This window comes from Dryocola clanedunensis (assembly GCF_038405435.1).
GTDB classification, from domain to species: Bacteria; Pseudomonadota; Gammaproteobacteria; order Enterobacterales; family Enterobacteriaceae; genus Dryocola; species Dryocola clanedunensis_A.
Window position 1 is genome coordinate 1 of the sequence record NZ_JBBYHZ010000010.1, and the last position, 54199, is coordinate 54199.

A 54199-nucleotide genomic window follows, 5' to 3' on the forward strand; every position below is an offset into this window, starting at 1 on the left:
GGCTACACACCGATGCAGCATATTCAACGCATGACCTGATTCTACTTATTATCTCCGCTAAAAATGGGGGGATTACCAGGCTACCGGAGTATCCGGTCTCGACCAGTTCGCTGCCATAGTACAACCTGCCAGTGCTTTGTTCATATTTCCATGCCATAGGTAATAATCCCTTATGCCGTTGTGCGTTCTTTCCAGCTGTCTGAGTGGAGGATATTTCCATCCACATACCGCCAGGTGATTTTTTCGTAAACAAGCTCAATCATTTCAAGATGATTTCTGGCTTCGCCGTACTGGGATTTGACGTCATACATCATCGGCCCAACCGTTACGACCATTACGTCCTCCATCACGGCGCTGAAGTATTCCACTTCCTGACCAGCGTCATTAATGCGATAAAATTTAACCTCAGCGGATTTCAGCTTCTGGCCAGTGGTCACGGCCTTGTACAGGTAGGGGCTGGAAGCATCAATCTCTTTGCTGAAAAGATAAGGGGAATGTTCGCGGGTGGCGGTAGGTTTGCCTGTTGCGCTGTCTGTGGGGAGGGTGACGCCGTGATTCAGGCCGAGGATCTCGATACTGCCTTCACGGCCTGCAACGTCGACAGAGCCGCGAATATCCACGCCGCCGTCGTCTTTAAGCCATAGATAAGCTGGAATAGCCATAGTTTAAACTCCATTTCAAAGAGTGAGCCAGCTTGTACCCTGCTGGCTAATCTGCTGCTTTAGCAGTGGATTTAAACTATCCCTAAGTTAAATTTGCGTCAATTTTGTACAGCGTGAAAATTCAGCAATTGTGAGGCGTGTTGAGTTAGAAAATATCATCCGATAGTGGGTGACGGTATATTTGCCCTCTGCCAGATCAATATGTATTTTCCCCTCACCCCGGCCCTCTCCCCAGAGGGGCGAGGGAGAAGAAGAATGGCAGGTCAGCGTAAAGTTCCCTCATCCCAACCCTCTCCCCAGAGGGGCGAGGGGGGAAAAGAGTATGACGATATCAGTCTTCGAAGTACCAGTACCCGCTGTTCACCAGCGCGGCGAGCATCGCCAGGAACGACGGGTCTTCCAGCGCGTCGCCAATCACTTCGGCATTCACCGTAATGTGGCTTGCCAGCGCTTCAACTGCCGGACGGTGCGGGCTGTCCAGCTTCTCGCCGTTGACGTACACCTCATCCGCAATGCGCAGCACGCGCAGGCCGCCCAGGCGGGTCAGAGAATCACCCTGCTTCAGAGCGTCGTAGATTTCATCCGGCTGGTACGGTGGTTCTGCCGGGGCGACGTCCAGCTCGTGGCGCGACTGGGTGATAAACTCGCCGAACCAGGCGTTGAAGTTTTCCGGCTTGTTCACCAGATCCAGCATCATGCCGCGCAGTTTTTCCAGCTCTTCCGGCAGGATGTCCGCAGGGTGCTGACGGGACGGCACGTCCGGATCTGTATAGCGCAGGCTGCCCAGCTCGCGCTGCAGCACGTAGTCCGCAAAGCCGCTGATCATCTCGCGGCCGCTCGGCGCGCGGAAGCCCACCGAGTAGTTCATCGAGTTTTCCAGCGAGTAGCCTTCGTGCGGGAAGCCCGGCGGGATATACAGGATATCGCCCGGCTCCAGCTCTTCGTCGATGATGCCTTCGAACGGCTCAACCTGCAGCAGATCCGGGTGCGGGCAGTGCTGCTTCATCGGCACTTTTTCGCCCACGCGCCAGCGGCGGCGGCCCACGCCCTGAATGATAAACACGTCGTACTGATCCAGATGGGGACCCACGCCGCCGCCGGGGACGGAGAAGGAGATCATCAGGTCGTCGATGCGCCAGTCCGGCAGGGCGCGGAACGGGCGCATCAGCCCGGCGCTTTGCTCATGCCAGTGGTTCACCGCCTGCACCAGCAGCGACCAGTTGTTTTCGCTCAGGTGATCGTAGCTCTGGAAGGGGCCGTGGCTGACCTGCCATTTCCCGTCCTGATGGCTCACCAGGCGGCTGTCCACCTCGTTTTCCATGGCAAGGCCTGCCAGTTCGTCAGGGGAGATCGGGTCGATGAAGTTTTTGAAGCCGCGCTTGAGGACCACCGGGCGTTTTTGCCAGTAGCGCTCGATAAAATCGGGCCAGTTTAGGTCGAGGGTGTATTCCATTTTTTATAATCCGGCAGGTGAAGGAACCTGCCTGGATTATAACGGATGGGGCGGGCGATTACGGGAGTATTTTCAATCTTCTTCGCTGACTGGACGCTGTCTCGCAAAAATGACTTCCATTCGCGCGCCGCCCAGTTCGCTGGCGGCGGGGACGATTTCACCGCTGTACTGCTCGACGATTTCACGGGCGACGGAAAGCCCCACGCCCTGGCCCGGACGCAGCGTGTCGGCGCGCTGCCCGCGGTCGAAAACAATCTCTCGTTTGCTCTGCGGAATGCCGGGGCCGTCGTCGTCCACGTACAGGTGCAGCGTGTTATCCAACTGGCGGGCTGAGATTTCCACGAATTCCAGACAATACTTGCAGGCGTTGTCCAGCACGTTGCCCATCACTTCCATAAAGTCGTTTTTCTCGCCGATGAAGGTGATCTCCGGTGAAATATCCAGCGAGATATCCACCCCTTTCTGCTGGTAAACCTTATTGAGCGCCGAGCAGAGATTATCGAGCAGCGGGGCGACGGAGTGCAGCTCGCGGCTGAGCAGGGTGCTGTTACCGCGCATGCTGGCCCGGTGCAGGTAATAGCCTATCTGCTGGGAAATACGGCTGATTTGCTCGAGCATGACCGGCTCGGCATCTTCGACGCTCAGCTTCCGGGTGCGCAGCGAGCGCAGGGTACTTTGCAGCACCGCCAGCGGGGTTTTCAGGCTGTGGGTTAAGTCGGTTAAGGTCGTGCGGTATTTATCGTAGCGCTCGCGCTCGGTGCGCAGCAGGCGGTTGAGGTTGCGCACCAGGCTTGTCAGCTCGCGGGTGGTTTCCGGATTCAGGCTGTCGCGATCGTGCTTCTCCAGCTCCCGCACCTCCTTCGCCAGCTCTTCTATCGGGCGCAGGCTCCACCAGGCGGCGGCCCACAGCAGGGGGATCACCAGCAGCAGATTGGCGAGCAGCACGTAGATAAACCAGCTCCACACCATGTAAGAGCGCTTCAGTTCGATGGGGATGGTATCGACCACCACGACGGTTAACGCGGGCATGGTCGCGGTAGCCGGATACTGGTTCACCGCCACTGAGTGCGTCATCTCGTAGTCGTCGTCATCCTCGTGGATGTCTTTGAGCCTTTCCTGCAGCGGGCTGTCGTTCGCCAGCAGCGCGCGGCTGGTGTCAAAGTTGGCTTCCAGCTCGTGGAAACCGTTGGCGGTCAGCCACTCGGGTTTGATCTGCTGGACGATGTGCGGCACGTTGCGCTGGGTCCACAGCAGCTTGCCGTGTTCGTCGTAGATCAGCGCCATGGTCGGGCTTTGCAGATTCAGGTGTTCCGGGATCTCGACCTGGATTTTGCCGTCGACGCGGTTGGCCAGCGTGTAGAACAGGTTGCTCTCGCCGCGCAGCAGGCGGAACGTGGTTTTATCGAAGCTGACGCTGTAGCCAACCAGCGCCACCATGCCGTAGGCGAGGGACAGCACCATCACCACCGCGGCGGTGGCCAGCAGAAAGCGAACCCGCAGCGAGAGCGGGAAGAAGTGGCTTAAGTATCTCATGGTCAGCGCAGGTCGAACCTGTAGCCCTGGCCTCGTACGGTGGTGATGACTTCAGCCTCGTGCTGCGCCTGGATTTTCTTACGCAGGCGGCCCATCAGCACGTCGATGGTGTGGCTTTCGCGCAGCTCCGCATCCGGATAGAGCTGCAGCATCAGGGAGTCTTTGCTGACGACCTTCCCGGCGTTGCGGATCAGCGTCTCCATGATGGTGTACTCGAAGGCGGTAAGCTTGATGAGGTTGTCGTTAACGCAGAGCTCGCGGCGGGACAAATCCACCTGGAAAGGCGGCATGGAGATAAGCTGTGAGGCAAGCCCGCTGTTGCGGCGCATCAGCGCCTGCATGCGCGCCACGACTTCCTCCACATGGAAGGGTTTGGTGACGTAGTCGTCCGCGCCCGCGCCCAGCACTTCCACCTTGTCCTGCCAGCCTTCGCGGGCGGTCAGCACCATAATCGGGATAGTCACATCGTGGCTGCGCCAGCGGCGGATCATGCTCATGCCGTCCTCATCGGGCAGGCCAAGATCGACAATGGCGATGTCCGGCGCGTGCTCGTTTAAGAAGTAGTCCGCTTCTTTGGCATCTTCCGCGGCATCCACCTGGTGACCCGCCTCACGCAGCTGCACCTGCAGGTGGTGACGTAACAGGGCATTATCTTCCACAACCAGAACGCGCATCGCTCTTCCTCAATGTTTTAATGGCACTGATAGTTTAACGCTAATTATGGCGGGAAGGGGGTAAACCTTGAATAAACAACGGGCATGGCGAAGGGAAAGTGGTGGATGGCGCAAGCTTATCCACCCTACGTCTTGAGAAAGCGTAGGGCGGGTAGGCCTGCGTCAGGAGAACTTACTTCAGCTCATCAACCATGGTGATTGCGCGGCCAATATAGTTGGCTGGCGTCATCTGCTTCAGACGGGTTTTCTCGTCTTCCGGCAGCGCCAGGCTGTCGATAAACTGCTTCATGCCTTCGGCGTCCACGCGCTTGCCGCGGGTCAGCTCTTTGAGCTTCTCGTACGGTTTTTCGATGCCGTAGCGGCGCATCACGGTCTGGATTGGCTCCGCCAGCACTTCCCAGTTCAGATCCAGCTCGGCCAGCAGGCGGTCGCGGTTCACTTCCAGCTTGCTCACGCCCTTAAGCGTTGACTGATACGCGATCAGCGCGTAGCCGATACCCACGCCCAGGTTACGCAGCACGGTAGAATCCGTCAGGTCACGCTGCCAGCGGGAAACCGGCAGCTTGCTCGCCAGATGTTGCAGCATGGCGTTGGACAGGCCCAGGTTGCCTTCGGAGTTTTCAAAGTCGATTGGGTTGACCTTGTGCGGCATGGTGGACGAGCCGATTTCACCGGCGATGGTCTTCTGCTTAAAGTGGTTCAGGGCGATGTAGCCCCACACGTCGCGGTCGAAGTCGATGAGGATGGTGTTGAAGCGCGCCACGCAGTCAAACAGCTCGGCGATATAGTCGTGCGGCTCGATCTGGGTGGTGTACGGGTTCCACTGGATGCCCAGCGAGGTCACGAACTCTTCGCTGAACTGGTGCCAGTCAACTTCCGGGTAGGCGGCGATGTGGGCGTTGTAGTTGCCGACCGCGCCGTTGATTTTACCGAGGATCTCGACGTTACCTAACTGGCGGAACTGGCGCTCCATGCGGTAGGCCACGTTCGCCATCTCTTTGCCCATAGTCGACGGCGTTGCCGGCTGGCCGTGGGTGCGGGAGAGCAGTGGAATATCGCGATACTGCACCGACAGGTCTTTCACCGCGTCAATCAGCTTGCGCCAGTACGGCAGCACCACTTCCTGGCGAGCCGTTTGCAGCATCAGCGCATGGGAGAGGTTGTTGATGTCTTCCGAGGTACAGGCGAAGTGGATAAATTCCGATACCGCGTGCAGGGCGGGGATCGCCTCGACCTTCTCTTTCAGGAAGTACTCAACGGCCTTCACGTCGTGGTTGGTCGTGCGCTCGATGGTTTTAATGCGCGCGGCATCTTCTTCGCTGAACTCCGCGACGATTTTATCAAGGTAACCGTTTGCGTCGGCGTCAAAAGCAGGAACTTCCTTGATCGCTGGGTGCGCGGCTAATTTTTGCAGCCAGCGAACTTCGACCTGGACGCGAAATTTCAGCAGGCCGAACTCGCTGAAAATAGCGCGCAGCGCGCTGACTTTGTCGCCGTAGCGTCCATCTACGGGGGAAACGGCGGTCAGTGAGGATAATTCCATAAGTTACAACTCCAGAGAGGTTAACAATGAGCAAGAATTTGTTTAGCCTGCGTGCACAGGCGATTACGGGAAAACATGAGCTGCAGGCGGCCACCGCCAACCTGGTGCCACAGTACCGCGGCGCGAATGCCGGCCAGCAGCGAGGCACGAACTTTGCTCTGCACCTGCGGGCTTTGCAGCACGGCAGGGGAGCCGGTGACCTGGATGCGTGGCCCAAGCGGGCTAATCACATCGACATAAATGCCTGCCATGGCGCTGAGCAGGGTGTCGGATTCCAGATCGAAATGCTCAAGCTGACGCTGCAGCCCGGCTATGCTTGAGCCGAGCTTGTCCATCGCGCCTTTGCTGCCGTGCAGCTTGCGCTCCAGCACCATCAGGCTCAGGGTGTAACGCGTCAGCTCGGCGTTCAGCCCCTGGCGGTTGCTGGCGTTCAGCACGCCGAGCAGCGTTTCCAGGCCCAGCTTAAGGTTAGCTTCGCTGCCGCCAAACACGCCGAGCGTTGAGCCGGGGTTAAGATCGATAACACTATTGAGGGCGACATGGAGCGCGTCCTGATCGCAGTGGCCCTGATGGGCAAGCTGCTGAACCAGACGGGCCGACTGGCAGATACCTGCCAGCGCGAGAGTAATGTCGAAATAATTCTTAGCCACAGTGTATCGTCCTTGTCCGCAATTTAGTCGATGAGAGGCAAACGCTGTTCAATAATGCCGCCGCCGAGGCACACTTCGCCGAGGTAAAACACCGCGGACTGGCCTGGCGTCACTGCCGCAACCGGCTCTTCGAAACGCACTTCAATGCGGTCCGCGTCCAGCGGCGTGATGGTGCAGGGAATATCTGTCTGGCGGTAACGGGTTTTCACCGTGCAGCGCAGCGGCGCGGTCAGCGTTTCGCGATCCACCCAGTGCAGCTGCTGGGCAATCAGGCCCACGGACATCAGACGAGGGTGATCGCCGCCCTGGGCCACGATCAGAATGTTGTTTTCTACGTCTTTATCGACAACGTACCACGGCTCTTCGCTGCCTTCTTTGGTGCCGCCGATGCCGAGGCCTTTACGCTGACCGAGGGTGTGGTACATCAGCCCCTGGTGCTCGCCCACGGCTTCGCCGTCAACGGTAAGAATTTTACCCGGCTGGGCAGGGAGGTAGCGGCCGAGGAACTCGCGGAATTTGCGCTCGCCGATAAAACAGATGCCGGTGGAGTCTTTTTTCTTCGCGGTGATGAGATCCAGCTCTTCGGCAATGCGGCGCACTTCTGGTTTTTCTAATTCGCCAACCGGGAACAGGCTCTGCGCGATTTGCTCGTGGCCAAGCGTATAGAGGAAGTAGCTCTGGTCTTTGTTGCCGTCCAGGCCGCGCAGCAGCTGGCTTTTGCCGTCGACGTCGGCGCGGCGCACGTAGTGGCCGGTCGCGATGTAGTCGGCACCTAGATCTTCTGCGGCGAACTCAAGGAAGGCTTTGAATTTGATCTCTTTGTTGCACAGGATGTCCGGGTTTGGCGTGCGCCCGGCCTTGTACTCTTCCAGGAAGTGTTCAAAGACGTTATCCCAGTATTCGGCAGCAAAGTTGACGGTGTGCAGTTCAATGCCGAGCTTGTCGCAGACGGCCTGCGCATCCGCCAGATCGGCGGCTGCGGTACAGTACTCCTCGCCATCATCCTCTTCCCAGTTCTTCATGAACAGGCCTTCCACCTTGTAACCCTGTTGTTGCAACAGGTAAGCGGAAACGGAGGAATCAACACCGCCGGACATCCCGACGATCACTTTTTTCTGGCTGTTATCAGACATGGAGTACTCACGACATTGAACTTAAAGGCGGCGTATTCTATCACGCATCCCCGGCCCTGGCACCCTTAACTAAAGGGCCAGTTGAACGCGCCGAGCACGGCGAGCGGATAACGTTCCGCTTTCTGATAACAGCGAATACTTTCCGCCACCAGCGGCGAACGTAAATTATCTGCGTTAACAATTTGTTGCGCATCCAGCCACAGGCAGCGATCGATATCGCTGTCGTGAGGCTCGGTGGGCAGCTGCTCCGGCAAATCTATCGAAAAAAGAAAGCGCAGGAAGGGCGTTTTATCCGGAGCGATCCACTGGTGCATGCGGATGAAGGTTTGCGGCTCGGCGCGAATGCCGGTTTCTTCATACAGCTCGCGGCTGGCGGCCTGAATCAGCGTTTCATCGGCTTCCAGATGCCCGGCGGGCTGGTTCCAGAGCGCCCTGCCGTTGATGGTCTCTTCAACAACCAGAAACTTCCCCTGCGCCTGAACCACGCAGGCGACGGTAACGTGCGGTTTAAACATGCGTTTTCCTTAAATGCTGTCCAGCGGGATTTCCCGCCATTCTCCGGGGGCTAAATCCGATAATTCCAGATTACCCATAGCAAAGCGAACCAGGCGCAGCGTTGGATAGCCGACGTGCGCCGTCATTCTTCTGACCTGGCGGTTGCGGCCTTCGTAAAGCGTGATTTTCAGCCAGCTGGTGGGGATAGCCTTGCGCTCGCGAATCGGCGGATTACGCGCCCATATCCACTGCGGCTCTTCAACCAGCTCGGCGCCTGCGGGCAGGGTGGGGCCGTCGTTCAGCGTGACGCCGTTACGCAGCGCCTCTAACGCTTCCTGCGTTGGTTCGCCCTCCACCTGCACGTAGTAAATTTTCCCGTTTTTTTTGCCCGGCTGGGTGAGCTGCGCCTGGAGCTGGCCGTCGTTTGTCAGCACCAGCAGGCCTTCGCTGTCGCGGTCAAGACGCCCGGCGGCGTAGATACCTTGTAACGGGATGTAATCTTTCAGCGTGCTGCGTCCCGCTTCGTCTGTGAACTGCGGCAGCACATCGTAGGGTTTATTGAAGATAACCAGCCGCTTCGGTCCACGGTCCGCGGGTTTTTTGGCAGGACGGCGGGTGCTGAATCGTTTAACTGTTGGATTTCTAAAAGAAGTTTTATTCATAGTGTTTTCAGACGGTAGCGATTAACGCATTATAACGGAAATCACCAGTGATTGGCGCGGGCCTGATATTCAAGTAGTATTGACACGCATATTACAAATCATTAACAAAACAGAAGCGCTCGAAGGAGAGGTTAATGGAAAGCAAAGTAGTTGTTCCGGCGGAAGGTAAAAAGATCACCCTGCAAGATGGCAAACTGAACGTTCCTCACAACCCGATCATTCCTTTCATTGAAGGTGATGGTATCGGTGTGGACGTGACGCCAGCCATGATTAAAGTGGTGGATGCCGCCGTGCAGAAGGCCTACAAGGGCGAGCGGAAAATTTCCTGGATGGAAATCTATACCGGCGAAAAATCTACCGAACTGTACGGCCAGGACGTCTGGCTGCCAGAAGAGACTCTGGACCTGATTCGTGACTACCGCGTGGCCATCAAAGGCCCTCTGACCACCCCGGTCGGCGGCGGTATTCGTTCCCTGAACGTTGCGCTGCGCCAGCAGCTCGACCTGTACGTCTGTCTGCGCCCGGTGCGTTACTATGCGGGCACGCCAAGCCCGGTAAAACGCCCTGAAGAAACCAACATGGTGATCTTCCGTGAAAACTCAGAAGACATCTATGCGGGCATCGAGTGGAAAGCGGACAGCGCCGAAGCGGAAAAAGTCATCAAATTCCTGCGCGATGAGATGGGCGTAACGAAGATTCGTTTCCCTGAACACTGCGGTATCGGCATCAAGCCTTGCTCCGAAGAAGGCACCAAACGCCTGGTTCGTGCAGCCATCGAGTACGCTATCACCAACGACCGTGATTCCGTGACCCTGGTGCACAAAGGCAACATCATGAAGTTCACCGAAGGTGCTTTCAAAGACTGGGGTTACCAGCTGGCTCGCGAAGAGTTCGGCGGCGAGCTTATCGACGGCGGCCCATGGGTGAAAATCAAGAACCCAAATACCGGCAAAGAGATCGTTGTCAAAGACGTGATCGCCGATGCGTTCCTGCAGCAGATCCTGCTGCGTCCTGCGGAATACGACGTGATTGCCTGTATGAACCTGAACGGCGACTACATCTCTGACGCGCTGGCAGCACAGGTTGGCGGCATCGGTATTGCACCGGGCGCCAACATCGGTGACGAATGCGCGCTGTTCGAAGCCACCCACGGCACCGCACCAAAATATGCAGGTCAGGATAAAGTGAACCCAGGTTCCATCATCCTTTCCGCAGAAATGATGCTGCGTCATATGGAATGGTTCGAAGCTGCAGACCTGATCGTTAAAGGGATGGAAGGCGCGATCAACGCGAAAACCGTAACCTACGATTTTGAACGCCTGATGGACGGCGCTAAGCTGCTGAAATGTTCAGAGTTTGGCGACGCTATCATTAAAAACATGTAATTCGCTTCGGCGGGTTATGTGATGAACGGGAGCCTTATGGCTCCCGTTTTTATTAGCGGTAAAGATGATATCCGTCATTGGCCCGCCGGACGCGGGCAAATCCCGTCTGGTCCAGATGCATACCTGCAACGAGTGTATTTTCCCTGGCTACCTGGTCGAGTAATGCTGTTCGCGTCGCTTCGGCTTGGGCAGGATTGCAGTCGAAGACAATGGAAGCCGCCGGGTGCGCGAACTGGATGTGGGGATAATGGACGATGTCTCCCCAGATCAATAGGCGTTCTTCGTCGGAATCTATACGGAATCCGGTATGGCCCGGCGTATGGCCAGGCAGCCACACGGGGTTGATCCCCGGCGCTATCTCGCTCCCGTCAAAAAAGCGCACGTCAGGCGCACAGGCTGCTAACGTCCGGCGGGCCAGCGCAAAATTCCTCTGGCCGCGCTCGCCCGCGCCCTTCATTTTTTCATCATCCCGCCAGTATCCGGCTTCCAGAGGATGAAGATAAAGTTCAGCGCGTTTGAAAACCGGCTGCCCCCTGGTATTCAGCAGGCCGCCAATGTGGTCGGGGTGGCAGTGCGTCAGTAAAACGGTGTCCACATCATCAGGGCCGATCCCGGCAGCGCCGAGGTTGGCTACGAGCAGACCTCCCGCGCCGTTAAGCCCGCCGGTACCGGCGTCAACCAGAATGGTTCTCCCGCGGCCCTGGACCAGATAACAGTTGATATGAATATTGCCGGGTTCAGCAATCCCGGCGATCCGCTGGATGGCTCCGGCTTCGGCGGCATCAATGCCTGAGAGCAGGCTCAGGCTGGCTGGCAGGGTGCCGTCGCTGAAAGCGGTGACCAGAAACTCTCCGACCTGTCGTGATGGGCTTGTAGAAGGGGTTGTCTCCCGGTGCGGCGCACTGGGGCATTCAGGGATATATTGCATTGGCATACCTCAGCATGAGAAAAACGGGAGCCTGATGACGTTTCATCATGCTATATGCAGTCCTGCGGGCTATATATCGATATTATTGCATTGAGCAGTGATATTTTGTCACGACAGGGCACTCAGGTGAACAGAGCAGGAGACAGGCTGAATGCGCAGAAAAATACCGAGCAGCACTTCCATGCAGGCTTTTGACGCCGCCGCCAGGCACGGGAGTTTTTCCCGCGCAGCTGAAGAGCTGGCGCTGACGGAGGGGGCCATCAGCCGACAGATTGCGCGCCTGGAATCGATGCTGAACTGCAAACTTTTTGATCGTACGGGAAGCCGCGTCAGGCTTAATCCCGCTGGGGCCCGCTATGCCCACCAGATACGCGAAACGCTTGAACGGCTCGACAGGGATACCCAGTACATCATGGGCATGCCCGAAGGCAGTAAAAACCTGGATATCGCCGTCCTGCCCACGTTTTCCAGCCGGTGGCTTATTCCCCGTCTGAACGGCTTCCGCGCTCAGCATCCGGGTATAACGTTAAATATTGCCGCCAGAACCGATCCTTTTATTCTGACCGGCAGCGGTTTTGACGCGGTCGTGCATTTTGATCATCCCGCATGGGCGGGCATGCGCAGGCGCTTTCTGTTTCAGGAAAAGCTGCTGCCGGTGTGTCATCCCGCGCTGCTGACCAGCGGGAACCTCAGCGAGCAGCTGAACGCACTGCCGCGAATCCACCGGCGGCAGAATCCGGAGGCATGGCATAGCTACGCCCGGGAAAGCGGCATCGTGCTGGATAATCCGGCGCAGGGCGTTCGCTACGATCTTCACGAAATGGCGATCGCCGCCGCGGTTGCGGGTCAGGGCGTGGCAATGGTGCCGCGCATGTACGTCGAAAATGAGCTGCGCAGCGGCGCGCTCGTTGCGCCCTGGCCAGAAGCCGAGGGCCTGAGCAAAAACTTCTGCCTGATAAAACCGCTGGAAACGGGCGTAAACGAAGCCGCCGTGGCGGATTTTGAAGGCTGGCTGGTGGCCGCGATAGCCGACAGGACCTGACGGCGCCAAATCAGACGCCGCTTCCCTTATGAAAATCCTGCATAAGGTCGGAGACGATTTCTGCGGCCGGGCGAACTGATTTGATTACTGAAATCCCCGTGCCCGTGGACACTATCCCCCGATCAAAATTGCCGAGCCTCATGGCCTGCCACAGGGAGTGGTAGCCGTTCATTGCTTCAAACATGGTTTCGCGATCGGTGTCCTGCGCCTCTAACTCCGCCAGCTTCGGGCTCAGATCGGTGGGCAGGGTGCGGTAATACGCGGGCAGCGTACGGAACAGCAGCAGGTCTTCGGCGCAGGACTCGACGATCAGGCGCTTAACTTTCTCATCCGCAGGGTTCTCAAGGGCCGTCAAGAAGAGGCTGCCGGCAAAGACCCCTTCCGCCCCCAAAGCCATCGCGGCACGCACACCCCGCACATCCCCTATACCCCCGGCAGCGATAACCGGGATATTCACGCTATCCGCTATCATCGGCACGATGCTGAACGTACCAATCACGCGGGTCGGGACGGTGCCCCCTTCGTCAAAGCCTGTCGCAATAATGACGTCGGCCCCTAATTTCTCGGCCTCTTTTGAATTAGCGACGGTGGGCGTCAGGGCGCGGTAGAGCGTTTTTATGCGGTTGCGTCTGAAGAAATCATATATTTCGGCGTCCAGCACTTCGTTGATAAGCACCACCTCCACGCCTTCCTCAACGAACATTTCCGCGGTTGGACGCCAGAAGCTCATGTCAGGCCCGTTAATTAACGTTACGGCAAAGGGGTTTTCCGTCATCTTTTTGACTTTTCTGATCTCCTGGCGCATGCGGTCCAGGGCCGTATAACGCGAATCCGGCAGGCTGTCCTGCCCGGCGTGCGGCCCCAGCGTGCCCAGGCCACCGGCGTTAGAAACGGCAGCGACGAGTTCAGCATTGGTCAGGAAATAGAGGGGGGCCTGGATAAGCGGATAGCGGATATGCAGCAGTTCAGTGACTCGGTTCATTTTTTCATTCCGGTGCAGATAAGATGGCAAAATTTTACCCTTTGCAAAATGGAATGGAATCACCAAAAATAAACACCTGATACCCAAATATGGAAAGCAAAGTGGATTTTAACGCAACGAAGCTGTACATCGCGGTGGTTAACGCAGGCAGTTTTTCAGCGGCCAGCGAAAGGCTGGGGGTGCCGATCTCAACGCTGAGTCGAAAAATTAATGAGCTTGAGCAGGCCCTGAACGTGCAGCTGCTGGACCGCTCAAGGCAGGGGGTTAAGCCAACCTATAAAGGGCAGCAGTTCTTTGAACAGGCCCGTCCGGGCGTCGAGCTGCTTGAGGATGCGCAGAAATCTGTCACCTCTGCCCACAAGCTTCAGGGCAAGCTGCGCCTGTCCGTCCCCCCTAATTTCTCGCTGTGGTGGGATTTGCTGCTCGAATTCCAGCAGCGCTATCCCGATATCCACGTATTTTGTCATTCGAGCGAGAGAGTCGTTGATTTGTTCGAGGATGGCGTAGACGTTGCGCTAAGAATGGGCAGCCTGAATACGGACGATGTGATTGCAAAAACCGTTATGGACGTGGAAATCCTGTTTGTGGCAAGCCCGAAATTGCTGGCGCGTTACGGCACGCCGGAAACGCTGGCTGAAATGGCCCGGCTGCCCGTTGCTGCCTGGGAAACGCTGAACCACGGCTTTTTTGAATGGGCGTCTGGCTCAGAAAAAGTTAAATACGAGCCGTTTTTCTCCACCAATAATTTACAGGGATTAATTCATTATGCTCTGAGCGGCATGGGCGTTACCCAGCTGATGGATTTCTCAGCCAGGCCCTGGCTGGAAAGCGGCGAGCTGGTACAGCTGCTGCCCGGAGCCGCCAGGCAAACCATGCCGTTAAACCTCGTCTATGCCCGTCGCAAACATCCTTCAGCGCTCGTGCGGGCTTATCTGGATTTTTGCACTGAATGGGTGAAAAAGCTGAAGTAGCGCTGCACGTATGCTATGCGCCACCCACAGCGTTTATCGACGTCACTCCACGGTTGACCCGATTTCATCGGTTAATGACCTGCGGGCATGTCACGCCCTTTCGCGCCAGCTCTTATAGTGACTCCACTCGCAGCTACCCTGTCGGGCTAACCAGCCGCGGTGGCTGAACCACAAAATCTGATGGAAATCGGGAGTCACAATATGAAATTAACGCAGGTTCGCAACGCTACGCTGGTACTGGAATATGCCGGTAAAAGATTTCTTATCGATCCTATGCTGGCGGAGAAAGAGGCCTGGGACGGGTTTGCCGGGAATGCCCGCCCCCATCTACGCAACCCTATGGTTTCCCTGCCGATGGCCGTAGAGGATTTGCTGGCCGTCGATGCCGTGATCCTGACGCACACGCACACCGATCACTGGGACGAAGCGGCGCAGCAGGCCGTGCCAAAAGATATGCTTATCTATACGCAGGATGAGAACGACGCCGCGCTGGTCCGCTCGCAGGGTTTTCTTAATATCCGCGTGCTGAAAGATGAAAACCACTTTGTTGACGGGCTGACCATTTATAAAACCGACGGCCAGCACGGCAGCAACGAGCTGTACGCAGATGCGCAATGGGGCGGTCTGCTTGGCGACGCGTGCGGGCTGGTCTTTACCCACCATAACGAAAAAAAGCTTTATATCGCCGGGGATACCGTCTGGGTAAAACCTTATGTAAGAAGCCTGCAGCGCTTCCAGCCGGACGTTGTTGTGCTGAACACCGGCTATGCCGTTAACGATCTCTATGGCCCAATCATCATGGGCAAAGAGGACACGCTGCGCACCCATAAGATGCTGCCAGCCGCGACCATCGTGGCTTCGCATATGGAATCAATCAACCACTGCCTGCTGACCCGCGCGGAGCTGCGTGAGTTCACGCTTGAACACGGCATTGAGGATAAAGTTCTTATTCCTGCGGACGGCGAGACCCTGGCTTTCTGATAAGCTACTTTACCTGAACGGGGCAGGTCGGGGAGAAGCAGTTCCCCCCTGGCCCCTGAACCTCTTACGGTAAGGTCAAAAAATGCCTGCACTGACGGTCGCCGTGATCGCCACGGACGGATTCAGCCCGTTTCACTTTTCCGTGCCCTGCATTCTGTTTGGGTCTGCCATGCCGCAGCCGGATCTCTTCCGGGTGGATATTTGCGCTGAGAAACCTGGCGTAGTCCTGTCTGATATCGGCCTTTCTATTAACGTAGAGCACGGCTTAGAGCGGCTCGATGTTGCGGACATTGTCATCGTTCCCTACTGGAATCATGCGGGAGAAAAGCCTTCCGGGGCGCTGCTGGATGCGTTGATAAGGGCATGGCAGCGCGGCGCGGAGGTGGTGGGCCTTTGTCTGGGCACCTACGTACTGGCGTACAGCGGCCTGCTCGACGGACACAGAGCGGCAACGCACTGGGAATTCGAGCAGGACTTCATCGAACGATTCCCCTCGGTTCATCTGGACAGCAACTCGCTCTACACCAGCGATGAACGGCTTATCACCTCCGCGGGCACCGCGGCCGGTATCGACTGCTGCCTCAATATTATTCGCGACCATTACGGTTCGGCGATTGCCAACCGTGTGGCCAGACGCATGGTTGTGCCACCCTATCGGGAAGGGGGGCAGGCGCAGTTTATCGAGCGCCCGGTCCCGGTATCGACGCGCGACGGCAAAATGAACGAGCTGATGGACTACCTGCGCCGCAATCTGGAGAAGCAGCACGATCTGGACTCGCTGGCAGGCTTCGTCAACATGAGCCGGAGAACGCTGACCCGGCATTTTTTCAGGGCAACCGGAACAACGCCGGGAGACTGGCTGAACGCGGAGCGCCTGCAAAGAAGCCAGGAGCTGCTGGAAACCACGGACAGCAGCATTGAGCGCGTGGCCGAAATGGCCGGTTTTCAGTCGCCGGTCTCTTTCCGCCAGAGCTTCAAAGCGAGGTTCAGCGTCAGCCCCAGCGAATGGCGCAGGGCCTTCCGCGGTCCGGCGACGGCGGCGGATAAAGCAGAGTGAAACTGCCGGTGCGGCACTCATCCCGGCATAATTCGTAGTATATTGAGAGCATTATCCGTCATCAGGTGCCCCTTATGTCTTACTCAATCGGCGAATTTGCCCGGCTTTGCGGGATAAACGCGACCACGCTTCGTGCCTGGCAGCGTCGTTACGGCCTGCTCAAGCCGCAGCGCAGCGACGGCGGGCACCGTCAGTACAGCGACGACGATATCCAGCAGGCGCTCAAAATTCTCGACTGGGTGAAAAAAGGGGTGCCGGTCAGCCAGGTCAAGCCGCTGCTGGCCCGCCCCGGCGCGCGCCGGACAAACAACTGGCTCAGCCTGCAGGAAAGCATGCTGCAGCGGCTGAAGGAGGGGAAAATCGACTCCCTTCGCCAGCTGATTTACGATGCGGGCCGCGAATATCCCCGCCCGGAGCTGGTCACCGAAGTGCTGCGGCCGCTGCGCAGTAAAGTCTCGGCCAACGTGCCAGTGATGATGACCCTGCGCGAAATCCTCGACGGCATCATCATCTCTTATACCTCTTACTGCCTGGAGGGGGATAAAAAAGCGCCGGGCGACAACTACCTGATTACCGGCTGGTATCTGACCGATCCCTGCGAAATCTGGCTTGAGGCGCTCCTGCGCACGGGGCAGGGGCACCGCATCGACGTGCTTCCCGTACCGCCTGCCGCCCTGGCCCCGGAAATCTTCCCGGATCGTAAATGGCTGCTGGTCACCGGCGGCAAACTTACCGCCGCACGTAAAAAGCAGATAGACCTTTGGCAGCAGCAGGTCGTTTCCCTCGACGTTATTCCCCTCTAGTTCCGCTCCCGGAAGCCTGATACGAACTTCATTCCGCCGCCTTCAGGGGGGGGCTTTAGTCCGCTTGTTAAAAAGGCGGACGGATTAATTCGTTTTAATTGATTGAATACAAAGAATAAATAAATATAACCTGCCACAAACTTGTACAAATTAATATAAATGTATAAGTTTTAAGTGTCCGCCATGTTGTTCACAGCAGGGTAAGGCTCATTGCAGGACGGCACGCATCTTTTTAATAAAACGGAGATGAAGAAGTCTGGGATCGTCGTCGGCACGGTCACCCTTTTCTTCACCCGGACGGCGCAGCAGAGAGGATAACGTCATGAATACTCAACCCGTAATTGGCATCAGCGGATGTTTAACCGGCTCCCTGGTCAGGTTTGACGGCGGGCATAAGCGGATGGCGTTTGTGATGGAAGAGCTGGCCAGGTGGGTGAGCTTCAGGCCCGTCTGCCCGGAAATGGCTATCGGACTGCCCGTGCCTCGTCCGGCTTTGCGCCTGGTGCAGACCTCCGCAGGGGGGACCGAAATGTGGTTCAGCAAGCCGCCGCATGACGATGTCACGCAGAAAATGGCCGAGTTCGCGGCGGGCTTCCTTCCCGGGCAGAGCGGGCTGGCAGGGTTTATCGTCTGCGCCAAATCGCCGAGCTGCGGCATGGAGCGCGTGCGGCTGTACGATGAGAAAGGCAACCGGGGACGCAAAGAAGGGGTGGGGCTGTTTACCGGGGCGCTGCTGGAGAAATATCCGTGGCTGCCCGTTGAAGAGGATGGCCGCCTGCACGACCCGGTGCTGCGCGAAAACTTTGTCGAGCGCGTTTTCGCCCTGCACGAGCTGAATACCCTGCGGGCCAGCGGCCTGACCCGCCGCGCGCTGCTGGATTTCCACAGCCGCTATAAGCTACAGCTGCTGGCGCACCACCAGGCGGGCTACCGTGAAATCGGGCCGTTCGTCGCCTCGCTGCACGAGTGGGAGGATCTGGACGCCTTTTTCGTCGCCTACCGCGAAAAGCTGATGGCGATCCTGAAGCAGCCCGCCTCGCGCAGAAACCACACCAACGTGCTGATGCACATTCAGGGCTACTTCCGTAACCAGCTGAATACGCGCCAGCGCGGCGAGCTGCGTGAGGTGATCCTCCGCTATCGGGACGGGCTGCTGCCGATACTTGCGCCCCTGACGCTGCTTAACCACTATCTCGCTGAATATCCGGATCGCTACCTGCTGGCGCAGAACTATTTTGATCCCTATCCGCAGGACTTAGCCCTGCGCCTGTCGGTCAGCTGACGCCCTGGCCGGTTTGCTGCTGGAGTAGATGAAGATCAGCGCGATGCCCAGGCAAACGATGGCGCCAAGCCGGCTGGTGGAAAACGGAATCGAGGCGTTGCCCAGCCAGCCAAAGTTATCAATGAGCAGGCTCATGGTCAGCTGCCCGAAAATAACCGCTACCGTGGCGACCGCCGTGCCGATTCGCTGCACGGCGAGCACCATAATGACGATATAGGGCACGCCGAACAGCGCCCCCACCAGCTGCCATTTCGGCACGTCCAGCAGGCTGAGCCTATGGGCGGGCTCAAAGAAGAAGATCAGCAGGCCCGTTACCAGCGCCCCGACGGAAAAGGTCAGGAACGCGCATTTGAACACGCCCACCTTGCTGCCAAGCTGTCCGTTGACGGCGGCCTGAATGCTCAGCGTGGCACCGCCGAGCACGGCCAGAATAATCATGATTATTGTCATAGCGTTACCTTACCCCTGTGCAACCAGAACCAGCGCTGCAATGATGAAAACCAGCGCAATAATGCGTTTACCGTCAATTTTCCGACGTGACGTGCCCAGCAGGCCGTAATGGTCGATTATCAGGCTCTTAAAGACCTGTCCCGCCAGGATACCAATCATCGTCAGGGCGATGCCGATGACAGGCGTGGCGATGGTCAGAATAACGACGTAGACAGGGCCGAGCACGCCGCCCAGCAGCTGCCATGACGGCTGCGCGAAAAACGACGGGCTACTGCGCGGGCTGAAAAATAGCATCAGCAGAAACGTCAGCGCGGCCCCCACGCCGAAGATGCTGAACGTCGCCCATAAATCACCCACTTCCCCCGCCAGCGGCCCAAGCAGCCCAGCCTCCACGGACAGCCCCATGCCGCCCGCGACAACAATTAAAATCAGTACCAGATGCATAGCAATCCCTCTCACGTTTTCCAGGCGAGGAAGAGTACGCCTGTTCAGATATGAGAAAAATGCCATAATGAAGTAAACACCTGTGCAGGATATGCATCAATGAACAATGCCGCAAACATCAGCCTGCGCTCGCTGCTGATCTTGATCGACGTGTATGAAACGCAGAATTTTTCCGTGGTTGCGCGCCGGGAGGGGATCTCAGCTTCGCAGGTTTCGCGCATTATCCACCAGCTTGAGGACGCGCTCGGCCAGCAGCTGTTTTATCGCAATACGCGCGCCGTCATGCCGACCGAAAGCGGCCATCTTTTTGTCCGCTACGCAAGGGCCATGGCCGATAATATGGAGGAAGCGCGCAGGGAGCTGGATGAGCGCATGCTGGAGCCTTCCGGGCTTATCCGCATCAATGCCCCGGTGTTTTTTGGCCAGCGGCACGTTGCTCCCGGCCTGCCCGGGCTCGCGGATCGCTATCCCCGGCTCAGCATTGAGCTGACGCTGACCGACGATTATATCGACCCCCACAAAGATGCCGCCGATGTCATTTTCCGCATCGGCGGGCTGGCTGATTCCTCTTTTCACGCGCGCATCTTCGGGCAGCAGTACTATCACCTGGCCGCCTCGCCGGCGTATCTGCGTAAATACGGTACGCCTGAAGGGCCGGATGACTTAAGCCGCCACAATTGCCTTGTCTATCGCGGCTCGTCCGGGCCCAACCGCTGGCTGGTACGCCAGCCGGGCGGGGAGTGGTTTCACCATTCCGTCCGCGCGCTGATGTCATCCAACAATGCTGAAACCCTGCTTATTGCGGCGCTGGGCGGCATGGGGATCGTGCTTTTCCCGGACTGGCTGATTGGCGAGAGGCTGAAGAGCGGCGAGCTGGTGGCTATCCTGCCGCAGATGGAAACCTCGATAAAGACGGAGCCGCAGAATATTGCGGCCATCTATCCCCATGCGCGGCACCTGCCTCTGACCGTCAGGGCGGTGATTGATTACTATGTTGAGACGTTCGGGACACCACTTTACTGGCAGTCAGAAACCGGTGCCCGAAGGTAGGCTGGGGAGGGCTGGGGAAGGTGCGTAGGATTATCCGCCCGGATAAAACGGGGAAAAATTAATCCGTCGCCGTTTCGCCGGGCCTGGTCTTTAACGATTCCAGATCGATTTCCGCATCGTTGGTTTCAAGCAGCTGCGTCAGCTGAATGAGGTTGTTGAACTCATTGAGCAGGATCTCCGCATCGGTTTTCAGCGGGGTATCGGCCGCGTCTAAAGCCGCGTTGATCGCCTTCCTGACGTTTTCCAGCATTTCATTCATCCCGCCATTTTTTGCAATGGTGAGCAGCAGGGCGCCAATCAGCAGGGACTGCGCCTCAACCTTCGCCGCCAGCTGCTTGGCTTCGGCATCCATTTTGGAAATTTTAGCAATCACACCCAGTATCAAATTTTTCATAAAGCCTCTTTTATGCCAGAAAATCCCCGTGGATAAGGATGTGGTCAGGTGAATCTACAAGGATTTAAGCAGATCCGCTGAGTTAGTCAAAGCTAAAAAATGCCGCCCAAATAACGCTTAAAAAAAGATTAAACATCATATATTTGCCCCAGCGGCACGCTTCTCCCGTTTATGTCGACAGCATACCCTGCCGCAACGAACTTGATCCACATCAAATTTCTTGTCAAAATGTGCGCTTGTTTTTCAATTATTTTGATTTTTAAACGGAAGATTTTCCACAGCGTGGGGTAGGAAGCCAAATGAAGTATGTTTTTGCACTGGTGTTAAGTATGACGCTATCAGGCTGTACGGCCAGCGACTGGGTGGATGCCGCAGGCGGCATCATGCAGGCAACCGATAAGCAGGAAAAAGACGCCAGAAATAAACGGATTAAAGCTGCTAATAAAGCCGCGGGATATTAAGTTTTCTCTTCAGACTATTAATTACAAAAGGAAAGGTAATGCGTTATGCAATGCTGGCACTTGTGCCACTCTTAAGCGCCTGTAGCGTCTCTTTTATGAAGTATGACAACGAGCCTGTCATGCAGGCGACCTACGCCAACGGCGCAACCAAAAGTAAGGTTATTGCCGCTGGCGGCAAGCCGGACAGCGAAGTCAGCGTTCCTGAAATCAACGGTACCTGTGTTAACTACACGCTGCGCAAAGACGGGGAAACAATGCCGTTCTATGCTGCCTTCGATAGCAGCGGTAACCGTAAGCATTACGGCTATATTTCATGCCAGGACGCGCGGGCGAAAGGTGTCTTTAAATAAAAGATGCTACGAATTTTATTCCTCTTCTCCGTTCAGTTAGCCAGGAGAGGAATAAATTTTGCTCCGCATTTACTGATTAAAGTAAACGCCTTTGCGGGGAGAGGGTTTGCGGGGAAGTAATTAATCACGAAAGACTTGCTGATGAAAATAAGTCGCCCTCCCTTTAAGTATTCCATGGTGATGAAAAGAGACTGGCCCGGTTAGTAAACCGGGCAGCAAATTAACCAGTTACTTCGCGTTTTGATTAATTCCCGACTCCGCGAGGGTGGTTAATTTATTATCGGCGGACTTCTCTTCCTCAAGCGTCTGGCCAAGCAGCTTTTTCGCCTCGCTGTAGCCCAGCAAATCTGCCAGAGTGCAGAGCGTGCCGTAGGCGGCTATTTCGTAATGCTCCACTTTCTGCGCTGCCGCGATGAGGCCTGCATCCCGCACGGCGCCTTTCTCCACGCCGTCGATAATCTCCTGGCCTTCTTCAATCAGCCCTTCCATCGCCACGCATTTCATGCGTTTTAAGCGGAAGTCAGGAATGCTGTCCACAACCTGATCGATGCGCTCTACATGTCCCCGTGTCTCTTCAAGGTGACTGGTGAAAGCTTCGCTTAATTTCGGATTTTCAGATGCCCTGGCCAGTTTTGGCAGCGCACGCGTAAGCTGCTTTTCGGCACTGTAAGTATCTGAAAGGAGATGAACAAAAAGGTCTTCAATGGTTTTGATCTGCATGATCGCTCCAGAATTCGCTCTTTATTTCATTAGGGGCAACATGGGCAAACCGATACAACAGATTTGCCCATGCTTGAGGGGTGTTACTTAGCCACGCCCGGCTTACTTATCTGCCTTACGACCGCCGCCATGGCTGTTTTCACCCCCTTTACGTCCGGCTTCCGAAGCACGCTGTGGGTCATTCTTGAAGTTCCCGCCGCTGTGCTGGCCGCCTTTACGTCCTGCGTCCGAAGCTTTTTCTCTGTCTTCTGCAAAATTACCGGAACCGCCTCTATGTTGTTCAGCCATAATGTCGTCCTCATGTTGCTTTGGAAAAAGATGATATGAAAAACATATCAATCGCGTCGAAATATAAAATTAGCGTATGCTCAGGCAGTGTCAAATTAATAAGAGGAGCTGCGGCGTATTTATTGCTCTGAAGCGAAACGGCAGTATTGTTCTTACAGCGGTGAAAAGCCTAAATCTGCCTTTTATTCCATGAGGTTAGTTAGGCTGTCTGGGTAAATATTTTTCGTGAGGATTTGGCGAATAAAAAATTGTTCGGAATGTAACGATTTAATAATGAAAGGAGGGGGTGGTCATGGAAATTTAATATATTCCTGGTAAGGGCTAAAATAAAAATATCTCACCAGGAATAATCTTAAAAATAATAATTAGCCGCGGCCCAGACCTAAGTAGATGTCTTCAGCGGACTTTTCCTGAAAACACCCAAAACACCCAGCTATGATAGAGAAGGGTCAGCGGGATAACCACCGCGGCGCCGTACAGGATGAATCTCTGCGTAATCTCACTCGCCGCAACGTCATAAAGCTTTATCTCGTAAGGCACTATCCACGGATAGCTACCTGCGGCAACGACTATGGCCGTCATTCCCATTGCGATAAGCGCGATTATCAGCTGTCCGAGGGGGCGTTTTTTTAGCGCTGGCAAACAGAGCGCCAGCAGGAGCAGCGGGATTAGCGTCATGAAAACCTTACCCGCAGTGAACGACCAGACCCTCAGCCAGGGGAGCGGCTGCAGCCAGACGATCGCGGCGAGCACCAGCGTACTCATTATTGCCAGAAGCCAGCCGGAGCGCAGCAGGCGGTGCTCTGCAGCCTGCTCAACGCGCCAGCGGATCCAAAAGCAGCCCAGCAGCAGATAAAAGAGCAGCAGGCCAAAGCCGCACAACAAAGCGAGAGGGCTTGCCCAGTCCAGCGGTCCCCTGAGCAGATCGCCGCTGACAAAGGCCCCGGCGCAGATTCCCTGCGTCACGGCGGCAAGAGCAGAAGACAAGGGCAGCAGCAGATCCAGAAGCCGCCTGGCGAGACGGCCCGCCTTTTCACGATACTCCAGCGCCATGGCGCGCAAAACGAGGCTCAGGAGCATCACGAAAAGCGGCAGATAGAGCGCGGAAAACAGCAGCGAGCAGGCGGCGGGGAAAAAGGCCAGCAGGCCCGCCGCCAGTAAGACCAGCCAGCTTTCATTGGCGTCCCAGATTGGCAGCATCGAGTGTACTATGGCGCGCTTCTCATCCTCCCCGTTAAACCACACCAGGGCAACACCTGCGCCGAGATCCGTGCCGTCGAGCATCAGATACATCAGCAGGGCGAACAGCAGCAGCGCGGCCGAGAGATCCGTTAACTCTGCCATTTATCATCCTCTTTTCGACGTTTCGATAACCGTGGCGACAACTGCTTTTTCCGACGGGAGCGGCCCGTTAGCGTAATGAAGCAGATAGCGTAATCCGGTGCCAAAGACGCCCCCGTATACCAGCCCAATGCCGCAGCACGAGGCTAAAATCCAGCCGAGCGGCAGATCCGACACGCTGTCCGCCGTGCGCAGCAGGCCATAAACCGTCCACGGCTGCCTGCCGAATTCCGTCACTGCCCAACCCGCCAGCAGCGCAGCAAAACCGGAGGGGGACATGAGGGCAAGAGCTTTCAGCAGCCTGCCCGAGTCGGCCAGTTTGCCTCTGAGATGCGCTACCACCGCAACCACGCTGACAAACAGCATCAGCAGCCCCAGGCCCACCATCAGGCGAAACGAGAAAAAGACCGTCGCCACCGGGGGAATATCTTCAGCCGGGAATTCCCGAAGGCTCTGTATATGGCTGGTCAGATCGCGGCGCAGATAAAGCGAGCCGATATCAGGGATCGCCACTTCAAAAAGGTTGCGCCGTTCGCTTTGCACGGGCCAGGCAAACAGGCGCATGGGTTCGCCTTCTCCGGCAGCCGGACGATGCCAGTTGCCTTCCATGGCCGCCACCTTTTGCGGCTGGTATTCGAGCGTATTTTCGCCGTGCAGATCGCCCACCACAATCTGTACGGGAAGCGCACCCAGGGAAAACCAGATAGCCGAGACCAGCATCAGGCGGGCGGCTGCTTCACCCGGCCGCCTGCGCAATCGCCAGGCGGCAATGCCGCCTATCATAAAAGCGGCGGAGATTAACGAGGCCAGCACCATGTGCCCAAAGCGCCACGGGAAAGAAGGGGCTGCCAGCAGGCTCTGCCAGCTTGTGGGCGCAAAATTACCCCGCGCATCCAGCGCAAAACCAACCGGTGTTTGCATCCAGGAGTTAGCCGCCAGGATCCAGAACGCGCTGATGAGCGCTCCGGCGGCTACCAGGCAGGTCACCGCGAAATGCACGCCGGGGCGGATTTTATCCATGCCAAAGAGCATGACGCCGGTCAGGGCGGATTCAAGGAAGAAGGCGACCAGAATTTCATAGAACAGCAGCGGGCCGATAAAGCCGCCTGCCTTCGTTGAGAAAGGCGCCCAGTTGGTGCCGAACTGGAACTCCATCACCACCCCGGAGACGGCGCCCACGGCGACGGTAATCGCGAAGATCTTGATCCAGAAATGCAGCGCCTCCCTTGCGGCTACGTTTTTTTTCCATAGCCACAGCGCTTCAAACCAGACCAGAAAAGGGGCCAGCCCGAGCGTAAAGGCGGCAAGCGTGATGTGCATCGCCATGGTGATGGAAAATTGCGTTCGTGATAGCAGCAGCACCCAGTCAGCCTCATTCATCATCATTCACCGTTGTATTTTTCTGCCTTTTTGTACCGGTGGACCGGATGTCTTTGAGCTTAGTAAAAAGCTTCTGCAAAGCAATCCATACCCCCGGACCGCCGCGAGCGGGTTAATTGGCGCTACATTTAGTGGTGGGATGAGGTTTCCAGCAGGAACAAGAGAGAGCCGCAATGAACAGTGACTGGTATAAAAATGCAATTATTTATCAGGTAGATACCGCTTATTTCTTTGATGCAAACAATGACGGGACGGGGGACTTAGGGGGCGTCGCTAAGCACCTTGATTACCTACGGGGCCTCGGGGCTACCGCTATCTGGTTGACGCCTTTCTATCTCACCCCGTTCAGGGACGACGGCTATGACGTCGAAGATCATCTCCAGGTCGATCCCCGATTCGGGGATGTCGCCGATATGGTGATGCTGCTTGAAGAGGCGGAGGAGCTGGGCCTGCGGGTAATTATCGAGCTGGTTTTGCAGCATACCTCCAGCGAGCACCGCTGGTTTCAGGAGGCGCGAAAAGACCGCAACTCGCCGTACCGGAATTACTATCTCTGGGCAGATGAGCCGCCGGAACATGACGATCCGCCGATGTTTCCCGGCGTCGAAAAGAGCGTGTGGAGCTGGGATGACGCCGCCGGGCAGTTCTATCGCCACATGTTTTATCACCACGAGCCGGATCTCAATCTTGCCTGCCCTCAGGTGATAAAAGAGATCGAGCGGGTCATTGTCTACTGGCTGCGCCTTGGCGTTTCGGGGTTTCGGCTTGATGCCGCTTCCCACATGGTTAAACAGGCTGGAGGAGGGGACATTAAAGGCGGCTTCCACCTGCTTAACCATCTGCGCGATTTCGTCTCCGTCCGCCGCCCGGAAACAATCCTGCTGGGGGAGGTTGACGTCCCGCCGCGGCAGTACTGCGACTACTTCGGTGAGAATGACCGCCTGCATATGCTGCTGAGCTTTGCGCTCAATAAGCATATGTTCCTCTCCTTCGCCCGCAAAGATGCGCGGCCGCTGGCAAAAGCCATCGCAGGGCTCCCTTTGCCCCCCTCCAGGGCATGCCTGGCTAACTGGCTGCGAAATCACGACGAGCTGGATCTGGAGGATTTAACCCCGGCGGAGAAGCGCGATGTTATTGAGGCATTTGGCCCGGCGGAGGAGATGCATGTATATCAGCGCGGGCTAAGACGGCGGCTGGCGACGATGTTTGATAACGATATGCAAAGGATTGCCGTGGCCTATGCGGTTCTCTTTTCCTTACCCGGCACGCCGATTATTCGCTACGGCGACGAAATTGGCATGGGTGAAAACCTCGATCTGGCCGAACGCAACGCCGTGCGGACGCCGATGCAGTGGGACGGAACCGCGAACGCCGGTTTTTCACAGGCGGCAGCCGATGAGCTGATTGCGCCGGTGATAACCCGCGGGCCCAACCGGAGCCGCCTGGTGAACGTCAGCCGGTCGCAGATTGAGGAGCGCTCTTTGCTGCACCTTATCAGCCGAATGGCGCGCACCCGTCTGGGCTGTAAAGCGATAGGATCAGGGGCCTGGCGCGTGCTTGAAACTAAAATCCCCGCCGTGCTGGCCATCCGCTACGACGGCGACGGGGAGACGCTGCTGATGGTGGCCAACCTGAGCGATAAAAAAGCGCAGGTTGAGGTCGGCGAGGCGGATATTGAGAGGCTGACCGAACTGCTCGCCGACAAAGAGTATGCAAAATCGGGCATGCTGAAAGCGCCCGCCTCGTTTCCGGTTAACGGCTATGGCTACCGCTGGTTTACCCTCACGCTCCGGTCGGCCTAGGGTTTGCGCCTTCGCTGCCGCAGAAGCAGCAGCGCGCCGACCGCCCCTAACGTGGTCAGCGCCGCTTTCCCCACCCGGACGGGGTCAACGGCTATTACCCTGTTGTGCGCTTCGCTGCTGAATGCTCCCCGGCTCTGGTGGTGACCCTCCAGCGGTGAAAACAGATTATCCGCCTCATTCGGGGAGTGCACCGCCGTCTGCATCTGCCCGCTCCACGCCTTTTTTGCCAGCATCTTGTCCAGCCAGCCGGGGAACAGCATCGTCCCGACGATAGACTGAACGGTGGCTTTGCCGACCCACAGCTCGCGGGGGGCGGAAAGCGTGGCTTTAAAAATGGCTTCTGCGACCGCTTCTGGCTGATAAACCGGAGCGACCGGACGGGTGGCGCGGGGCAGCTTATTGCGCGACCAGCCAAACTGCGGGGTGTTCACGGCGGGCAGATGCACCATCGTCAGGCGGATCTTCGAACGCGTATGGATTAGCTCGGAGCGGAGCGCGTCGGTGAAGCCCCGTATGGCCGCTTTTGCGCCGCAGTAGGCGGACTGCAGCGGGATCGAGCGGTAAGCCAGCGCGGAGCCGATCTGAATAATATGCCCCTGATTTTGGGAGGCCATCAGCCGCTGCGCCTCGCGCGTGCCGTTAACCGTTCCGTGGTAGGTAACCTCCGTGACCCGCTGGAATTCAGGTGGGTCGATGTCCGTGAACGGTGCGATAACGGTACACATGGCGGCGTTTATCCAGACGCTGACTGGCCCCAGCGCATCGGCAATATAGTCCGCCGCCGCGCGCATCTGACCCGCATCGGCTACGTCCGCGCCGTAGCCGATAGCCCTTGCCCCGGCCTCTTCAAGCTCCTTCACCGTTTCCGTCAGGCCCGCATGGCTGCGCGCGATAACGGCCACGTCGTAGCCGCGACGAGCGAAACACAAAGCCGTGGCTCGCCCGACGCCCGCAGTTCCTCCTGTAATCACCGCTAAAGGCATAGCTTCCCCCTGAGTTTTTATAGCGTTCCCTGCTGTGGCTGCATGCCGGGCACGAGAATAACCTTGCGGCACTCCTCCTGGCGCTTCTCAAAAATTTCATAGCCACGCGCCGCGTCTTCAAGCGGCATGTGGTGGGTCACAATCTCTTCCGGCTTGAGGTGCCCCTGCTCAATCAGGGCAAGCAGGTCCGGCAGCCAGGCGTGAACGTGCGTCTGGCCCATTTTAAACGTCAGGCCCTTATCGAAGGCGTCGCCAAACATGAAGCTATGAATAAAGCCCGCATAGACGCCCGGCACGCTGACAATACCTCCACGACGAACGGCCGCGATGCACTGACGCAGCGCTTTGCCGCTGCTGCCCTCAATTTTCAGGGTCGTGAGTATCGTTTCGGTCATGCTGCCTTTCGCTTCGAACCCCACGGCGTCAATTACCGCGTCAACGCCACGGTAGCCAGGGGTGTTTTCAATGATCCAGGCCGCAGGATCGTCGTTTTCATCGAAATTGATCGGGATTACGCCGTAGCGCTCCCGGGCAAAAGCAAGGCGGTAATCATTATGGTCAATCATAAAGATCTGCTCCGCCCCTTCGTAGCGGGCGCAGGCCGCGCAAAGTAGCCCGACCGGACCGGCTCCATAGATAGCCACGCTTGAGCCTTTTTTAATCTCCGCATTTTTTACCGCCTGCCAGGCGGTGGGCAGGATGTCCGAAAGAAACAGGACTTTTTCATCCGGCAGGGAGTCCGGGACTTTAAACGGCCCCGTATTGGCTTTCGGCACGCGAACGTATTCCGCCTGGCCGCCGGGCACGCCGCCGTACAGGCTGCTGTAGCCAAAGAGGGCGGCAGGAGGCGTGATGTTCTTGCGGTTCAGGGCTGCCCCTTTGCCGCTGTTGGTGTTCTCGCAGGCCGCGTACTGGTGAAGGTGGCAGAAGAAGCAGTCGCCGCAGGCGATAACGAAAGGGATCACTACCCGGTCGCCTTTGCTGACGGCGGTGACGTCGGCGCCGGTTTCAACGACTTCACCCATGAATTCATGACCGAAAATATCGCCGTGGTGGGTGCCGGGAATTTTGCCGCGGTAAAGGTGGAGATCCGAACCACAAATGGCGGTGGCGGTGACGCGCAGAATAATATCATCGGCGGTCTCAAGCCCCGGGTCGGGCATTGTATCAACGCTGACGTTATGGGGACCATGGTAGGTAAGTGCTTTCACAGGCATGCCTCCAGATTCGTTCGGGTTATTGTTTATTCGCTGTCATTAAGTAAACAACGAAAACACAACCGGGAAAAATTCCAGGACTATTCTTAAAAAAGCAAACTCGTTGATTTCACTATTAGCCGCTACGCTATAACTAACCTCGTTAATAAGCGAGGCGGTTAATAAATCGGGCTGGGGAAATATTCAAATGAAACCGGATCCGCCTGTTGGATAACATATTTTCGCTTACTAGAGACCAGGGTGTTATATGAAGATTACTCCGAAATTAATTAAGAAAATGCACCTTGGGGCGGCGTTTTTATGGGTGATACTGGCTATACCGTCGGTCATCTGGTGGAAGAACAGCGTGCTGTGGGTCATTATCATCAGTATATATGCCAATATTGTAGGCCATTTATCCGGTTATACCGCCGCCCGCGCTGATGAAGCTGCTGAAGAAAATGAACGGTAAAGCAGATTATCCTGTCACCTGCTATGCTTTATTTATCGCTTCAGGCGAATCTATTTCAGCCGAAGCGTCTGCACTACACAGGAATAAGGACTATTTAACCCGATCCTTTGAAAACTATCCTGCTGTTAACCCTGTCAAATACTGAATGAAGGAAACACTCATATGGCAACTTACGTTGAGAATTATCATGACTGGTTACGGGACGCTCACGCTATGGAGAAGCAGGCGGAATCCATGCTGGAAAAAATGTCCGAGCGAATCGAACACTATCCTGAGCTAAAAGCCCGGCTTGCCCAGCACCTTGAAGAGACCCGCCATCAACAAACGCTGCTGCAGGAAGTGATCGACAGAAACGGCATCTCCAACTCCACCCTGAAAGATACGATGAGTAAAATGATGGCCTTCGGCCAGGCGATGGGCGGTATGATGACGCCGGACGAAGTGGTGAAGGGGGCAATCAGCGGCTATGTCTTCGAAAACTTTGAAGTCGCGTGCTACACCTCGTTAATCACCGCCGCGGAGCTGGCGGGCGACCCTGCCGGGGCGGAAGTCTTCAGAACGATACTCAAACAGGAACAGGCGATGGCTGACTGGGCACGCGATCACCTGCCGCAGGTCACCGAGCAATTTTTACGCCGTTCGGCAGCCCCGGATACCGAAGCCAAAAAATAACTTTGGCTACGGCATACCCGTTTTTTAGCCGCAGCAGGCCTGCCGGAAACTGTATTTCTGGCGGGCCTTTCTTTCGATTATGAACGGTATTAAACCTGAGGCTTTTCATACCTGGGAAGCTGGGTTATTTCATAAGTTTTTGAACCCTGAACGATACATCTGTCAGGCTCCGGGCTGCCGGAATAAAACATATAATATTTTTCGCTTTCTGGAAAAAATACCAGGTCGTCACCGTTCTGAAAGCTTGTCACGCGAAATGGCACGTTCTCTTCCGTACGATTTTTTTTCAGGCCGGAGGCAATAATGAAATGGTCGCCCCATTTCATGGTGGACAGATTATGGCTAAAGCGTGAAATAACGACGTTTTTGCGCAGCGAGCAGGAGAGCTGTGTAGCGGTAGCCGCATTGACGGCGGCGGGAAGTAAGCCAAGGAGGCTAACAAATAAGGTCAGTTTCATGTCAGATCTCTTTTTTGTGAGCTTGTAAGGAAAGGTAACATAAAACGGCGCGGCTTTAAAATTCGTAACCCATTATTTACAAAAGATTTTGTTCTGCGCAGCTGAGGGAATTATCAGATTATTATTGTTATAAACCTGAGGACGATACTGCTAAGCTGGCGGCGACCATGCAAAAGGAAAATTTTATGAAGAAGCTTATCGCCGTTGCGCTGGGAGCAGTACTCCTGTCGGGTTGTACCGTCCGCGTGGCGGATATGACCGTTGGCAGCACCAAAAATTACAATCTCAACGCGGCGAAATTTGTGAAGGGCAAACGCGTTACGGGTGAAGACAAGGCGACGATTGTTATCTTCCCGCTCTCCATTCCGAGCGTGAAAACCGCGATGGACAGGGCGATTGAACAGGATAAATGCGCCGTAGGCCTGAGCGACGTTGTTGTTTACCAGCTTAACCACGCCTTCCTGTTTGGCAAATTTGGCTACCGCGTCGAAGGGACGCAGATTATCGACCGGACGCAGGCAGGCTGCGAAAACCGCTCATAAACAGATCTGGATTCAGAACAGGCCTCGGGATCGGGGCCGTATAAGCCAATCTTCTCCGCTGGCATAATTCGCCTATCTATCTGAAATATCTATTTTTAAATTTTACACTTTGTTGCAGCGCGGCATCTCATCGTGGGGAATAATTTACCCTCTTTTGATTTTTTTAAGGATGATTTGTTGTGAACAAACTTTTTCGTAACACCCTGCTCGCCGTTGCTATCACCGCCGGTTTCTCCGTTGCCGCTCAGGCTGCGACTAATGATGCCGTGCCTGCGCCGACGCAGGATCCCGTTGTTCAGCACCTGAAGCTCAGCAACGAGCAGGTGGCTAAACTCGAAGATCTGCACCACCAGTTCGACAGCAACATTAAAAGCATCAAAATCGACGGCTTTAAAGACGGTGCGCTGCTGGACGTGGTGAAGTCAGGCAAGTGGGATGACGCTAAAGTTAAGCAGCAGCTCGCCGCGTTCGGCCAGCTGGATCAGCAGGTTCGCTACTACCGCGTGAAGTACTACTTCGGCGTGAACCAGGTGCTGACGCCGGAGCAGCGTACCCAGGTTAAAGAAGACCTGGCTAAAGCGCTGAACTAAGACAGGCGCCTTTCGGCCGGAGACGCCGTGCCGGAAGGCCATTTTACACGTTCAGACCTTCGAGCTTGTCGAGAAACGAAACCAGATGAGCCGACACATCGAAAGTATTCACCAGCATTATTGACCAGAGCAGCCCCAGACAGATAAGCAGCAAAGTTGCCGCTTTATAACCCCAATTCACCGTCATATTCTCACTACTAATGCAAACCAATAACTCCATGTTATCAGTCACTGTATGTGATTATATTGATTTGCGATAATTTCAGCGCATTCGGACGTCTCAGAGCGGGGTCACCGCCACCGAAACCTGGTAGCCCAGCAGGTAGAGCGCCTGCTCCAGCAGTTCAGCCTTCGAGGCATAGCCGATATCAAGCAGCCGCTCCGTTTGCGGGCCGTTAAGGCCGAGCTTTCTGGCAAGCTGGGCTTTAGGCGTGCCGGTAGCCAGCATCGCATTGCTTAACGCAACCTTCAGGCTGGCCAGCACAGGCAGATGAACGGCGATATCACCGTCCTTCAGTTCGGAAGGCGCAGGAACCCTGCTGCGTGAATCAATGAGTTCACCCACGCCCGCCAGCAGGGCATCCAGGGCGTCCAGTTCAACGTCCTCTTCGCTAAAGGCGACCGCATCAACGGCCGCGAAATCCCGGAAGCTTATCTCGTACTGGCTGGTTTCTTCATCAAAGATGACGGTGGCGGGAAACGTATACATAGAACCTCGTTGCTTGATGATTTGGCCCCCATTGTCGTGCATCCGGGGGAGTCGTAGCGAGGAATTTTTAATTTTTATCCTTAGCGGAAGCGGGCGGGTTGGCCTGCCGCTTCGCTCGCGTTAACGAGGCTTACGGCTATACTTCAAGGGCAGCAAAATGCTGCCTAATCTGGCGGAGTATACGATGAAAAGCATTGTAATGAACGTGTCGAAAGAGCAGCCAAAAGACCCGGTTAAATCGCCGAAGAATGACGAGAAAAAACCTAAACAGAAAAAATAGGCCATGCCCTTTCGGTGTCAGTTGCTGACAGCTGTCCGGAGGCTACTATGTCTGACCGTCCTGATTTTATCGATCCTTTACCCAATGGCGAACCGCTTCCCGATGTCCCTGATAAAGATCCGATTCCGGATGACCCGGCGTTCGATCCTGACAAAATAACGGAGCCGGTAGATCCCCTTAAACCGCTTTAGCCATTGGCTCAAACCGTCAGCGTGAAACTTGTTGTACAAGCTTCACGCGACGGTTTTTTAATGCCTAAATCCCGGCGGGCGTCAGCGACGCTTTCAGCAGCTCCAGGTTTTGCGGCTCGATGCGAATCATCCCCCCGCGCGGGCTGCCGATATCCGCTACCATGGTCAGCGCGATAGAAATAATCGCCGGAAGAATAAACAGGTAAACTTTATTGCCTTTTTTACTGTGCGAGCCGTAGCCGATGAGAATATTACAAATCAGCGAAATGGAGATAAGCAGGATCCAGGCCGAAGGCGGGAAGTGTTTTATCCAGGCCGCCTGGGTGTAGCCCTGGGTATTAATGACGTCGTTCATGCCCGAGGCTACCAGCGACGTGACGGGAGTTTTAGAGAGCTCGGTTTCATCCTTAATGGTTTTCCAGAGCCGCGCCTGAGAAAGGGCGGTCTGTTTATCCAGCTCGGCGAGCTTATTTTTATCGTGCAGCTGATAAAACGCGATGCGTAAATCCAGATACTTAATCAGTTCTTCCCGGGCAACGCTGGCGTTTGCCGGGGTGAGCAAATCAACGCGCAGTAATTCCGTCCCAATAGCGTTGGCCTCTTCGGATTCGGTGTCCTTACGCTGGTCGTAATGGCCGACCGCATTTGAAAAACTGAAGCCGATCAGCAGACCCAGCAGGGTCAGGGTCGCCGCCTGGACGACCCCGAAATCCTTTAGCGTCTCTTCATCCAGATTGCCTTGTCGGCGCAGGCATAATACCCCTAACGCCGATGCCAGCGGTAATACGATAAGCAAGGTAACGAATAAAAATAAAGGATGGCCCAATAGTGTGCTCATGATTGTCTCTTTTATCAGCAAGCTGGCGCGCCGCCAGTGATTCAATCATTGCACAGTTTTAAAAATTTGCTCAGTTCTTCACGGGGCATAATTTTGGGTCAAATACCTGTTTCCAGTCCTGTTTCATGTCCACCACCGTCCAGCCTTTCTGCGGTGCCAGCGTCAGCCCCTCAATCAGTTTTCCGCTGGCGGACGGGTGGCTGTCATAGGCATATTCCCGCTCGCCGTCGGTGTGGTGAACGAGCAGGCCAAAGGTTTTGTAGTCCGGGTTGGCGGCGGTGTACTGCATCATCGCAAGATCGCCGTCGCTGTTGCCGAAGGCCGCCACCGGGCGCTGCCCCATAAACAGATGAATGGCGACGGGCTTGGAGGTCGCGTCATCATAAAACGCGCCCTTCATATTTTTGCGCAGCTCGGTGCCGTTGTCGGTGAGGGTAAAGTCGCTGAGGGCGAACGAGCCGATAACCTGTTCCGGCGGGATGCCGTACATTTTCTGCGAGACGACACGCATAAAGTCGATGCCGCCGCCGGAGACAATCCACGTTTTAAAGCCGTTCTTCCGCAGGTAGTCCAGCAGCTCGCGCATCGGCTGATAACCCAGCTGGTCGTAGCGGCAGCCGAAGCGCGGGTCTTTCTTCGCGTCCATCCAGCTGCTGACGCGCTGGTCAAACTCTTCGGTGGTGATACCACTGTGCGTCAGCTCCAGCAGCCTCATCAGCCCTTTCTGACCCGACTCCGCTACGGCCTTTAAATCGTTGTTCAGCACGGCGGTGACAACAGGATCGGTTTTCCACTCCGGGTGTTCCGGGGCGAGGCGTTTCACTTCATCCACCGCAAACTGAAGCTGGAAGGTCAGCGGCGCCTCCGGCCAAAGCGTACCGTCGTTATCGAACACCACGTAGCGCTTTTCAGGCGGGATGAACGTGGAGCGGTCTTTGTTGGTGGCGTTTTGTACCCACTCTTCAATGGATTTTTTGGCCGCCGTGTCGTTCCAGCTGGCGAGCGGGTCGGCATGGGCGGAGCAGACGGCCCCGACGAGCAGGGCGGAGAGCAGCAGTTTATGTTTCATTATTTTCCCCTTTTAGTGGGCGACAGGTCGGGAAGCTGAACCGGGTCCCAGAAGCGACGCCAGACGTGGCGCAGGTAGTTAAGGCTTCGCCACAGAAGGCGGCGGGTAAACCAGATAATCAGGGCGACAAGGGCGATAGCCGCGACGGACAGGGCCAGATGCCATTTGTCCTCGCCGGTGGTGCCGCGCAGGACAGACTCGCTGCCGGCCGCACGGGCACCGGCAACGTTAAATGACGCGCCGGGCAGCTCAGCCGTCTGCCACTGCCGATGAGCGGTATCCCACCAGCGTAACTTAATGGGGGGCAGCGTGATGGTCCCTGCCTGCGAAGGCAGATAGCGCAGCCGCTCCACACGCTGAGCGCCCTGTACATCCCCCCGGCCAGATTTCAGCAGGGTATTGACCGGCGTGAGCCGCTGGGTTCCGGTGCCGGGTATGGCGTACAGCAGCTGCGGCACCTGATTTGCCAGAATGCCGACTGCTTTTACCGTCACGGTCCGTTCCACCACGTCCCCGGCGTGCAGCGTGCTGTCGTTACCGGCGTTGAACTGGGTGATTTTCTGCGTCATCTCAAGGCTGGCCGCAGGCAAGAAGCGGTCCGGCTGCTTCACGCCTTCTGGCCAGACGACCTCTTTTTTGAGTTCCGGCAGCGGCACGGTGACCGGCGGCTGGCCGGGAGAGGAGAGGGTGATCTCCAGCGCGGGCAGGCGCAGCAGGCCCTGATCCCAAGCCGACACCTGGCGCTCCATGCGGATGCCGCTCCAGCTGGTGCCGTTTTTCTGGCGGGTCAGCAGCTGGTTTGGCAGTCGGGTGGCCAGCAGCGAACCGTTTTCAATTTTAAAGTCCGGCCATTCCGGCGGCGGGTTGAACCAGGTGTCCGTCCAGTAGGTGACCACAACGGTGACCGGCTGGCCCGGCACCAGATGCTCCGGCGCCTCAAGCTCGCGGGTGATATCCATTGCGGCCCGGGCGGGCAGCACGGCCAGCAGGAGCAGTACGATCAGCGCTCTCATGGCGTCTCCTCCGTGTTAGCGCGGTACAGGTTTTCCAGCAGGCCAGAAGGGGATACTTCCAGGTTTTCAAACCACTGATTAACCTGCGGGCTGCTGCCTGCGACCTGCCCGATATCCTTCTGATTCACGCCCTGATCTTTTTTCAGATCGTGTTTAATTTCATCGGGCTTGTAGTCCTGCTCTTTGCCCTGGGCCGACTGGCGATCGCGCTCTTTCTGGCGTAGCGACATGATGATTTGCGAAATTTTAGCGCGGTTATCCAGCGCCATTTTCCAGTCGGGGCGCAGGCTCAGCGCCCGGTCGTAGCTGTTGATAGCCTGCTGCCACTGCTTCTGCTGGGCATAGCTGTTGCCGGTCCATAAAAGGGTTTCCGGGGTTTGCGGAGCCTGGCGAAACGCGGCGGCGGCGGAGACAAAATCCCCGGCCCGGTAGTAAGCAATGCCCTGCCAGAGGGGATCCTGGAAAAGCTCCGCCGCCCGTTGGTAATCACCCTTATCGAAGGCGTGCTGGCCCTGCATATCCGGGCTTATCCACGCGTCCCGCAGGGCGGCGTGGCCTTGCGGTATGGACATCAGCGGCACCAGTACGACCAGCCAGCAGATCAGCTGGCGGCGCCCGAGCAGCAGCAACAGCAGCATCGGAATGACCAGCAGATAGCCGCTGTTCTTCCAGTGCAGATCGCCGCGCGCGTTGTTCTGGGCGGTAACGGACCGTTGAATATGGCTCGTAATAACGTCCAGATCGCTGTCGTCGCTGGTGACCAGCGTAACCGGGAGGCCACCGTCACGAATCTGGCTGAAGCGGTCAACGTTCAGGCGCGTATCAATGCCCTGCCGGGACCAGGCTTCCGGCAGTTCGCCACCGCGAGCGGTACCGGGCACCCACAGCTGTACGGGTGCTTTAAGCTGCGCAAGCCAGGCCGCATCCGCAGGGGATACGGTATCGGCAACCAGCAGGATATTGCGCGGAACCTGAGCGTCTTCAGGCATGTTTTTCAGCGCCAGGGCGATGGCCTGCTGCAGACCGGAGCCTTCCCCCTGCGGCAGCAGCGACGGGGTCTGGGCATGCAAAAACAGCGAGTAGAACGTCGGGTCCAGGGTCAGCGGCGTGGTCAGATAAGCGTGGGTGTTGTAGACCACCAGACCAAAGCGGGTGCCCGTGGAGCGGGACATCAGATCCATAATTTTGCTTTGCATGCGCTGGTGGCGGCTCGGCGCCAGATCCTGGGCATACATCGCCGGATCCTGTTGCAGCACCACCATCATATTGCTCTGCTGGGTCAGCGCTGCGGGCAGCTCGCGCTGCCAGGTTGGCCCGGCGAGGGCGATAACGCCCAGCGCGCAAAGCCACGGCAGCACCTGCATCAGCCGCTTTTGCCGGCCGATAATCAGCGCGCGGGCAAACGGCTTATCCATAATCTGGTGCCAGGCGCCGCGCTGGCGCGCGGAGACGAACCACAGCAGGGCGCAAATCAGCAGCCCGAGCAGCCGCCACGGATAGACGAAATGGAAGTCGCTCATGCTTTTCTCTCCCGCACAAAGCGCCCGGCAGCGAGCAGTATCAGCAGCGCCAGCGCCGCCAGCAGCGGCCATTCAAACAGCGGAATATGCCAGGACCAGCCGATGGATTTCACCTGCACGGGGGTAATGGCGTCGATCTCCTGCCAGACGCTGTCCAGCGAAGCGCCGGAGCTGGCGGCGGTCCAGGACTTGCCGCCGGTAATGCGGGCAATGTCCTGCATCAGCGGGAGATCGACTTTGTCGTCCCCCGTGCTGTTCAGATCGCCAAAGGCGATGGTATGCACCTGAACGTGGTTGCTGGCAGCCAGCTGGGCGGCAAGCGCCGGGGCCAGCTGAGACGCCGTGTCGTTACCATCGGTCAGCAGGATAGCCAGCTTGCTGGCGTCTTTATTGCTGGTGCTGTCGAGGAGTTTTACCCCCACGCCCAGCGCGTCGCCGATGGCGGTCTGCTCGCCGATCATGCCGGGTGCCAGCTGATTAATGCGGGTCTGCAGGGCCTGTTTATCTTCGCTCAGCGGTGCAAAAGGCCAGGCCTGGCTGGCGAAAATCACCAGCCCGATACGGTCAGATTTGCGTGCCGCCACGAATTTGCGGACGGAGTCCTGCACGGCCTGCAAACGGGTGATGCCGCCCTGCACGTCGTTTTTGCCCATTGAGCCGGAGACGTCAAGGATCAGCACCACGTCGCGCATCGGCTTCTGGATATGCTGGGGCGGCGTCAGGTACTCAGGGCGGGAGAGGGCGGCAACCAGCAGGATCCACACCAGCCAGAACAGGACGGCGGAGATTTTGCTGCTGCGTACCGGCTGGCTGTTAAGCTTCAGCTCGTCAATCAGATCCGGGAGAAAGGGCACGCGGACATGCTCTTTTACTTCCCGATCCGAAGGCAGCAGATAGCGGCCCAGCAGCGGCAGGAATATCAGCAGCCAGGCCCAGGGCCAGGCAAAATCGAGGCGGCTCAGAAACTCAGACATAGGGCAGTTTCTCCAGCCAGGCTTGCAGTTGGGATTGCAGACGGGCGTTCTGGCGGGCGTCCAGCTCGTTGTCCCGCTGGCAGTATTTCTCATTCAGCGCCTGGCGCAGGTCGTTATCTATCTCCACCTGGGTCAGAAACGCTTCGGGCCTGACCGTATGGCTGACCGCCGCACGGGGCTGATGCATCAGCAGAATGCGTTTAATCAGGGCCAGCCAGCCGTCCGCGTTATGCGGCTGCTGGAGAGAAGCCAGCGCCTGACGACGCCACAGGTTGCGGCGCCAGCGGCCCAGGCGGAACAGCAGGAAGATGAGTAGTGCGATGAGTAACACGATGCCCAGCACCAGCCAGCCCGGGGGCAGGGGGAACCAGGAAATAGTTTGCGGTAGCGCGGGTTGCAGCAGCTCCGGCACGCTGTAGCCTTTCTCCAGCATTCAGACTCCCTTTTGTAACTGCTTGATGAGATCCTGGGCGACAACGATCTGATTGACGCGGACCCCAATCCTTGTGAGACGTTTCTCCTGGGCCGAGAGGCGGGCGGTGATGCTCTCCTGAATCTCCTCTTTAAGGCGCGGAGACAAAGAGAACGCGGCCTCATGCCCCTGATAGCTGGCGGCGAGATCTCCCGAGGCGGGAAGCCGGAGGTGAAGATCGTCGAGCAGCACAAAGGCGCTGATTTCACAGCGGCGGCGCAGTGCCGCCAGCAGCGCCTCGCTTTCGGCATCCAGGTCGTGGAAGTCGCTGAGCACGGCAACCCACGCTCCGCTGGGGATGGAGCGGCTGGCGTGTTGCAGCACGGAGGAGAGCGTTACGCTTGCCGGGGACTCGTCCGGGTAGCGTTCGGGCAGCCGCTGGTTGTACTGCAAAAGATCGTCGAGGATGACCGGGAGGCTCTGACGAGGAGAGCGGCATTTTTGCAGGCTGTATTTTGCGTCGCTGAACACCATGCTGCCGACGCGGTCGCCGTCATGCCAGCTTCGCCACGCCAGCAGCCCGGCAATTTTCGCCGCCGCCACGGACTTCGTCTGGCCTCGGGTGCCGAAAAACATATCCATCCGCTGGTCAACAATCAGAAACACCGGGCGTTCGCGCTCTTCGTTATACATGCGGATCCACGGCGTTCGCAGGCGGGCCGTGGCCTGCCAGTCAATCAGCCGCACGTCGTCGCCTGGCTGGTAGCGGCGCAGGCTGTCAAAGTTCAGCCCGCGTCCCTGCTGACGTGAAGTGCGCTCCCCCGCCAGCGCCCCGGGCGGGATTTGCCCCGGCGGATTGGATAACAGCCGGGCTTCGCCAGCAAGGGCCATCAGGGTTTGCCTGTCAACCTGCAGCGCGCTGTCCACTACGCCACCACTGAGTCGAGCAGCAGCCTGATGACGTCGTCCGCTGAACAGCTATCCGCGTTGGCCTGATAGCTGAGCATCAGACGGTGGCGAAGCACGGCGGGGGCGACCTTCTGAATATCTTCCGGCAGCACCGCATCGCGGCCCTCAAGCCAGGCCAGCGCGCGGCCGCAGCGGTCCAGCGCCAGGGTGCCACGCGGGCTGACGCCAAAGGTAATATAGCTGGCGAGCTTATCGCTTGCGCCCTGCGGATGGCGGGTCATGTCCACCAGGTTCACAATGTAATCTTCGATGGCTGGCGCGACGTAGACCGCTGAGATTTCCTGCCAGCAGCCAGCAATATCCTGCTGCGACAGCATCAGCGTTTCCGCCGGTTTTGCCTGCGCTTCGCCGCCGCCTGCCTGGTACTTTTGCTGCTGTTCGGCGCGCACCAGTTGCATCACTTTCTGCTCGTTAGCCTTCGACGGGTAGTCAACCAGCACCTTCATCAGGAAGCGGTCAAGCTGGGCTTCAGGAAGCGGCCAGGTGCCTTCCTGGTCGACCGGGTTTTGCGTCGCCAGCACCATAAAAACGCCGGGCAGGGGCCAGGTTTTTCCGGCGACGGTGACGTGGCGCTCTTCCATTGCTTCCAGCAGGGCAGACTGCACGCGTGCGGACGCACGGTTGATTTCATCGGCGAGAATAATGTTGCCGAATACCGGACCCGGGCGGAAGCGGAACTGGTCTTCTTCGCGGGTGGCGTTCTGCTGATAGATCTCACTGCCGGTAATGTCCGACGGCAGCAGGTCAGGGGTGAACTGAATGCGGCGGAACTCGCCTTCTACGTGCGCCGCTAACTCGCGCACTGCACGTGTTTTCGCGAGGCCCGGTAAGCCTTCCAGCAGCACGTGGCCGTCGCACAGCAGGGCGACAATCAGCATGCGTACCAGGGATTCCTGGCCCAGCACCTGCTGGTTCATACGCAGCTCTAGTTCGAGCAGTTTCTCTCTGTTGGTCATTTGCGCAATCCTGCAAAGTCACGTTTCAGAAGGGTGGCGATCCCGACGAGGATCGGTTCGGCATAGTTAAAGAAGGCTTTGATGCCGGGGCACAGGTAGTTGAGCCCTGTTTCACCGTCCGGCGTGCGCACCAGCCGGTTTTTCGGGCATTCTCCCCAGCACAGCTTCAGGTAAGGACACTTTTTGCAGTATTCCGGCAGGGTATCTTTTTTCCCCATGCCGAAGGCCTGCTGGCGCTCGGAGAAGGCCATATGCGCCAGTTTGGTCTCTGCAATATTACCGATCTGGTATTCCGGGTAGACGTAGTGGTCGCAGGAATAAATATCGCCGTTCTTCTCGACGGCCAGCCCCTTACCGCAAAATTCTGAGGCGGTGCAAATCTGCGCGGGCATGCCCATCACCTGCGCGACGGCAGTTTCAAACAGGTTAACCTGCACGCGGCCTAAATCGTTGTTCACCCACTCTTCAAAGATGGCAATCAGGAATTTGCCCCAGTCTTCCGGGTCGACCGACCAGTCGGTGACGATGGAGTCCAGGTCGCCTGGTTTTGCACGACGGGTGCCCGTTACGGGAATGGAGTCTTCCCGCCAGAACTGCGGAGCGGTGCTTTTAAAATCCACAGGCTCGACGCAGGGGTTGAACTGGACGTAGGTCGCGCCCAGCTCGCGGGTCATGAAACGGTACACTTCCAGCGGGAAGCGCGCGTTGGTGCGGTTGACGGTGACGAGGGCGTTGAACGGAACCTGGTATTTTTTCAGCGCTTCGACGCCCTTCATCACCTTGTCGAATGTCGGTTTGCCGCTGCGCGTGACGCGGTAGCGGTCATGTAGTTCCCGTGGGCCGTCAATCGACAGTCCCACCAGAAAACGGTGTTCTTTTAGAAACTCAGCCCACTTGTCGTTGATCAGCACGCCATTTGTTTGAAGGTCGTTTTCGATGCGCTGGCCCGGCTTCTGGTACTGCTTCTGAAATTTGACGACTTTTTCAAAGAATTCCAGCCCCATCAGGGTCGGCTCGCCGCCCTGCCAGGAGAAGACAACCTGTTCGCCGTCCTGGCCGTCGATGTACTGGCGAATGAAGTTTTCCAGCACCTCGTCGCTCATGCCGGTGTGGCGATCCTGGTGGAGCAGATCTTCTTTAGAGAGGTAAAAACAGTAGGTGCAATCAAGATTGCAGGTGGAGCCGGTCGGCTTCGCCATGACGTGGAAACGGCGTTTATATTCAGGGCCTTTGCCATCGTAAATTTCTGCTGACGGTAATGCTTTTACCGGCAATGTCGTGCTGTATCTCATAACGCTTCCCCGAATAAAAACCGGGCAGAGATCTGCCCGGTGCAGTTACGCATTAATTGTTTTTAGAACCTTGCTCAATTAATGCCTGTACGTCTGAAACGGTAAACGAACCCGGTTTCTGGCGCGGTGGGAATTCCTGGAAGCTTTGCAGCATCTCACCCACATATTTCTGCGCGCCACCCAGCAGGAACAGACGGCTGTAGAACCAGTTGTTGTAGTCCATACCGGTATCGCCTTTCTCCAGCGGATCGATCTCCAGGTCGAAGATCATCGGCACGCGCAGTTTCACGAACGGATAACGCCACACGTCAAGACCGGTGTGCTCCTGAATCATGAAGTGCGCTTTCCAGCGGCCATAGCGCATCGCCAGCAGGTCACCGTCATCGCTCCAGTAGAAGAACTCTTTACGCTTGTCTTCGCCTTTGCCCTGGAGGTAGTCCAGCTGGTTGTAACCGTCCAGGTGAACCTTGTAGGTGATTGAAGGGGTTTTGTAGCCTTTCAGCAGCTGTTCTTTGATGTCAGGAACGCCCGCTGCGGCAACAAGAGTAGGGAACCAGTCGTTACTGCCGAAGATGTCGTTGATCATCGTGCCTGGTTTAATATGACCCGGCCATTTCACCATTGCCGGTACGCGGAAGCCGCCTTCCCAGCCGGTGTTCTTCTCGCCGCGGAACGGTGTCATACCTGAGTCAGGCCAGGTGGCAAGCATCGGGCCGTTATCGGTGGTGTAAAGAACGATAGTGTTGTCTTCGATGCCGAGATCTTTAATCTTCTTCAGCACTTCGCCGACCATTTTATCGTGCTCAACCATACCATCTGCGTAAGTCCCAAGGCCGGTAACACCAACGCTTGCGTCTTTCAGGTGGGTTTTGTTGTGCATACGCGTGGTATTGAACCAGGTAAAGAATGGCTTACCTGCTTTGGTCTGGCGCTCCATGAAGTCGTTGTTGGCGGCCAGGGTCTCTTCGTCAACCGTACCCATACGCTTAACGGTAAGCGGGCCTGTATCCTCAATTTTGCCGTCTGCAGTGCTTTTGATCACGCCGCGCGGGCCGAACTGCTTACGGAATGCCGGGTCTTTCGGGTAATCCGGGTTCTCCGGCTCTTCTTCGGCGTTCAGGTGGTACAGGTTGCCGAGGAACTCGTCGAAACCGTGGGCGGTTGGCAGGAACTCATCGCGGTCGCCCAGGTGGTTTTTACCAAACTGACCGGTCGCGTAGCCCAGCTGTTTCAGGATGTTGGCAATGGTCGGGTCTTCTTTGCTCAGGCCCTGTGGCGCGCCAGGCATACCGACTTTACTCATCCCGGTACGGAATGGCATCTGGCCAGTAATGAAGGAAGAACGTCCCGCGGTTGAACTCTGCTCAGCATAGTAGGAGGTAAACTTGGCGCCATCATTGGCGATGCTGTCAATGTTAGGCGTTTTATAACCCATTGTTCCCTGGTTATAAGTACTTAAGTTCCAGTAACCTACATCATCACCGAAAATAACGACGATGTTTGGTTTTGACGAGTCTTGTTTCGGTGACGCAGTGGCAGGAGCGGCTTGAGCCATGGACGCGGCGCCAGACATCAGGGTCAATATGCTGGCGAGCATTGTCCGTTTGAAGGGGACATGGTTGGACATTGTTGGTTCTCCGTCATTAAAGGGCCACAGTCAGTATAGTAAAACCTTGAAACTTTCCATTACAGAATGGAAATAAATTTCGCTAATCAACTGTTTACAAGAAAATAAAGCGATGACGGTATCATTTATTCTGCGCAAGTACCTTTTGGGACCTGTTTAAATTTAACTTTAAATGAAATTAATTATCTGGGGTTGGATTGTTGCGGGGCGAAATCGGTATTATGGGCGCATTTCGCGCAAGTCATAATTTATATTTAAACTTTTTCTGCTCTATCTTCTGCAAAAAGAGAGGTAGCCGCAGGTAATAACTATGGAGTTAATTAGTAGCAATGAAAGCAAAGCTATTTATAAGCGTATTAATGGACATGACTGTCGCTTATCCCGCATCCATCTATACTCTGAGCATCGTAAATAACGAGACGGCTGGCAAATGAAAAAAATAGCCATAGTATGTTCAGGGTTGCTGTTCACGTCGGTCACCCACGCGGGTGCGCTCTTTTTCTATGAAATTGGTACGGAAGACACGGCGCTGGCCGGAGCAGGGCAGGCCGCCCGCGCTCAGGATGCGTCCACGATTGTCACCAACCCCGCGGGGATGACCCGGCTGCCGGACCATATGATCACCGGTGGGCTTCAGGCGCTGGGCGGCAATATTGACTACCAGCTGGACAACCCGTCGCTTAAAAGCCCCGGCAACGTGCTGGACGTGATGCCAAACGCCAGCGGTTTCTACAGCCAGAAAATTACCGACAACCTGTACGCCGGTATCGGCATGTACGGCAACTATGGTCTCGGTATCGATTATGGTAACTGGGTGGGAGACAGGCTGATTAAAAAGAGCAGTCTGATGGCGATGACCATCAGCCCCTCTCTGGCCTATAAGCTCAGCGATAAAGTCTCCGTTGGCGCCTCCGCTAACGTCAACTACGGTTTCCTGTCGCTAACGCGTGACGTTGACGGCGATGACCATAAGCAGAAAGATCATGACTGGGCGATGAGCTACCGCCTCGGCCTGCTGATGCAGCTGACCGACCAGACCCGCGCGGGCATCACCTGGAACAGCGAAACTAAATACGATTTCAGCATCGACGGTAAGGCGCGCCTGTCGAATACAGAGTATAACCTGCCGCTGTCTGCTCAGGTTTATCAGCCGCAGCAGCTGATGCTCAGCCTGGTTCACGACATCAACAAGCAGTGGTCGGTAATGGGTGACCTCGGATGGCAGGACTGGAGCCAGTTTGGCGCTCCGCAGATCACCGCCCTCGGCCGGCCGGTTGATAACAGCAGCCGCCTGAAGGATACCTGGCACACCGCGTTAGGCGTTCAGTATCGCCCAACGGATCAGTGGCGTCTGAACGGCGGCATCGCGTTTGACAGTACGCCGTACCACAGCCAGGGGAATGTTTCCTTGTCCATGCCAACCGGCGACGAATGGCGTTTTGCGACGGGCGCGCAGTACCAGCTGACCCCGGCCAGCAACGTAGGCTTCGCGCTGGAATATCTCCATATGCAGGGGGGGAAAGTGGCAACGCCGGAAGTGGTGCAGGGCAGCTACAGCCATCCGTACATGTGGTTCGCCAGCATGAACTACAGCTATCAGTTCTAAAACTGGTTGAAAGGCATACTGCTGATTTCGTTATTTAATTGTTTGCGGTTAATAAAGCGGCAAACGGTTTACCGGGGAATTGCATCGACGAGTCGCTTTGTGTAGTATGCCCTCCGTCGCCGACTTAGCTCAGTAGGTAGAGCAACTGACTTGTAATCAGTAGGTCACCAGTTCGATTCCGGTAGTCGGCACCAGCATTCAGAAAAAGCCACCTTCAGGGTGGCTTTTTTTTGCCTGAAATTTGGCTGCTTTTCGCGTGGGTTTCGGGTGTAAACCGTGCGCGGGCTGTTTCTCCCCTGAACAATAGATCCACATTTTGCATTAGCTCATCCTATTTCGGACCAATGCTGTCTGGACTCGTTTTTTATATTAACGGTCAGCGGTGCGCTTCCCTGAATAAGAAAAAATTATCTCCATTGGCGTTCCGGAACCGCAATGGGAATATAAAACGATGGGAGCCCGGCTGGGAAAGGTGCTGTTCTGAAGGAGGGGACAGGTTATTAACCTGAACCTCCCGGGTGACGAGGAGGTTACAGGGCGACAGGGTGCGGCTTAAATCCAGCCCTGCTGGCTGGCCAGCCAGACAACGATGGCGACGACAATCAGCACAACTGTGGTTTTTCTCATTGCGGTTGTCTCACGGTCAAAAGGGATACCAGCGTGATAATACCATTTACTCGTCGGGAACGAGCCAGAAGTCTGCTTCGTCAAACATCTCTTCAATCAGGCGGTTAATGCGCTCTTTTTCAGTTTTGGTGCAGTCACTGTGTACTGCGTTGGTCTGCATCGGTTTCACCTTTACCAGCGCGTCCGGGAAGAGGGATGCCATCCTGCGGGTTAACTCTGCGAGGATCTTCTCATTTGCGCCGGGCAGGCCCGCCACGTTGCGCTTGTCATATACCAGTTCAACGAACATCAAAAAACCCTTATTAAAGCTGTATTTATATACAGTAATAAATATTGAGCGGAAGGGCAAGTGAAATCAGGGGAGCCACCGGCCCCCCGCACGTAAATTAACGGGTTGTCAGGCGGATGAGCAGGCCGCCCGCTGCCGCAGCGGTAGCCAGAGCCACCATCCCCGTCCAGCCGAAGGAGGCCAGCGCCAGGCTGCCCAGAGACGCACCCGCCGCCATACCGATGAATACTACGGTAAACATAATGGCGTTAAGGCGGCTGCGGGCGGCCGGGTTAAGGGCATAAATAATCGTCTGATGCGCCACCAGCGAGGCCTGAATCCCCAGGTCGAAGCCGATCGCACTGATGACGATAACCGCCAGCTGCGCCGGAAGCGGCAGCAGGGGCATGACGAACATCAGCGCGAAGGAGGCTACCACCAGCGCGGAGGCAATTTTGGTGACAAAATTTGGGCCTCTTCGGTCAGCCAGCGAACCCGCAAGCGGTGCGGCGAGCGCCCCGGCAGCTCCGGCCAGGCCAAAGGCACCGGCAACCGCGCTGCCCAGATGGAAACGGTCGGCGAGCATGATGGCCAGCGTTGACCAGAAGGCGCTGAAGGCAATGGATAACAGGCCCTGAGCCAGCGCGGCACGGCGCAGCGCGGCATAATCAATCCACAGCTTGCCCAGCGAACGCAGCAGAGCGGGGTAGCGCAACGTTGTTTCCGGTTTGAAAGCGGGCAGAACGTACCACAGCGTCAGGGTGACCAGCCATACGCCCACCGCGGCGATCGCATACACCGCACGCCAGCCCAGCAGTTCTGCCACTACGCCGCTGAACACGCGCGAGAGCAGGATCCCCGCCAGCAGCCCGGTCATCACCATCCCGACAATTTTTCCCCGGTTATGGTCAGAGGCCAGCGTCGCGGCGGCAGGGATAATATCCTGGGCCACCGTGGCGACCAGGCCGATCGCCAGGCTGCTCAGCAGCAGAACGTGCCACGAGGAGGCGAATCCGCACAGCAGCATCGTCAGCGCAAGCAGCGTGCCTTTCACAAGAATGATGCGGCGGCGGTCAAACCGATCGCCCAGCGGTGCGAGCAGGAGGATACCGAACGCGTAGCCAATCTGGGTCAGGGTAGGGACCAGCCCCACATCGCTGACGCTGGCGTGAAACGCGCTGCCGATAACGCCGAGCATCGGCTGGCTGTAGTAGATTGACGCTACGCTAAGCCCGGCCCCAAGGGCGAGAAGGAAAACAAGTTTGCCGGACAGCGCGTTAGCGGCGGGCGTGGAGACTGCGGATTGCTGGCTCATGGGCCGCTCCTGAATCAGTGAATGTGCGGCCATTTTTATCGTTATGCCACCGGTGTTGTAGCCCCCGCGAAGGTAAAACTGTTATACACTCTGCGTATGAATAAAAACTTTAACCCCGCCGGGGATCGTATAGCCATACTTCAGACCTTCGTGCGCATTGTGGAAAGCGGCAGCCTGACCGCCGCGGCTGCGCAGCTGGAAACGACGCAGCCGACGATCAGCCGACGGCTACAGACGCTTGAGCAGATGCTGGGCGTGAAGCTTATCCAGCGCACGACGCATACCATGAAGCTGACCGATGACGGCGAGCGCTGCTATCAGCACGCGCGCAGGCTCATTGAAAGCTGGCAAATGCTCGAAGATGAAGTAAGCGGCGCGCGGGACGAACCGGCAGGGGTGCTGAGGGTGCGTGCGCCTCATGCCTTCGGACAGGACCAGCTTATCGGGCCCCTTGGCGACTATCTGCGGCGCTATCCGCAAATCAGCATTGAGTGGATCCTCAACGATCGTTCGCCGGACTTTATTCCAGAAGGGATAGACTGCGCGATTCACGTAGGCCCGATCACCGATCCTGCCGTGGTTGCCGTGCTGCTGGCCGAGGTGCCCAGGCTGGTCGTGGCGGCGCCTTCGGTACTGGCTGGCCATGAGCCGCTGATCAAGCCTGCGGATCTGGCTGGCTTACCCTGGGTTGCGCTCAGCAGTTTTTATCGCAACGACGTGACACTACATCACCTGGCAAGCGGCGAACAATATCGCTTCGATATTTCGCCACGGCTGAGCACGGACAGCCTGTATGCCGTACGTAAAGCGGCAATAGAGGGTCTGGGGGTGGGTATGGTGTCGTCATGGGTGGTCAAAGAGGATCTTGATGCGGGCATCCTGCAGCATATTTTACCGGAGTGGCAGGCCGCGCCGCTGCCCATTTACCTGCTATACCCCTATGCGAGCTATTACCCGGCCCGCCTGCGTAAATTTATTACTCTAATGAAAGAGGTGATGCCGGGCCTTACTGGCACTAGGTCTGCGGGCCAAATAAACGAAGCGGCAACAAGGGGATAGCGAAGCCGTAAATGAAAATAATTCTTGCTTAGTAGCAGGGGGCATGCGTAAATGCGTCATCGGTTTGCAAGACAGACCTTATGAAAGCAGTTTTAGTAAAGCAGTTCACCATAGATACCCTTCTTCGTGAGTCTCCTCCTAAGCGCCTGAATAAGAAACGATCTGGAATACAGACCACGTTCGCCACACAGAGTGGCCAAAATTATCGAGGAAGTCTCAATGTCTAATAAAATGACTGGTTTAGTAAAATGGTTCAACGCTGAGAAAGGTTTCGGCTTCATCACTCCTGACGACGGCAGCAAAGATGTGTTCGTACACTTCTCTGCAATCCAGAGCAACGATTTCAAAACTCTGGACGAAGGTCAAAAAGTTGAGTTCACTATCGAAAACGGCGCTAAAGGCCCAGCAGCAGCGAACGTTGTTGCTCTGTAAGTCTTAAAAGACCGCAGTTTTCAGCGAATACTAAAACCCGCCACGGCGGGTTTTTTCATGTCTAAAGATAGGTAAAAGCCGGGCCGCGCTCTGGCATTTTGCCTGTTCCAGGCTATGCTGTTAGTGAAAATAGATTTTATTAACAAGCAGTTGGATGAATTTCAAACAGGAGAGTTTATGGGATTCTGGCGTGTCGTTATTACAATTTTGCTGCCACCCCTTGGCGTACTCATCGGTAAAGGGTTTGGCTGGGCGTTTATTCTGAACATCATCCTGACCCTGCTGGGCTATATCCCCGGCCTGATTCATGGCTTCTGGGTACAGACCCGCAGCCCGAACTAAACACAAAACCCGCTCCGGCGGGTTTTTACATTCCTGCCGCTTCTGTTTGCAGGTGTGATAAGCCTCCGCGATTCAGCGGCAATGGTGGATGACGCTCACGCTTATCCACCCTAAAACCTGCTTTCTCATGCCGTAATTAGGATAAGCAAAACGCCATCCCACATAAAAAAACTGATTACCCGTGCCGTAGGTCGGATAAGCGAAGTGCCATCCGACACATATAAAACCTCCCGCTGTTTACTTTTTCGCTTAAGAATGTTCTGATATTTGCAGCAAGTGAACAGAATAAGAGATGGGATATGTACCAGTTTAAGCCTGGCGCGCAGGCGTTAATTATCGGCTCCCGTACCGACCGGGGTCGGGTCAATATCGGCAAGGCCGTTGAGCTGTTTGGCCAGTGCCTGCCGGGCGAGCGTTTTGTTAACCCCGTTACCGGCGTGGTGACGCAGTTACCCCTCGAGGCCAACTATCCGCTGTGGCTGGTGACGGGCGACGTGGTGTCGTTCGATGGTCGTGAAGGGTATGCCTTCGTGCGTGCCGAATATCTGATGCCGCTGGATAATCCTTCCGTTTCGCAAACTTCAGAGAAGCAGGCCGTCCGCTAATCCGCCAGCTGACGTAAATAGTCGGCCAGCACCAGCGCATGGTTTTGTTCGGTGTTTTTAGATCCGTAGAGCAGGGTGACGGTTTGCTCGTTCACCCGCTGCGCTAGCTTCTTCGCCACATCATGCTGCGCGTTCAGCTCTTCGCGATAGCAGCGGGAAAACTCATTGAAGTCGATGGCTTCGCCGTGAAACGCCTTGCGCAGCTCGTTTGACGGGGCCAGCATTTTGGCCCATTCGTCGAACTGCAAATCCGTTTTCTTCACGCCGCGAGGCCAGAGCCTGTCCACAAAGACGCGATAACCGTCATCCCGCGTAGCCTCTTCATAAACCCGTTTACAGCGAATCATCCGAACTCCCTTCAAATTGCGCGATGCGCTGCTCTAACGCATCCGACTGACCGTCGGAAAAAACTTCAATCCCGTGCTGCCTTAGCAGCGCGGCGGCGACACCCTGGCCCGGCAGCGTATTGCCCTGAAACTGACCGTCATAGATTTTTTGACTGCCGCAGGTCGGGCTGCCATCGGTTAAAAGAGCAAACTGACAGCCATTCTCCTGCGCCGTTTGCAACGCCAGCCATGCGGCAAGCAGATAGGCCTGCGTGACGTCGCTACCGTCACTTTCGAGTATGCGTGCCGTCCCCTGCAGAGCAGCAGAGCCGTCGCCTCCGTAAAGCTCCGCGGGCAGGCGAGGCGTGGCAAGCCCGGCCGCAAGCTCAGGACAGTGCACGACAAGACGATCTTCCCGCTGCCAGCGGGCAAGCCGCTCCGTCATCGGGCTTTTTTCAGAGCCGTTATAGCGGACTTTAAAACCCATTAAGCAGGCGCTGACCAGAATTTTTGCTTTCATAGCACGAAGTTTTACGCAAGGGGATCGCTACGTTACTACAGGAGAGCATGCGGCGGCTACCCTGCTAATTTTTGGCGTTGCCACGCAAAAGAGATGCGGCTAACCTATGCTTCCTTATGTCGTACCGTGCTGCTTTCATAAGGATAATCAACAAAATGCCTGCCTCAACGCTCAAATCCACCCTGCGCATTGCCCTTGTCGGTGATTTTAACCCGGCGGTGATTGCCCATCAGGCAATTCCTCTGGCCTTAGACAATGCCGCGCTGGCCGTCGGCGTAACGGCTGACTATGACTGGCTACCCACACCCGAAGTTAACAGCCCGGAGGATCTGGTAGGTTATGACGCCATCTGGTGCGTTCCGGCAAGCCCGTATCAGAACGACGACGGCGCGTTTCTGGCAATTCGCTACGCCCGTGAAAACGGCATTCCTTTCCTGGGTACCTGCAGCGGGTTCCAGTACTCCATCGTCGAGTACGCGCGCAACGTAATGGGATGGGACGATGCGGGCCACGCGGAGACAGACGGAGAGGGCCGCCTGGTCATAGCCCCGCTTGCCTGTTCGCTGGTAGAGAAAACGGACGCTATCAGGCTGGCAGCGGAGTCAAAGATAGCGGCTGCCTACGGCAGGACTGAGATTGAAGAGGGCTACCACTGCAACTACGGCGTTGCTGAACTCTTCATTGAGGCACTTGAGCAGCAGCCGCTTAAAGCTACCGGCTGGGATAACCAGGGCGCCATCCGCGCGGTTGAGCTGACCGATCATCCGTTCTTCGTCGGCACGCTTTTTCAGCACGAAAGAAACGCATTAAAAGACCGGCCAGCCCCGCTGGTGGAAGCTTTACTTCGCGCGGCGCGGGAATAATTCTAAATGTTGGAGCGGGCCGGTGTAGCGCCAATCTCCACGTTACGCCCGGCCCAGGCCCCGAAGATCCCCATCACAACCGACAGTACGGCGAGGCCCAGCAGCGGCATGCTCCAGCTGTCGGAGATATCATGAATTTTCCCCATCAGCGGCGGGCCGAACGCGGCCAGAAGATAGCCTACGCACTGCGCCATGCCGGAAAGCGCTGCCGCCTGGTGGGCTGAACCCGTACGCAGGCCGATAAACGACAGGCCGAGGATCATCGCCGCGCCTGAGCCAAAGCCTCCTACGCAGACCCACACGCTGGCGTAGTCCGGCAGCAGCCACAGCCCGAGGGCGCTGACACACCACAGCGCGGCCATCAGTACCGCGATGCCCCGCTGGTCTTTCAGGCGGCTGAGGATCATGCCGACAAACAGGCCGGGAATGGCGGTAGCCAGCTGTAGCAGGCCGTGCAGAGAGCCTGCCTGCGCTTCGCTATAGCCGTGGCTGATAAGAATAGAAGGGAGCCAGCCGATAATCACATAGTAAATAAACGAATTTATGCCCAGATACATCGTGACCTGCCAGGCCAGCGGCGAAGACCAGATGCCGCGATTATGCAGCGCCGCGTTGGTGCTGAGGCTGGCGGGGGCATGATTTTTCAGCTGCGGAAGCCACAGCAGCGCGGCGATAATCGGGAAGATCATTAGCGAAAGCATCGCGCCCTGCCAGCCGTAGCCGTGCAGCGCAACGGGAACGACCATCACCGAACCGAGCGCGGCGGCGACGCCCATGGTCAGCGAGTAGGCACCCGTCAGGCGCGCCACCTGGCCGGGGAAGTCGCGCTTAATCAGGCTCGGGAGCAGCACGTTACCCATCGCAATACCGCAGCCGATCATCGCGGTCCCGACATAAAGCAATGCGGCGCTGCCCGCAGAACGCGCGGCGATACCGGCGCAGATGAACAGCATGGCCCCGAACAGGCTGCGTTCCGTACCAAAGCGGCGCGCAATGCCTGCCGCCATCGGGGAGACGATAGCGAAGGCCAGCAGGGGCAGCGTGGTAAGGATCCCGGTCTGCGCCGTAGTGAGTCCGAAGGCGTCACGGACCATATCCAGGAGCGGTGCCGCCCCGGTAAACGTCACGCGCAGCGTGGTGGCAATCATCAGAATACCGAGCAGCAGCAGGCCGTGCTTTTTGATGCTCGCCGAAGAGGAAGTCGTCATTGTTGTTATCCCTTAAAATCGAGCCATGAAGATACACGCTTCCGGGAAGGTTTAAATCAACGTAAAATGCCAGTTTATCCCTAAAATAGGACATTGTGATGGAACGAGGCTTAGCCTTAGAAGGGTTTGACCCGGACAGTAACGTCCGGGCCGCGCAGGCGTTTCGTATCCGCGTGGCGGAGAGCGTGCAGGAGATCCCGTTTCATCAGCACCGCAAAGGCCAGCTGATCCTCGCCCTGCACGGGGGCATCACCTGCGAAGTGGAGCAGGCGATGTGGATGGTGCCGACGCAGTACGCCGTGTGGATCCCCGGCTCAATGCCGCACAGCAACCGCGCCACGACCAATGCCCGCATCTGCTTTCTGTTTATCGAACCCGGCGCGATTGCCATGCCGGAGCAGTGCTGCACGCTGAAAATATCTCCCCTCGTCAGGGAGCTGATACTGAGGCTTGCGCAGCAGCCCCATGATGAAGCCACGCCAGCCCAGGAGCGCCTTGTGCAGGTGCTGTTTGACGAGCTGCCGCATCAGCCGGTGGAGCAGCTGCGCCTGCCCATGTCCCGCCATCCGAAAATCCGCCAGATAGCCGAGCGCCTGGCAGCGCACCCCGCCGAGCGACGTACGCTGGCGCAGTGGGCGTCGGTGCTGGCGATGAGCGAGCGAAACCTCGCCCGGCTGGTGGTGAAGGAGACGGGGCTGAACTTCCGCCGCTGGCGTCAGCAGCTGCAGGTGATTATCGCCCTGCAGCTGCTGATTGACGGCGAAACGGTGCAGAAGGTGGCGCAGGCGCTGGGGTATGAGTCCACCAACGCCTTTATTACCATGTTCAGAAACGCGCTGGGGACGACGCCGGGGCGATACCTGGCGTCGCTGAACGCTTAAACGACGGCGCCGAGGCGGAACTGCGACACCACATCCTTCAGGCCGCGCGTCTGGTCAAGCAGCGACTCTGCCGCTGCCGCAGCCTAGTTCACCATGGCGGCGTTTTGCTGGGTGGTGACATCCATCTGGCTTATCGCCGTGCTGACCTGCGCGATGCCGCTGCTTTGTTCGTCGCTGGCGTGGGTGATTTCCGCCATTAACGCCGCGACGCGCTTCACGTCCATCACGGCGACGTTGATAGTTTTACCCGCTTCGTTAACCAGCGCGCTGCCCTGCGACACCTGAGTTAGCGAGTTTTCAATCAGCACCTTGATCTCTTTTGCCGCTCCGGCGCTGCGCTGCGCGAGGCTGCGCACTTCCCCGGCCACGACGGCAAAGCCCCGGCCCTGGTCGCCCGCGCGGGCGGCTTCAACGGCTGCGTTCAGCGCCAGGATGTTGGTCTGGAAGGCGATACCGTCGATGACGCTG

The 54199-nt window shown here is 56.9% G+C and carries 63 protein-coding genes, 1 tRNA gene and 1 pseudogene (1 of these 65 cut by a window edge); 25 read left to right on the forward strand and 40 right to left on the reverse strand.

Features of this window, described 5'->3' with window-relative positions; all coding sequences use genetic code 11:
• Window positions 1-170: 170 nt before the first annotated feature.
• The 9 genes from AAE045_RS18150 to rluE all read right to left on the reverse strand — a co-directional run bounded on the left by AAE045_RS18150 (window position 171) and on the right by rluE (window position 8805).
• Window positions 171-662: an Hcp family type VI secretion system effector gene (locus tag AAE045_RS18150; RefSeq protein WP_455548905.1), complete on the reverse strand. Its 492-nt coding sequence runs from the start codon at window positions 660-662 to the stop codon at window positions 171-173.
• A gap of 331 nt (window positions 663-993) precedes the next feature.
• Window positions 994-2115 carry a ribosomal protein uL16 3-hydroxylase gene (locus AAE045_RS18155; protein WP_202307262.1) on the reverse strand — a complete coding sequence of 374 codons (1122 nt, stop codon included), beginning with the start codon at window positions 2113-2115 and terminating at the stop codon, window positions 994-996.
• Window positions 2116-2187: 72 nt separating this feature from the next.
• A complete protein-coding gene (gene phoQ / locus AAE045_RS18160; protein ID WP_455548906.1) occupies window positions 2188-3648 on the reverse strand; it encodes a two-component system sensor histidine kinase PhoQ in 1461 nt (486 codons plus the stop codon).
• A gap of 2 nt (window positions 3649-3650) precedes the next feature.
• Window positions 3651-4322 carry a two-component system response regulator PhoP gene (gene phoP / locus AAE045_RS18165; RefSeq protein ID WP_455548907.1) on the reverse strand — a complete coding sequence of 224 codons (672 nt, stop codon included), beginning with the start codon at window positions 4320-4322 and terminating at the stop codon, window positions 3651-3653.
• A 172-nt stretch (window positions 4323-4494) separates the two neighbouring features.
• Window positions 4495-5865: an adenylosuccinate lyase gene (gene purB / locus AAE045_RS18170; protein ID WP_271128623.1), complete on the reverse strand. Its 1371-nt coding sequence runs from the start codon at window positions 5863-5865 to the stop codon at window positions 4495-4497.
• A 20-nt stretch (window positions 5866-5885) separates the two neighbouring features.
• Window positions 5886-6515 (reverse strand): high frequency lysogenization protein HflD, encoded by a 630-nt coding sequence (hflD, locus tag AAE045_RS18175; RefSeq protein WP_202307255.1) that lies wholly within the window; start codon window positions 6513-6515, stop codon window positions 5886-5888.
• A 23-nt stretch (window positions 6516-6538) separates the two neighbouring features.
• Window positions 6539-7648 carry a tRNA 2-thiouridine(34) synthase MnmA gene (gene mnmA / locus AAE045_RS18180; protein WP_202307253.1) on the reverse strand — a complete coding sequence of 370 codons (1110 nt, stop codon included), beginning with the start codon at window positions 7646-7648 and terminating at the stop codon, window positions 6539-6541.
• A 65-nt stretch (window positions 7649-7713) separates the two neighbouring features.
• On the reverse strand, window positions 7714-8163 hold the full coding sequence (locus tag AAE045_RS18185; RefSeq protein WP_271128625.1) for an NUDIX hydrolase: 450 nt from the start codon (window positions 8161-8163) through the stop codon (window positions 7714-7716).
• A 9-nt stretch (window positions 8164-8172) separates the two neighbouring features.
• Entirely contained in the window at window positions 8173-8805 is a 633-nt protein-coding gene (gene rluE / locus AAE045_RS18190) for a 23S rRNA pseudouridine(2457) synthase RluE (RefSeq protein ID WP_455548908.1), read from the reverse strand.
• Between the two features lie 134 nt (window positions 8806-8939).
• Between rluE and icd the strand changes: the two genes are divergently transcribed.
• A complete protein-coding gene (icd, locus tag AAE045_RS18195) occupies window positions 8940-10190 on the forward strand; it encodes an NADP-dependent isocitrate dehydrogenase (RefSeq protein ID WP_455427819.1) in 1251 nt (416 codons plus the stop codon).
• A 52-nt stretch (window positions 10191-10242) separates the two neighbouring features.
• On the opposite strand, the gene AAE045_RS18200 is transcribed toward icd, so the two are convergent.
• Window positions 10243-11118 (reverse strand): MBL fold metallo-hydrolase, encoded by an 876-nt coding sequence (locus AAE045_RS18200; protein ID WP_455548909.1) that lies wholly within the window; start codon window positions 11116-11118, stop codon window positions 10243-10245.
• 151 nt (window positions 11119-11269) lie between these two features.
• On the opposite strand from AAE045_RS18200, the gene AAE045_RS18205 reads away from it, so the two are divergent.
• Window positions 11270-12160 carry a LysR substrate-binding domain-containing protein gene (locus AAE045_RS18205; protein WP_455548910.1) on the forward strand — a complete coding sequence of 297 codons (891 nt, stop codon included), beginning with the start codon at window positions 11270-11272 and terminating at the stop codon, window positions 12158-12160.
• Between the two features lie 10 nt (window positions 12161-12170).
• Here the strand turns inward: AAE045_RS18205 and AAE045_RS18210 are convergent, their stop codons facing one another.
• Complete coding sequence (locus AAE045_RS18210) at window positions 12171-13142, reverse strand: NAD(P)H-dependent flavin oxidoreductase (protein WP_455548911.1); 972 nt, start codon at window positions 13140-13142, stop codon at window positions 12171-12173.
• A 101-nt stretch (window positions 13143-13243) separates the two neighbouring features.
• On the opposite strand from AAE045_RS18210, the gene AAE045_RS18215 reads away from it, so the two are divergent.
• The 6 genes and pseudogenes from AAE045_RS18215 (at window position 13244) to AAE045_RS18240 (ending at window position 18236) form a co-directional block, all read left to right on the forward strand.
• Window positions 13244-14113 (forward strand): LysR family transcriptional regulator, encoded by an 870-nt coding sequence (locus AAE045_RS18215; protein ID WP_455548912.1) that lies wholly within the window; start codon window positions 13244-13246, stop codon window positions 14111-14113.
• 201 nt (window positions 14114-14314) lie between these two features.
• Window positions 14315-15094 carry an MBL fold metallo-hydrolase gene (locus tag AAE045_RS18220; RefSeq protein WP_455548913.1) on the forward strand — a complete coding sequence of 260 codons (780 nt, stop codon included), beginning with the start codon at window positions 14315-14317 and terminating at the stop codon, window positions 15092-15094.
• Window positions 15095-15176: 82 nt separating this feature from the next.
• Window positions 15177-16151, forward strand: a complete 975-nt coding sequence (locus AAE045_RS18225; RefSeq protein WP_455548914.1) for a GlxA family transcriptional regulator — start codon at window positions 15177-15179, stop codon at window positions 16149-16151.
• A gap of 74 nt (window positions 16152-16225) precedes the next feature.
• Complete coding sequence (locus AAE045_RS18230; protein WP_455548915.1) at window positions 16226-16954, forward strand: MerR family transcriptional regulator; 729 nt, start codon at window positions 16226-16228, stop codon at window positions 16952-16954.
• Window positions 16955-17164: 210 nt separating this feature from the next.
• Window positions 17165-17272 (forward strand): annotated as a pseudogene (locus AAE045_RS18235) (DUF3833 domain-containing protein); the annotation flags it as partial.
• 4 nt (window positions 17273-17276) lie between these two features.
• A complete protein-coding gene (locus AAE045_RS18240; RefSeq protein ID WP_455548916.1) occupies window positions 17277-18236 on the forward strand; it encodes a YbgA family protein in 960 nt (319 codons plus the stop codon).
• On the opposite strand, the gene AAE045_RS18245 is transcribed toward AAE045_RS18240, so the two are convergent.
• Together AAE045_RS18245 and AAE045_RS18250 are read right to left on the reverse strand one after the other, a co-directional pair.
• Entirely contained in the window at window positions 18210-18686 is a 477-nt protein-coding gene (locus AAE045_RS18245) for a DMT family transporter (protein WP_455548917.1), read from the reverse strand. The two genes, AAE045_RS18240 and AAE045_RS18245, sit on opposite strands and share 27 nt — an antisense overlap.
• A 9-nt stretch (window positions 18687-18695) precedes the next feature.
• A complete protein-coding gene (locus AAE045_RS18250; RefSeq protein ID WP_455548918.1) occupies window positions 18696-19130 on the reverse strand; it encodes a DMT family transporter in 435 nt (144 codons plus the stop codon).
• A 99-nt stretch (window positions 19131-19229) separates the two neighbouring features.
• Between AAE045_RS18250 and AAE045_RS18255 the strand changes: the two genes are divergently transcribed.
• Window positions 19230-20180 (forward strand): LysR substrate-binding domain-containing protein, encoded by a 951-nt coding sequence (locus tag AAE045_RS18255; RefSeq protein ID WP_455548919.1) that lies wholly within the window; start codon window positions 19230-19232, stop codon window positions 20178-20180.
• Window positions 20181-20238: 58 nt separating this feature from the next.
• Here AAE045_RS18255 and iraP read toward each other — a convergent pair whose 3' ends face one another.
• Window positions 20239-20574 carry an anti-adapter protein IraP gene (iraP, locus tag AAE045_RS18260; RefSeq protein ID WP_455427831.1) on the reverse strand — a complete coding sequence of 112 codons (336 nt, stop codon included), beginning with the start codon at window positions 20572-20574 and terminating at the stop codon, window positions 20239-20241.
• A gap of 299 nt (window positions 20575-20873) precedes the next feature.
• Between iraP and AAE045_RS18265 the strand changes: the two genes are divergently transcribed.
• Window positions 20874-21035, forward strand: coding sequence for a hypothetical protein (locus AAE045_RS18265; protein WP_455427832.1), 162 nt, complete (start codon window positions 20874-20876; stop codon window positions 21033-21035).
• 38 nt (window positions 21036-21073) lie between these two features.
• A complete protein-coding gene (locus tag AAE045_RS18270) occupies window positions 21074-21385 on the forward strand; it encodes a hypothetical protein (protein WP_455548920.1) in 312 nt (103 codons plus the stop codon).
• Between the two features lie 228 nt (window positions 21386-21613).
• Here AAE045_RS18270 and AAE045_RS18275 read toward each other — a convergent pair whose 3' ends face one another.
• The 4 genes from AAE045_RS18275 to AAE045_RS18290 form a co-directional block, all read right to left on the reverse strand.
• Complete coding sequence (locus AAE045_RS18275; protein WP_455548921.1) at window positions 21614-22105, reverse strand: YciE/YciF ferroxidase family protein; 492 nt, start codon at window positions 22103-22105, stop codon at window positions 21614-21616.
• A gap of 102 nt (window positions 22106-22207) precedes the next feature.
• Window positions 22208-22393, reverse strand: a complete 186-nt coding sequence (locus AAE045_RS18280) for a general stress protein (RefSeq protein WP_455548922.1) — start codon at window positions 22391-22393, stop codon at window positions 22208-22210.
• Between the two features lie 396 nt (window positions 22394-22789).
• Window positions 22790-23737: a cytochrome d ubiquinol oxidase subunit II gene (locus AAE045_RS18285; RefSeq protein WP_455548923.1), complete on the reverse strand. Its 948-nt coding sequence runs from the start codon at window positions 23735-23737 to the stop codon at window positions 22790-22792.
• A gap of 3 nt (window positions 23738-23740) precedes the next feature.
• Complete coding sequence (locus AAE045_RS18290) at window positions 23741-25114, reverse strand: cytochrome ubiquinol oxidase subunit I (RefSeq protein ID WP_455548924.1); 1374 nt, start codon at window positions 25112-25114, stop codon at window positions 23741-23743.
• A 173-nt stretch (window positions 25115-25287) separates the two neighbouring features.
• Between AAE045_RS18290 and AAE045_RS18295 the strand changes: the two genes are divergently transcribed.
• A complete protein-coding gene (locus AAE045_RS18295; protein WP_455548925.1) occupies window positions 25288-26916 on the forward strand; it encodes an alpha-amylase family protein in 1629 nt (542 codons plus the stop codon).
• Here AAE045_RS18295 and AAE045_RS18300 read toward each other — a convergent pair.
• Entirely contained in the window at window positions 26913-27899 is a 987-nt protein-coding gene (locus AAE045_RS18300) for an SDR family oxidoreductase (protein ID WP_455548926.1), read from the reverse strand. The two genes, AAE045_RS18295 and AAE045_RS18300, sit on opposite strands and share 4 nt — an antisense overlap.
• 17 nt (window positions 27900-27916) lie before the next feature.
• Entirely contained in the window at window positions 27917-29110 is a 1194-nt protein-coding gene (locus tag AAE045_RS18305; RefSeq protein ID WP_455548927.1) for a zinc-dependent alcohol dehydrogenase, read from the reverse strand.
• 253 nt (window positions 29111-29363) lie between these two features.
• On the opposite strand from AAE045_RS18305, the gene AAE045_RS18310 reads away from it, so the two are divergent.
• Both AAE045_RS18310 and AAE045_RS18315 read left to right on the forward strand, forming a co-directional pair.
• Complete coding sequence (locus tag AAE045_RS18310) at window positions 29364-29567, forward strand: hypothetical protein (protein ID WP_455548928.1); 204 nt, start codon at window positions 29364-29366, stop codon at window positions 29565-29567.
• 162 nt (window positions 29568-29729) lie between these two features.
• Window positions 29730-30239 carry a ferritin-like domain-containing protein gene (locus AAE045_RS18315; RefSeq protein ID WP_455548929.1) on the forward strand — a complete coding sequence of 170 codons (510 nt, stop codon included), beginning with the start codon at window positions 29730-29732 and terminating at the stop codon, window positions 30237-30239.
• Between the two features lie 89 nt (window positions 30240-30328).
• On the opposite strand, the gene AAE045_RS18320 is transcribed toward AAE045_RS18315, so the two are convergent.
• Window positions 30329-30697 carry a hypothetical protein gene (locus AAE045_RS18320; RefSeq protein ID WP_455548930.1) on the reverse strand — a complete coding sequence of 123 codons (369 nt, stop codon included), beginning with the start codon at window positions 30695-30697 and terminating at the stop codon, window positions 30329-30331.
• Window positions 30698-30882: 185 nt separating this feature from the next.
• On the opposite strand from AAE045_RS18320, the gene AAE045_RS18325 reads away from it, so the two are divergent.
• The gene (locus AAE045_RS18325; protein WP_455548931.1) at window positions 30883-31239 is read left to right on the forward strand and encodes a hypothetical protein; all 357 of its coding nucleotides are present in this window, start codon (window positions 30883-30885) and stop codon (window positions 31237-31239) included.
• A 179-nt stretch (window positions 31240-31418) separates the two neighbouring features.
• Complete coding sequence (locus AAE045_RS18330) at window positions 31419-31829, forward strand: Spy/CpxP family protein refolding chaperone (RefSeq protein WP_455548932.1); 411 nt, start codon at window positions 31419-31421, stop codon at window positions 31827-31829.
• Between the two features lie 43 nt (window positions 31830-31872).
• Here AAE045_RS18330 and AAE045_RS18335 read toward each other — a convergent pair whose 3' ends face one another.
• Together AAE045_RS18335 and AAE045_RS18340 are read right to left on the reverse strand one after the other, a co-directional pair.
• Window positions 31873-32010 (reverse strand): hypothetical protein, encoded by a 138-nt coding sequence (locus AAE045_RS18335; RefSeq protein WP_455548933.1) that lies wholly within the window; start codon window positions 32008-32010, stop codon window positions 31873-31875.
• A gap of 99 nt (window positions 32011-32109) precedes the next feature.
• Window positions 32110-32538, reverse strand: coding sequence for a hypothetical protein (locus AAE045_RS18340; protein ID WP_455548934.1), 429 nt, complete (start codon window positions 32536-32538; stop codon window positions 32110-32112).
• Window positions 32539-32865: 327 nt separating this feature from the next.
• On the opposite strand from AAE045_RS18340, the gene AAE045_RS18345 reads away from it, so the two are divergent.
• The gene (locus AAE045_RS18345; RefSeq protein WP_455548935.1) at window positions 32866-33009 is read left to right on the forward strand and encodes a hypothetical protein; all 144 of its coding nucleotides are present in this window, start codon (window positions 32866-32868) and stop codon (window positions 33007-33009) included.
• Window positions 33010-33073: 64 nt separating this feature from the next.
• On the opposite strand, the gene AAE045_RS18350 is transcribed toward AAE045_RS18345, so the two are convergent.
• From AAE045_RS18350 to AAE045_RS18395, 10 genes are all read right to left on the reverse strand, one after another.
• A complete protein-coding gene (locus AAE045_RS18350; RefSeq protein ID WP_455548936.1) occupies window positions 33074-33847 on the reverse strand; it encodes a hypothetical protein in 774 nt (257 codons plus the stop codon).
• A gap of 70 nt (window positions 33848-33917) precedes the next feature.
• Complete coding sequence (locus tag AAE045_RS18355) at window positions 33918-34916, reverse strand: HAD family hydrolase (protein WP_455548937.1); 999 nt, start codon at window positions 34914-34916, stop codon at window positions 33918-33920.
• Window positions 34916-35929 carry an oxygen tolerance domain protein gene (locus AAE045_RS18360; protein WP_455548938.1) on the reverse strand — a complete coding sequence of 338 codons (1014 nt, stop codon included), beginning with the start codon at window positions 35927-35929 and terminating at the stop codon, window positions 34916-34918. Before AAE045_RS18360 ends, AAE045_RS18355 begins: the two co-directional genes overlap by 1 nt.
• Window positions 35926-37449: a vWA domain-containing protein gene (locus AAE045_RS18365; protein ID WP_455548939.1), complete on the reverse strand. Its 1524-nt coding sequence runs from the start codon at window positions 37447-37449 to the stop codon at window positions 35926-35928. The genes AAE045_RS18360 and AAE045_RS18365 overlap by 4 nt, the downstream gene beginning before the upstream one ends.
• Window positions 37446-38423, reverse strand: coding sequence for a vWA domain-containing protein (locus AAE045_RS18370; RefSeq protein WP_455548940.1), 978 nt, complete (start codon window positions 38421-38423; stop codon window positions 37446-37448). Before AAE045_RS18370 ends, AAE045_RS18365 begins: the two co-directional genes overlap by 4 nt.
• Complete coding sequence (locus AAE045_RS18375) at window positions 38416-38856, reverse strand: DUF4381 family protein (protein WP_455548941.1); 441 nt, start codon at window positions 38854-38856, stop codon at window positions 38416-38418. The genes AAE045_RS18370 and AAE045_RS18375 overlap by 8 nt, the downstream gene beginning before the upstream one ends.
• Window positions 38857-39762, reverse strand: a complete 906-nt coding sequence (locus AAE045_RS18380; RefSeq protein WP_455548942.1) for a DUF58 domain-containing protein — start codon at window positions 39760-39762, stop codon at window positions 38857-38859.
• The gene (locus tag AAE045_RS18385) at window positions 39762-40760 is read right to left on the reverse strand and encodes an AAA family ATPase (RefSeq protein ID WP_455548943.1); all 999 of its coding nucleotides are present in this window, start codon (window positions 40758-40760) and stop codon (window positions 39762-39764) included. The genes AAE045_RS18380 and AAE045_RS18385 overlap by 1 nt, the downstream gene beginning before the upstream one ends.
• Window positions 40757-42052: an anaerobic sulfatase maturase gene (locus AAE045_RS18390; protein WP_455548944.1), complete on the reverse strand. Its 1296-nt coding sequence runs from the start codon at window positions 42050-42052 to the stop codon at window positions 40757-40759. The genes AAE045_RS18385 and AAE045_RS18390 overlap by 4 nt, the downstream gene beginning before the upstream one ends.
• A 52-nt stretch (window positions 42053-42104) precedes the next feature.
• The gene (locus tag AAE045_RS18395; protein ID WP_455548945.1) at window positions 42105-43679 is read right to left on the reverse strand and encodes an arylsulfatase; all 1575 of its coding nucleotides are present in this window, start codon (window positions 43677-43679) and stop codon (window positions 42105-42107) included.
• A 430-nt stretch (window positions 43680-44109) separates the two neighbouring features.
• Between AAE045_RS18395 and AAE045_RS18400 the strand changes: the two genes are divergently transcribed.
• Together AAE045_RS18400 and AAE045_RS18405 are read left to right on the forward strand one after the other, a co-directional pair.
• Complete coding sequence (locus tag AAE045_RS18400) at window positions 44110-45285, forward strand: OmpP1/FadL family transporter (RefSeq protein WP_455548946.1); 1176 nt, start codon at window positions 44110-44112, stop codon at window positions 45283-45285.
• 118 nt (window positions 45286-45403) lie between these two features.
• A tRNA-Thr gene (locus AAE045_RS18405) sits at window positions 45404-45479 on the forward strand.
• 358 nt (window positions 45480-45837) lie between these two features.
• On the opposite strand, the gene AAE045_RS18410 is transcribed toward AAE045_RS18405, so the two are convergent.
• The 3 genes from AAE045_RS18410 to AAE045_RS18420 all read right to left on the reverse strand — a co-directional run bounded on the left by AAE045_RS18410 (window position 45838) and on the right by AAE045_RS18420 (window position 47495).
• Complete coding sequence (locus AAE045_RS18410; RefSeq protein WP_455549024.1) at window positions 45838-45996, reverse strand: hypothetical protein; 159 nt, start codon at window positions 45994-45996, stop codon at window positions 45838-45840.
• A complete protein-coding gene (locus AAE045_RS18415) occupies window positions 45959-46201 on the reverse strand; it encodes a DinI-like family protein (RefSeq protein ID WP_455548947.1) in 243 nt (80 codons plus the stop codon). Before AAE045_RS18415 ends, AAE045_RS18410 begins: the two co-directional genes overlap by 38 nt.
• Before the next feature lie 97 nt (window positions 46202-46298).
• A complete protein-coding gene (locus AAE045_RS18420) occupies window positions 46299-47495 on the reverse strand; it encodes an MFS transporter (RefSeq protein ID WP_455548948.1) in 1197 nt (398 codons plus the stop codon).
• Window positions 47496-47591: 96 nt separating this feature from the next.
• On the opposite strand from AAE045_RS18420, the gene AAE045_RS18425 reads away from it, so the two are divergent.
• The 4 genes from AAE045_RS18425 to AAE045_RS18440 all read left to right on the forward strand — a co-directional run bounded on the left by AAE045_RS18425 (window position 47592) and on the right by AAE045_RS18440 (window position 49933).
• Window positions 47592-48554: a LysR family transcriptional regulator gene (locus AAE045_RS18425; RefSeq protein WP_455548949.1), complete on the forward strand. Its 963-nt coding sequence runs from the start codon at window positions 47592-47594 to the stop codon at window positions 48552-48554.
• 219 nt (window positions 48555-48773) lie between these two features.
• Window positions 48774-48986, forward strand: coding sequence for a cold shock protein CspG (cspG, locus tag AAE045_RS18430; RefSeq protein WP_202307349.1), 213 nt, complete (start codon window positions 48774-48776; stop codon window positions 48984-48986).
• 177 nt (window positions 48987-49163) lie between these two features.
• Entirely contained in the window at window positions 49164-49328 is a 165-nt protein-coding gene (locus AAE045_RS18435; protein ID WP_455548950.1) for a YqaE/Pmp3 family membrane protein, read from the forward strand.
• Window positions 49329-49627: 299 nt separating this feature from the next.
• Window positions 49628-49933, forward strand: a complete 306-nt coding sequence (locus AAE045_RS18440) for a hypothetical protein (RefSeq protein WP_455548951.1) — start codon at window positions 49628-49630, stop codon at window positions 49931-49933.
• Here the strand turns inward: AAE045_RS18440 and AAE045_RS18445 are convergent.
• Entirely contained in the window at window positions 49930-50280 is a 351-nt protein-coding gene (locus tag AAE045_RS18445) for a DUF488 domain-containing protein (RefSeq protein ID WP_455548952.1), read from the reverse strand. The genes AAE045_RS18440 and AAE045_RS18445 overlap by 4 nt on opposite strands.
• Complete coding sequence (locus AAE045_RS18450; protein WP_455548953.1) at window positions 50267-50779, reverse strand: DUF523 domain-containing protein; 513 nt, start codon at window positions 50777-50779, stop codon at window positions 50267-50269. The genes AAE045_RS18445 and AAE045_RS18450 overlap by 14 nt, the downstream gene beginning before the upstream one ends.
• Window positions 50780-50934: 155 nt before the next feature.
• Between AAE045_RS18450 and AAE045_RS18455 the strand changes: the two genes are divergently transcribed.
• Window positions 50935-51642, forward strand: coding sequence for a CTP synthase C-terminal region-related (seleno)protein (locus tag AAE045_RS18455; RefSeq protein ID WP_455548954.1), 708 nt, complete (start codon window positions 50935-50937; stop codon window positions 51640-51642).
• Window positions 51643-51644: 2 nt separating this feature from the next.
• Here AAE045_RS18455 and AAE045_RS18460 read toward each other — a convergent pair whose 3' ends face one another.
• Window positions 51645-52850, reverse strand: coding sequence for a CynX/NimT family MFS transporter (locus tag AAE045_RS18460; RefSeq protein ID WP_455548955.1), 1206 nt, complete (start codon window positions 52848-52850; stop codon window positions 51645-51647).
• A gap of 98 nt (window positions 52851-52948) precedes the next feature.
• On the opposite strand from AAE045_RS18460, the gene AAE045_RS18465 reads away from it, so the two are divergent.
• On the forward strand, window positions 52949-53731 hold the full coding sequence (locus AAE045_RS18465) for a helix-turn-helix domain-containing protein (RefSeq protein WP_455548956.1): 783 nt from the start codon (window positions 52949-52951) through the stop codon (window positions 53729-53731).
• Window positions 53732-53814: 83 nt separating this feature from the next.
• Here the strand turns inward: AAE045_RS18465 and AAE045_RS18470 are convergent, their stop codons facing one another.
• Window positions 53815-54199, reverse strand: the 3' end of a protein-coding gene (locus AAE045_RS18470; protein ID WP_455548957.1) for a methyl-accepting chemotaxis protein. 1067 nt of this gene lie beyond the right edge of the window; 385 of the gene's 1452 nt are visible here — the last part of the coding sequence; the start codon falls outside the window, past its right edge; its stop codon occupies window positions 53815-53817.

Bases quoted from the DNA above. Each gene is read 5' to 3' on its own strand.
- AAE045_RS18390 (WP_455548944.1), bottom strand. From the start codon at position 42,052: ATGAGATACAGCACGACATTGCCGGTAAAAGCATTACCGTCAGCAGAA.
- AAE045_RS18315 (WP_455548929.1), top strand. From the start codon at position 29,730: ATGGCAACTTACGTTGAGAATTATCATGACTGGTTACGGGACGCTCAC.
- AAE045_RS18385 (WP_455548943.1), bottom strand. From the start codon at position 40,760: ATGACCAACAGAGAGAAACTGCTCGAACTAGAGCTGCGTATGAACCAG.
- AAE045_RS18225 (WP_455548914.1), top strand. From the start codon at position 15,177: ATGCCTGCACTGACGGTCGCCGTGATCGCCACGGACGGATTCAGCCCG.
- rluE (WP_455548908.1), bottom strand. From the start codon at position 8,805: ATGAATAAAACTTCTTTTAGAAATCCAACAGTTAAACGATTCAGCACC.
- AAE045_RS18375 (WP_455548941.1), bottom strand. From the start codon at position 38,856: ATGCTGGAGAAAGGCTACAGCGTGCCGGAGCTGCTGCAACCCGCGCTA.
- AAE045_RS18295 (WP_455548925.1), top strand. From the start codon at position 25,288: ATGAACAGTGACTGGTATAAAAATGCAATTATTTATCAGGTAGATACC.
- AAE045_RS18250 (WP_455548918.1), bottom strand. From the start codon at position 19,130: ATGCATCTGGTACTGATTTTAATTGTTGTCGCGGGCGGCATGGGGCTG.
- phoP (WP_455548907.1), bottom strand. From the start codon at position 4,322: ATGCGCGTTCTGGTTGTGGAAGATAATGCCCTGTTACGTCACCACCTG.
- AAE045_RS18300 (WP_455548926.1), bottom strand. From the start codon at position 27,899: ATGCCTTTAGCGGTGATTACAGGAGGAACTGCGGGCGTCGGGCGAGCC.
- AAE045_RS18280 (WP_455548922.1), bottom strand. From the start codon at position 22,393: ATGGCTGAACAACATAGAGGCGGTTCCGGTAATTTTGCAGAAGACAGA.
- AAE045_RS18445 (WP_455548952.1), bottom strand. From the start codon at position 50,280: ATGATTCGCTGTAAACGGGTTTATGAAGAGGCTACGCGGGATGACGGT.
- AAE045_RS18325 (WP_455548931.1), top strand. From the start codon at position 30,883: ATGAAGAAGCTTATCGCCGTTGCGCTGGGAGCAGTACTCCTGTCGGGT.
- AAE045_RS18465 (WP_455548956.1), top strand. From the start codon at position 52,949: ATGGAACGAGGCTTAGCCTTAGAAGGGTTTGACCCGGACAGTAACGTC.
- AAE045_RS18435 (WP_455548950.1), top strand. From the start codon at position 49,164: ATGGGATTCTGGCGTGTCGTTATTACAATTTTGCTGCCACCCCTTGGC.
- AAE045_RS18425 (WP_455548949.1), top strand. From the start codon at position 47,592: ATGAATAAAAACTTTAACCCCGCCGGGGATCGTATAGCCATACTTCAG.
- AAE045_RS18270 (WP_455548920.1), top strand. From the start codon at position 21,074: ATGCGTTATGCAATGCTGGCACTTGTGCCACTCTTAAGCGCCTGTAGC.
- AAE045_RS18420 (WP_455548948.1), bottom strand. From the start codon at position 47,495: ATGAGCCAGCAATCCGCAGTCTCCACGCCCGCCGCTAACGCGCTGTCC.
- AAE045_RS18370 (WP_455548940.1), bottom strand. From the start codon at position 38,423: ATGTCTGAGTTTCTGAGCCGCCTCGATTTTGCCTGGCCCTGGGCCTGG.
- AAE045_RS18275 (WP_455548921.1), bottom strand. From the start codon at position 22,105: ATGCAGATCAAAACCATTGAAGACCTTTTTGTTCATCTCCTTTCAGAT.
- AAE045_RS18150 (WP_455548905.1), bottom strand. From the start codon at position 662: ATGGCTATTCCAGCTTATCTATGGCTTAAAGACGACGGCGGCGTGGAT.
- AAE045_RS18355 (WP_455548937.1), bottom strand. From the start codon at position 34,916: ATGAAACATAAACTGCTGCTCTCCGCCCTGCTCGTCGGGGCCGTCTGC.
- phoQ (WP_455548906.1), bottom strand. From the start codon at position 3,648: ATGAGATACTTAAGCCACTTCTTCCCGCTCTCGCTGCGGGTTCGCTTT.
- AAE045_RS18350 (WP_455548936.1), bottom strand. From the start codon at position 33,847: ATGAGCACACTATTGGGCCATCCTTTATTTTTATTCGTTACCTTGCTT.
- AAE045_RS18455 (WP_455548954.1), top strand. From the start codon at position 50,935: ATGCCTGCCTCAACGCTCAAATCCACCCTGCGCATTGCCCTTGTCGGT.
- AAE045_RS18240 (WP_455548916.1), top strand. From the start codon at position 17,277: ATGAATACTCAACCCGTAATTGGCATCAGCGGATGTTTAACCGGCTCC.
- AAE045_RS18185 (WP_271128625.1), bottom strand. From the start codon at position 8,163: ATGTTTAAACCGCACGTTACCGTCGCCTGCGTGGTTCAGGCGCAGGGG.
- AAE045_RS18345 (WP_455548935.1), top strand. From the start codon at position 32,866: ATGTCTGACCGTCCTGATTTTATCGATCCTTTACCCAATGGCGAACCG.
- purB (WP_271128623.1), bottom strand. From the start codon at position 5,865: ATGGAATTATCCTCACTGACCGCCGTTTCCCCCGTAGATGGACGCTAC.
- mnmA (WP_202307253.1), bottom strand. From the start codon at position 7,648: ATGTCTGATAACAGCCAGAAAAAAGTGATCGTCGGGATGTCCGGCGGT.
- AAE045_RS18290 (WP_455548924.1), bottom strand. From the start codon at position 25,114: ATGAATGAGGCTGACTGGGTGCTGCTGCTATCACGAACGCAATTTTCC.
- AAE045_RS18285 (WP_455548923.1), bottom strand. From the start codon at position 23,737: ATGGCAGAGTTAACGGATCTCTCGGCCGCGCTGCTGCTGTTCGCCCTG.
- AAE045_RS18450 (WP_455548953.1), bottom strand. From the start codon at position 50,779: ATGAAAGCAAAAATTCTGGTCAGCGCCTGCTTAATGGGTTTTAAAGTC.
- AAE045_RS18310 (WP_455548928.1), top strand. From the start codon at position 29,364: ATGAAGATTACTCCGAAATTAATTAAGAAAATGCACCTTGGGGCGGCG.
- AAE045_RS18340 (WP_455548934.1), bottom strand. From the start codon at position 32,538: ATGTATACGTTTCCCGCCACCGTCATCTTTGATGAAGAAACCAGCCAG.
- AAE045_RS18265 (WP_455427832.1), top strand. From the start codon at position 20,874: ATGAAGTATGTTTTTGCACTGGTGTTAAGTATGACGCTATCAGGCTGT.
- AAE045_RS18395 (WP_455548945.1), bottom strand. From the start codon at position 43,679: ATGTCCAACCATGTCCCCTTCAAACGGACAATGCTCGCCAGCATATTG.
- AAE045_RS18440 (WP_455548951.1), top strand. From the start codon at position 49,628: ATGTACCAGTTTAAGCCTGGCGCGCAGGCGTTAATTATCGGCTCCCGT.
- AAE045_RS18230 (WP_455548915.1), top strand. From the start codon at position 16,226: ATGTCTTACTCAATCGGCGAATTTGCCCGGCTTTGCGGGATAAACGCG.
- AAE045_RS18460 (WP_455548955.1), bottom strand. From the start codon at position 52,850: ATGACGACTTCCTCTTCGGCGAGCATCAAAAAGCACGGCCTGCTGCTG.
- AAE045_RS18210 (WP_455548911.1), bottom strand. From the start codon at position 13,142: ATGAACCGAGTCACTGAACTGCTGCATATCCGCTATCCGCTTATCCAG.
- AAE045_RS18205 (WP_455548910.1), top strand. From the start codon at position 11,270: ATGCGCAGAAAAATACCGAGCAGCACTTCCATGCAGGCTTTTGACGCC.
- AAE045_RS18400 (WP_455548946.1), top strand. From the start codon at position 44,110: ATGAAAAAAATAGCCATAGTATGTTCAGGGTTGCTGTTCACGTCGGTC.
- AAE045_RS18320 (WP_455548930.1), bottom strand. From the start codon at position 30,697: ATGAAACTGACCTTATTTGTTAGCCTCCTTGGCTTACTTCCCGCCGCC.
- iraP (WP_455427831.1), bottom strand. From the start codon at position 20,574: ATGAAAAATTTGATACTGGGTGTGATTGCTAAAATTTCCAAAATGGAT.
- icd (WP_455427819.1), top strand. From the start codon at position 8,940: ATGGAAAGCAAAGTAGTTGTTCCGGCGGAAGGTAAAAAGATCACCCTG.
- AAE045_RS18220 (WP_455548913.1), top strand. From the start codon at position 14,315: ATGAAATTAACGCAGGTTCGCAACGCTACGCTGGTACTGGAATATGCC.
- AAE045_RS18245 (WP_455548917.1), bottom strand. From the start codon at position 18,686: ATGACAATAATCATGATTATTCTGGCCGTGCTCGGCGGTGCCACGCTG.
- AAE045_RS18360 (WP_455548938.1), bottom strand. From the start codon at position 35,929: ATGAGAGCGCTGATCGTACTGCTCCTGCTGGCCGTGCTGCCCGCCCGG.
- AAE045_RS18155 (WP_202307262.1), bottom strand. From the start codon at position 2,115: ATGGAATACACCCTCGACCTAAACTGGCCCGATTTTATCGAGCGCTAC.
- AAE045_RS18255 (WP_455548919.1), top strand. From the start codon at position 19,230: ATGAACAATGCCGCAAACATCAGCCTGCGCTCGCTGCTGATCTTGATC.
- cspG (WP_202307349.1), top strand. From the start codon at position 48,774: ATGTCTAATAAAATGACTGGTTTAGTAAAATGGTTCAACGCTGAGAAA.
- AAE045_RS18200 (WP_455548909.1), bottom strand. From the start codon at position 11,118: ATGCAATATATCCCTGAATGCCCCAGTGCGCCGCACCGGGAGACAACC.
- AAE045_RS18415 (WP_455548947.1), bottom strand. From the start codon at position 46,201: ATGTTCGTTGAACTGGTATATGACAAGCGCAACGTGGCGGGCCTGCCC.
- AAE045_RS18365 (WP_455548939.1), bottom strand. From the start codon at position 37,449: ATGAGCGACTTCCATTTCGTCTATCCGTGGCGGCTGCTCGGGCTGCTG.